The sequence below is a fragment of the Acinetobacter sp. N1-1 genome, assembly GCF_056711485.1.
In genome coordinates this window covers 1,671,922-1,729,292 of the sequence record NZ_JBWXUO010000012.1, presented here as the reverse complement: position 1 = coordinate 1,729,292, position 57,371 = coordinate 1,671,922, and the positions used below count along the sequence as shown (strand labels likewise).

59 protein-coding genes, 1 tRNA gene and 1 pseudogene (2 of these 61 only partly in view) are annotated in these 57,371 nt (G+C 35.8%); 38 read left to right on the top strand and 23 right to left on the bottom strand.

The window, feature by feature from the left end:
* The 3 genes in view from recO to AC1MPL_RS08570 are tightly spaced (at most 8 nt apart) and all read left to right on the top strand, a layout consistent with a single transcriptional unit that may run on beyond the window.
* Positions 1-439, top strand: the 3' portion of a protein-coding gene (recO, locus tag AC1MPL_RS08580) for a DNA repair protein RecO (RefSeq protein ID WP_479765427.1). 272 nt of this gene lie to the left of the window's left edge; 439 of the gene's 711 nt are visible here — the last part of the coding sequence; its start codon lies off the left edge, out of view; the stop codon is at positions 437-439.
* A gap of 8 nt (positions 440-447) precedes the next feature.
* Positions 448-1,173 carry a pyridoxine 5'-phosphate synthase gene (pdxJ, locus tag AC1MPL_RS08575; protein ID WP_479765426.1) on the top strand — a complete coding sequence of 242 codons (726 nt, stop codon included), beginning with the start codon at positions 448-450 and terminating at the stop codon, positions 1,171-1,173.
* A gap of 6 nt (positions 1,174-1,179) precedes the next feature.
* Entirely contained in the window at positions 1,180-1,833 is a 654-nt protein-coding gene (locus AC1MPL_RS08570) for a MiaE family protein (RefSeq protein ID WP_479765425.1), read from the top strand.
* 62 nt (positions 1,834-1,895) lie between these two features.
* Here the strand turns inward: AC1MPL_RS08570 and AC1MPL_RS08565 are convergent.
* A tRNA-Asn gene (locus AC1MPL_RS08565) sits at positions 1,896-1,971 on the bottom strand.
* 248 nt (positions 1,972-2,219) lie between these two features.
* Here AC1MPL_RS08565 and AC1MPL_RS08560 point away from each other — a divergent pair.
* Positions 2,220-2,645 carry a hypothetical protein gene (locus tag AC1MPL_RS08560; RefSeq protein WP_479765424.1) on the top strand — a complete coding sequence of 142 codons (426 nt, stop codon included), beginning with the start codon at positions 2,220-2,222 and terminating at the stop codon, positions 2,643-2,645.
* A 41-nt stretch (positions 2,646-2,686) separates the two neighbouring features.
* Here AC1MPL_RS08560 and AC1MPL_RS08555 read toward each other — a convergent pair whose 3' ends face one another.
* The 6 genes from AC1MPL_RS08555 to AC1MPL_RS08530 all read right to left on the bottom strand — a co-directional run bounded on the left by AC1MPL_RS08555 (position 2,687) and on the right by AC1MPL_RS08530 (position 12,917).
* On the bottom strand, positions 2,687-4,705 hold the full coding sequence (locus AC1MPL_RS08555; RefSeq protein ID WP_479765423.1) for an esterase/lipase family protein: 2,019 nt from the start codon (positions 4,703-4,705) through the stop codon (positions 2,687-2,689).
* Positions 4,706-4,819: 114 nt separating this feature from the next.
* Positions 4,820-5,770 (bottom strand): ABUW_2363 family tetratricopeptide repeat lipoprotein, encoded by a 951-nt coding sequence (locus tag AC1MPL_RS08550; protein ID WP_479765422.1) that lies wholly within the window; start codon positions 5,768-5,770, stop codon positions 4,820-4,822.
* A 94-nt stretch (positions 5,771-5,864) separates the two neighbouring features.
* Positions 5,865-6,674, bottom strand: a complete 810-nt coding sequence (cysE, locus tag AC1MPL_RS08545) for a serine O-acetyltransferase (protein ID WP_479765421.1) — start codon at positions 6,672-6,674, stop codon at positions 5,865-5,867.
* A gap of 2 nt (positions 6,675-6,676) precedes the next feature.
* Positions 6,677-7,516, bottom strand: coding sequence for an RNA methyltransferase (locus AC1MPL_RS08540; protein WP_479766199.1), 840 nt, complete (start codon positions 7,514-7,516; stop codon positions 6,677-6,679).
* 16 nt (positions 7,517-7,532) lie between these two features.
* Positions 7,533-11,093: a DNA polymerase III subunit alpha gene (gene dnaE, locus AC1MPL_RS08535; protein WP_479765420.1), complete on the bottom strand. Its 3,561-nt coding sequence runs from the start codon at positions 11,091-11,093 to the stop codon at positions 7,533-7,535.
* Positions 11,094-11,681: 588 nt separating this feature from the next.
* Positions 11,682-12,917 (bottom strand): pyridoxal phosphate-dependent aminotransferase, encoded by a 1,236-nt coding sequence (locus AC1MPL_RS08530; RefSeq protein ID WP_479765419.1) that lies wholly within the window; start codon positions 12,915-12,917, stop codon positions 11,682-11,684.
* A 152-nt stretch (positions 12,918-13,069) separates the two neighbouring features.
* Between AC1MPL_RS08530 and msrB the strand changes: the two genes are divergently transcribed.
* From msrB to AC1MPL_RS08510, 4 genes are all read left to right on the top strand, one after another.
* The gene (gene msrB / locus AC1MPL_RS08525) at positions 13,070-13,489 is read left to right on the top strand and encodes a peptide-methionine (R)-S-oxide reductase MsrB (RefSeq protein WP_479765417.1); all 420 of its coding nucleotides are present in this window, start codon (positions 13,070-13,072) and stop codon (positions 13,487-13,489) included.
* Positions 13,486-13,971, top strand: coding sequence for a glutathione peroxidase (locus AC1MPL_RS08520; RefSeq protein ID WP_479765416.1), 486 nt, complete (start codon positions 13,486-13,488; stop codon positions 13,969-13,971). Before msrB ends, AC1MPL_RS08520 begins: the two co-directional genes overlap by 4 nt.
* Positions 13,972-14,171: 200 nt before the next feature.
* On the top strand, positions 14,172-14,519 hold the full coding sequence (locus tag AC1MPL_RS08515; protein WP_479765414.1) for a hypothetical protein: 348 nt from the start codon (positions 14,172-14,174) through the stop codon (positions 14,517-14,519).
* Between the two features lie 128 nt (positions 14,520-14,647).
* Positions 14,648-14,788, top strand: coding sequence for a hypothetical protein (locus tag AC1MPL_RS08510; protein ID WP_479765413.1), 141 nt, complete (start codon positions 14,648-14,650; stop codon positions 14,786-14,788).
* Positions 14,789-14,821: 33 nt separating this feature from the next.
* Here the strand turns inward: AC1MPL_RS08510 and bioB are convergent, their stop codons facing one another.
* From bioB to ruvC, 4 genes are all read right to left on the bottom strand, one after another.
* Positions 14,822-15,817 carry a biotin synthase BioB gene (bioB, locus tag AC1MPL_RS08505; protein WP_479765412.1) on the bottom strand — a complete coding sequence of 332 codons (996 nt, stop codon included), beginning with the start codon at positions 15,815-15,817 and terminating at the stop codon, positions 14,822-14,824.
* 116 nt (positions 15,818-15,933) lie between these two features.
* Positions 15,934-16,506, bottom strand: coding sequence for an IS630 family transposase (locus AC1MPL_RS08500; protein ID WP_479766126.1), 573 nt, complete (start codon positions 16,504-16,506; stop codon positions 15,934-15,936).
* The gene (locus AC1MPL_RS08495) at positions 16,416-16,772 is read right to left on the bottom strand and encodes an IS630 transposase-related protein (RefSeq protein WP_479763665.1); all 357 of its coding nucleotides are present in this window, start codon (positions 16,770-16,772) and stop codon (positions 16,416-16,418) included. The genes AC1MPL_RS08500 and AC1MPL_RS08495 overlap by 91 nt, the downstream gene beginning before the upstream one ends.
* Before the next feature lie 254 nt (positions 16,773-17,026).
* Entirely contained in the window at positions 17,027-17,569 is a 543-nt protein-coding gene (ruvC, locus tag AC1MPL_RS08490) for a crossover junction endodeoxyribonuclease RuvC (protein WP_023272134.1), read from the bottom strand.
* A 241-nt stretch (positions 17,570-17,810) separates the two neighbouring features.
* Here ruvC and AC1MPL_RS08485 point away from each other — a divergent pair, with 241 nt between their 5' ends.
* Positions 17,811-18,368: an FxsA family protein gene (locus AC1MPL_RS08485; protein ID WP_479765411.1), complete on the top strand. Its 558-nt coding sequence runs from the start codon at positions 17,811-17,813 to the stop codon at positions 18,366-18,368.
* Between the two features lie 22 nt (positions 18,369-18,390).
* On the opposite strand, the gene AC1MPL_RS08480 is transcribed toward AC1MPL_RS08485, so the two are convergent.
* From AC1MPL_RS08480 to AC1MPL_RS08470, 3 genes are all read right to left on the bottom strand, one after another.
* Positions 18,391-18,570 (bottom strand): hypothetical protein, encoded by a 180-nt coding sequence (locus AC1MPL_RS08480; protein ID WP_479765409.1) that lies wholly within the window; start codon positions 18,568-18,570, stop codon positions 18,391-18,393.
* A gap of 437 nt (positions 18,571-19,007) precedes the next feature.
* Positions 19,008-20,174, bottom strand: a complete 1,167-nt coding sequence (gene metK / locus AC1MPL_RS08475; RefSeq protein WP_479765408.1) for a methionine adenosyltransferase — start codon at positions 20,172-20,174, stop codon at positions 19,008-19,010.
* A 206-nt stretch (positions 20,175-20,380) separates the two neighbouring features.
* Positions 20,381-20,929, bottom strand: coding sequence for a hypothetical protein (locus AC1MPL_RS08470; RefSeq protein WP_479765407.1), 549 nt, complete (start codon positions 20,927-20,929; stop codon positions 20,381-20,383).
* A gap of 297 nt (positions 20,930-21,226) precedes the next feature.
* On the opposite strand from AC1MPL_RS08470, the gene tkt reads away from it, so the two are divergent.
* Together tkt and AC1MPL_RS08460 are read left to right on the top strand one after the other, a co-directional pair.
* On the top strand, positions 21,227-23,218 hold the full coding sequence (tkt, locus tag AC1MPL_RS08465; RefSeq protein ID WP_479765406.1) for a transketolase: 1,992 nt from the start codon (positions 21,227-21,229) through the stop codon (positions 23,216-23,218).
* A gap of 145 nt (positions 23,219-23,363) precedes the next feature.
* Positions 23,364-24,590, top strand: coding sequence for a chloride channel protein (locus AC1MPL_RS08460; RefSeq protein WP_479765405.1), 1,227 nt, complete (start codon positions 23,364-23,366; stop codon positions 24,588-24,590).
* 3 nt (positions 24,591-24,593) lie between these two features.
* On the opposite strand, the gene AC1MPL_RS08455 is transcribed toward AC1MPL_RS08460, so the two are convergent.
* Positions 24,594-25,364: an AraC family transcriptional regulator gene (locus tag AC1MPL_RS08455; RefSeq protein ID WP_479766197.1), complete on the bottom strand. Its 771-nt coding sequence runs from the start codon at positions 25,362-25,364 to the stop codon at positions 24,594-24,596.
* 80 nt (positions 25,365-25,444) lie between these two features.
* Between AC1MPL_RS08455 and AC1MPL_RS08450 the strand changes: the two genes are divergently transcribed.
* Complete coding sequence (locus AC1MPL_RS08450) at positions 25,445-26,671, top strand: MFS transporter (RefSeq protein WP_479765404.1); 1,227 nt, start codon at positions 25,445-25,447, stop codon at positions 26,669-26,671.
* Positions 26,672-26,687: 16 nt separating this feature from the next.
* Here AC1MPL_RS08450 and AC1MPL_RS08445 read toward each other — a convergent pair whose 3' ends face one another.
* Positions 26,688-27,719 carry an NAD(P)H-dependent flavin oxidoreductase gene (locus AC1MPL_RS08445; RefSeq protein ID WP_479765403.1) on the bottom strand — a complete coding sequence of 344 codons (1,032 nt, stop codon included), beginning with the start codon at positions 27,717-27,719 and terminating at the stop codon, positions 26,688-26,690.
* 391 nt (positions 27,720-28,110) lie between these two features.
* Between AC1MPL_RS08445 and AC1MPL_RS08440 the strand changes: the two are divergent.
* Positions 28,111-28,227, top strand: a pseudogene (locus AC1MPL_RS08440) (IS5/IS1182 family transposase); the annotation flags it as partial.
* 70 nt (positions 28,228-28,297) lie between these two features.
* On the top strand, positions 28,298-28,684 hold the full coding sequence (locus AC1MPL_RS08435; RefSeq protein WP_479765402.1) for a lysozyme inhibitor LprI family protein: 387 nt from the start codon (positions 28,298-28,300) through the stop codon (positions 28,682-28,684).
* 136 nt (positions 28,685-28,820) lie between these two features.
* Here the strand turns inward: AC1MPL_RS08435 and AC1MPL_RS08430 are convergent, their stop codons facing one another.
* Both AC1MPL_RS08430 and AC1MPL_RS08425 read right to left on the bottom strand, forming a co-directional pair.
* Positions 28,821-29,690 carry an IS982 family transposase gene (locus tag AC1MPL_RS08430; protein WP_479765401.1) on the bottom strand — a complete coding sequence of 290 codons (870 nt, stop codon included), beginning with the start codon at positions 29,688-29,690 and terminating at the stop codon, positions 28,821-28,823.
* 173 nt (positions 29,691-29,863) lie between these two features.
* Positions 29,864-30,625, bottom strand: a complete 762-nt coding sequence (locus AC1MPL_RS08425; protein WP_479765400.1) for a class I SAM-dependent methyltransferase — start codon at positions 30,623-30,625, stop codon at positions 29,864-29,866.
* 183 nt (positions 30,626-30,808) lie between these two features.
* Here AC1MPL_RS08425 and AC1MPL_RS08420 point away from each other — a divergent pair, with 183 nt between their 5' ends.
* Positions 30,809-31,672, top strand: coding sequence for an IS982 family transposase (locus AC1MPL_RS08420; protein WP_479764820.1), 864 nt, complete (start codon positions 30,809-30,811; stop codon positions 31,670-31,672).
* A gap of 547 nt (positions 31,673-32,219) precedes the next feature.
* On the top strand, positions 32,220-33,140 hold the full coding sequence (locus tag AC1MPL_RS08415; RefSeq protein WP_479765399.1) for a LysR family transcriptional regulator: 921 nt from the start codon (positions 32,220-32,222) through the stop codon (positions 33,138-33,140).
* Here the strand turns inward: AC1MPL_RS08415 and AC1MPL_RS08410 are convergent.
* Positions 33,137-33,589, bottom strand: coding sequence for a DUF441 domain-containing protein (locus tag AC1MPL_RS08410; RefSeq protein ID WP_479765397.1), 453 nt, complete (start codon positions 33,587-33,589; stop codon positions 33,137-33,139). The two genes, AC1MPL_RS08415 and AC1MPL_RS08410, sit on opposite strands and share 4 nt — an antisense overlap.
* A gap of 140 nt (positions 33,590-33,729) precedes the next feature.
* Here AC1MPL_RS08410 and AC1MPL_RS08405 point away from each other — a divergent pair, with 140 nt between their 5' ends.
* Complete coding sequence (locus tag AC1MPL_RS08405; RefSeq protein WP_479765396.1) at positions 33,730-34,431, top strand: pseudouridine synthase; 702 nt, start codon at positions 33,730-33,732, stop codon at positions 34,429-34,431.
* Here the strand turns inward: AC1MPL_RS08405 and AC1MPL_RS08400 are convergent, their stop codons facing one another.
* Both AC1MPL_RS08400 and AC1MPL_RS08395 read right to left on the bottom strand, forming a co-directional pair.
* The gene (locus AC1MPL_RS08400) at positions 34,432-34,731 is read right to left on the bottom strand and encodes a type II toxin-antitoxin system RelB/DinJ family antitoxin (RefSeq protein ID WP_479765395.1); all 300 of its coding nucleotides are present in this window, start codon (positions 34,729-34,731) and stop codon (positions 34,432-34,434) included.
* A 96-nt stretch (positions 34,732-34,827) separates the two neighbouring features.
* The gene (locus tag AC1MPL_RS08395; RefSeq protein WP_479765394.1) at positions 34,828-35,733 is read right to left on the bottom strand and encodes a pseudouridine synthase; all 906 of its coding nucleotides are present in this window, start codon (positions 35,731-35,733) and stop codon (positions 34,828-34,830) included.
* Between the two features lie 90 nt (positions 35,734-35,823).
* Between AC1MPL_RS08395 and tsaE the strand changes: the two genes are divergently transcribed.
* From tsaE to hfq, 4 genes are all read left to right on the top strand, one after another.
* Positions 35,824-36,306, top strand: a complete 483-nt coding sequence (tsaE, locus tag AC1MPL_RS08390; RefSeq protein ID WP_479765393.1) for a tRNA (adenosine(37)-N6)-threonylcarbamoyltransferase complex ATPase subunit type 1 TsaE — start codon at positions 35,824-35,826, stop codon at positions 36,304-36,306.
* Positions 36,290-38,233: a DNA mismatch repair endonuclease MutL gene (gene mutL, locus AC1MPL_RS08385; protein WP_479765391.1), complete on the top strand. Its 1,944-nt coding sequence runs from the start codon at positions 36,290-36,292 to the stop codon at positions 38,231-38,233. The genes tsaE and mutL overlap by 17 nt, the downstream gene beginning before the upstream one ends.
* Positions 38,234-38,239: 6 nt before the next feature.
* A complete protein-coding gene (gene miaA / locus AC1MPL_RS08380; RefSeq protein ID WP_479765390.1) occupies positions 38,240-39,184 on the top strand; it encodes a tRNA (adenosine(37)-N6)-dimethylallyltransferase MiaA in 945 nt (314 codons plus the stop codon).
* A gap of 93 nt (positions 39,185-39,277) precedes the next feature.
* Positions 39,278-39,829: an RNA chaperone Hfq gene (gene hfq, locus AC1MPL_RS08375; protein ID WP_479765388.1), complete on the top strand. Its 552-nt coding sequence runs from the start codon at positions 39,278-39,280 to the stop codon at positions 39,827-39,829.
* A 51-nt stretch (positions 39,830-39,880) separates the two neighbouring features.
* Here hfq and AC1MPL_RS08370 read toward each other — a convergent pair whose 3' ends face one another.
* Both AC1MPL_RS08370 and AC1MPL_RS08365 read right to left on the bottom strand, forming a co-directional pair.
* Entirely contained in the window at positions 39,881-41,218 is a 1,338-nt protein-coding gene (locus AC1MPL_RS08370; protein WP_479765387.1) for a peptidylprolyl isomerase, read from the bottom strand.
* Positions 41,218-43,644 carry an LPS-assembly protein LptD gene (locus tag AC1MPL_RS08365; RefSeq protein ID WP_479766196.1) on the bottom strand — a complete coding sequence of 809 codons (2,427 nt, stop codon included), beginning with the start codon at positions 43,642-43,644 and terminating at the stop codon, positions 41,218-41,220. Before AC1MPL_RS08365 ends, AC1MPL_RS08370 begins: the two co-directional genes overlap by 1 nt.
* A 119-nt stretch (positions 43,645-43,763) precedes the next feature.
* On the opposite strand from AC1MPL_RS08365, the gene AC1MPL_RS08360 reads away from it, so the two are divergent.
* The 17 genes from AC1MPL_RS08360 to AC1MPL_RS08280 all read left to right on the top strand — a co-directional run.
* Complete coding sequence (locus AC1MPL_RS08360; RefSeq protein WP_479765386.1) at positions 43,764-44,774, top strand: aminoglycoside phosphotransferase family protein; 1,011 nt, start codon at positions 43,764-43,766, stop codon at positions 44,772-44,774.
* Positions 44,775-45,452: an N-acetylmuramate alpha-1-phosphate uridylyltransferase MurU gene (gene murU, locus AC1MPL_RS08355; protein WP_479765384.1), complete on the top strand. Its 678-nt coding sequence runs from the start codon at positions 44,775-44,777 to the stop codon at positions 45,450-45,452.
* 94 nt (positions 45,453-45,546) lie between these two features.
* Positions 45,547-46,185, top strand: coding sequence for a 16S rRNA (guanine(527)-N(7))-methyltransferase RsmG (rsmG, locus tag AC1MPL_RS08350; protein ID WP_479765382.1), 639 nt, complete (start codon positions 45,547-45,549; stop codon positions 46,183-46,185).
* A gap of 4 nt (positions 46,186-46,189) precedes the next feature.
* The gene (locus AC1MPL_RS08345; protein ID WP_479765381.1) at positions 46,190-46,963 is read left to right on the top strand and encodes a ParA family protein; all 774 of its coding nucleotides are present in this window, start codon (positions 46,190-46,192) and stop codon (positions 46,961-46,963) included.
* 6 nt (positions 46,964-46,969) lie between these two features.
* A complete protein-coding gene (locus tag AC1MPL_RS08340) occupies positions 46,970-47,860 on the top strand; it encodes a ParB/RepB/Spo0J family partition protein (protein ID WP_479765379.1) in 891 nt (296 codons plus the stop codon).
* Positions 47,861-47,891: 31 nt separating this feature from the next.
* Positions 47,892-48,527 (top strand): MotA/TolQ/ExbB proton channel family protein, encoded by a 636-nt coding sequence (locus tag AC1MPL_RS08335; protein ID WP_479765378.1) that lies wholly within the window; start codon positions 47,892-47,894, stop codon positions 48,525-48,527.
* Between the two features lie 3 nt (positions 48,528-48,530).
* Entirely contained in the window at positions 48,531-48,944 is a 414-nt protein-coding gene (locus AC1MPL_RS08330; RefSeq protein ID WP_479765377.1) for an ExbD/TolR family protein, read from the top strand.
* Positions 48,945-48,952: 8 nt separating this feature from the next.
* Positions 48,953-50,677, top strand: coding sequence for a lipid A export permease/ATP-binding protein MsbA (gene msbA / locus AC1MPL_RS08325; protein ID WP_479765375.1), 1,725 nt, complete (start codon positions 48,953-48,955; stop codon positions 50,675-50,677).
* A gap of 5 nt (positions 50,678-50,682) precedes the next feature.
* Positions 50,683-51,690: a tetraacyldisaccharide 4'-kinase gene (gene lpxK / locus AC1MPL_RS08320; protein WP_479765374.1), complete on the top strand. Its 1,008-nt coding sequence runs from the start codon at positions 50,683-50,685 to the stop codon at positions 51,688-51,690.
* A 12-nt stretch (positions 51,691-51,702) separates the two neighbouring features.
* Positions 51,703-52,455, top strand: a complete 753-nt coding sequence (kdsB, locus tag AC1MPL_RS08315) for a 3-deoxy-manno-octulosonate cytidylyltransferase (protein ID WP_479765372.1) — start codon at positions 51,703-51,705, stop codon at positions 52,453-52,455.
* Positions 52,456-52,466: 11 nt separating this feature from the next.
* Positions 52,467-53,456: a DNA polymerase III subunit delta' gene (locus AC1MPL_RS08310; protein WP_479765370.1), complete on the top strand. Its 990-nt coding sequence runs from the start codon at positions 52,467-52,469 to the stop codon at positions 53,454-53,456.
* A gap of 44 nt (positions 53,457-53,500) precedes the next feature.
* Positions 53,501-53,836 carry a PilZ domain-containing protein gene (locus tag AC1MPL_RS08305; RefSeq protein ID WP_479765368.1) on the top strand — a complete coding sequence of 112 codons (336 nt, stop codon included), beginning with the start codon at positions 53,501-53,503 and terminating at the stop codon, positions 53,834-53,836.
* A 15-nt stretch (positions 53,837-53,851) separates the two neighbouring features.
* Positions 53,852-54,625, top strand: a complete 774-nt coding sequence (locus AC1MPL_RS08300) for a TatD family hydrolase (protein WP_479765367.1) — start codon at positions 53,852-53,854, stop codon at positions 54,623-54,625.
* A 26-nt stretch (positions 54,626-54,651) separates the two neighbouring features.
* Positions 54,652-55,251 carry a TetR/AcrR family transcriptional regulator gene (locus AC1MPL_RS08295; protein ID WP_479765366.1) on the top strand — a complete coding sequence of 200 codons (600 nt, stop codon included), beginning with the start codon at positions 54,652-54,654 and terminating at the stop codon, positions 55,249-55,251.
* 98 nt (positions 55,252-55,349) lie between these two features.
* Positions 55,350-55,949, top strand: coding sequence for a 6-pyruvoyl trahydropterin synthase family protein (locus tag AC1MPL_RS08290; protein WP_479765364.1), 600 nt, complete (start codon positions 55,350-55,352; stop codon positions 55,947-55,949).
* 23 nt (positions 55,950-55,972) lie between these two features.
* Positions 55,973-56,686 carry a uracil-DNA glycosylase gene (ung, locus tag AC1MPL_RS08285; RefSeq protein WP_479765362.1) on the top strand — a complete coding sequence of 238 codons (714 nt, stop codon included), beginning with the start codon at positions 55,973-55,975 and terminating at the stop codon, positions 56,684-56,686.
* Positions 56,683-57,371: the 5' portion of an enoyl-CoA hydratase/isomerase family protein gene (locus AC1MPL_RS08280; protein ID WP_479765361.1), read on the top strand. The gene runs 433 nt beyond the window's last position; only the first 689 of its 1,122 coding nucleotides appear in the window; it begins with the start codon at positions 56,683-56,685; its stop codon lies off the right edge, out of view. Before ung ends, AC1MPL_RS08280 begins: the two co-directional genes overlap by 4 nt.

Below are 57,371 nucleotides of genomic sequence, written 5' to 3'. Positions count from 1 at the left end.
TTGTTTATTAGAAGAGGCAATGCCGAAAACATACCTTCAATATCATTATACAATATACCAGTTACAATCTTTAGCAAGTCAGTCTCAAAAATCTTTGTTTATACGTCAATTACTTAGGAAGTTTGAGTATACTTTACTTGAAGAGTTAGGTTATAGGTTAGATTTTTCAGTAGATGCATTAGGGAAAAAGATTCTTTCTGATAAAAATTATATATTTAGCCTAAGCGATGGGTTTATAATATCAAATGAAACTACGGGAACATTTTTAGGTGATCATATATTGTCCATGACATCATACGATTTTAAAAATGACTTCAATTTATGCCAATTACAATTTCTGAACCAGTTTCACAGACAGTTAATAACATCTTTACTTGGTGATCGACCTTTAAAAAGTCGCCAATTATGGATTCAACATCATCAACTTCAAATTAAATAGGAATATTTATGTCTATCTTACTCGGCGTTAATATTGATCATGTTGCAACCTTAAGACAGGCGAGAGGTACAGCATATCCCGATCCTGTTGAAGCTGCTTTACTTTGTGAAGAAGCAGGTGCAGAGGGTATTACTTTACACTTAAGAGAAGATCGTCGTCATATCCAAGATGATGATGTTAGACGTATGCGTTCAAAATTAAAAACACGTATGAATCTTGAGTTAGCTGTAACAGATGAAATGGTTGAATTTGCTAAAGAAATTAAACCTGAGCATATTTGTTTTGTACCTGAACGTCGTCATGAGCTAACTACTGAAGGTGGATTGGATGTCGTATCCCAGTTAGAAAAAGTTAGAGCTGCAACACAGGTACTTAAAGAGGCTGGCTGTGATGTGTCATTGTTTATTGATGCAGATGAGAAGCAAATAGATGCTGCAATAGCGTGCGGTGCACCTACTATAGAGTTGCATACTGGTGCTTATGCTGATGCAGAAACTGATGAACAGCAATATACAGAGTTACAACGTATTATACATGCTACAAAATATGCAGCAGAAAAAGGTCTAATCGTAAATGCGGGTCATGGTCTAAATTTAAAAAATGTGGGGCCTATTGCAAGAATACCAGAGATAAATGAGTTGAATATTGGTCATTCGATTATTGCTGAGAGTGTTTTTCTAGGATTAACAACAGCGGTTTCTCAAATGAAGGCAGCAATTCTAGCTGAGAGATGAGTAAATATGTCAACCGTAAATTTTGATCAATTAATGCAACCTGTTATTCAATTTCTTGGATGTGAAACACCGAAAGCATGGCTTGATAAGGCAACAAATAACTTAGAGTTGTTAATGCAAGATCATGCAAACTGTGAAAAGAAAGCAGCCGGTACAGCAATGAATCTTATGTTTCGCTATAGCTTTTTTACAGATTTACAAGTCAAGCTAGCACAACTTGTACGTGAGGAAATGCTTCACTATGAACAAGTTTTAGGTTTAATGAAGCAGCGTGGACAAGAATGGAAAGCTTTAAGTGCAGGTCGTTATGCAGCAGGGCTTAGAAAAGATATTCGTACATATGAACCTGAAGCATTGGTTGATATTTTAATTGTTGGTGCTTTTGTAGAAGCCCGTTCATGTGAGCGATTTTATGCTTTATCGCCGTTAGTTGATGATGAGTTAGGGCGTTATTATCGTTATTTGCTTAAATCTGAGTCACGACATTATGAAGACTATCTTGCTTTAGCGATGGATGTTGCTAAAACAGCAAAGATGAAGAATCCTGAAGAAGACATTCGTGATCGTATTGCGCACTTTAGAGAGGTCGAAAAAAATCTAATTTTACAGCCTGATACAGTTCTTAGGTTTCATAGTGGAATACCTAAAAAAGCCGAGTAGTTACTCGGCTTTTTATCTTAAAATAAAAAAGCCCACATTTGTACAGTGGGCTTTTTGATATTTGGCTCTCCAACCTGGGCTCGAACCAGGGACCTGCGGATTAACAGTCCGTCGCTCTACCGACTGAGCTATTGGAGAATCTGTAGGCCATTATATAGATAATTTACTTTAGGTCAATGTAAACATAGAGATTTTTATTAAAAATATGTGTGAATGTATTTTATTTAAACATTGGTGAGTCAGTTATGAAAAATATTTGCATACTTATCTTAAATATTGGTAAAGTACGCGCAGTAATAAAACAAGTGTTTCAATTTTGATTGAAACAGTGTGGATTTAATCTAACTTGCCAGCACTAAAATGGCTAAAATGGAGAATAGCTTCTTATGTATAATTTAACAGTCCAATCTATTTTTGATAATATAGATTCATATAAAAGAAATTATATTCATATTCTTAAAAAACCTGAACAATATTATCAGTTGGTAGAGTGTGCATCTATAAAATTTTCAATTGTGAGTGATCAGAAGCTATATTTAGGCGATTTATTACAGCTTTGGTTTGGTCATAAGTGGACCTCTTCATTTGTAAAAAACTTACAAAGTCTTGATCATGATTTTTGGTATAATAATTCAACTATTGTGGATGAAGATTTTTACATTTATTCGTTAAAATATGATCAAAAAATAAAGAAAGTGGTTGCAACTGCATGGTTGGAAGATTTAAAAAGAGAAACTTGTCTTGAGCTAAATAAAGATTGCCTACCTTTTTATCTTAGTTTTATCGCATTAGAAAGACCAAGCCATATCTGATATTAAAAATGAGCACTATTCTGTGCTCATGTCTATGTATTTTAATTGCTCTTTAATTGCTTGTATAAACCATGTTCAATAAGGTGTAGACGTAGTATTCTACGTAATTCGAGTACAGCTTCAGGAGTTTCTTGAATGGAATGTCCTCCATGCACAATCTTTTCTGATTCAGCACCTGCAAGATGTGCGCTTTTGTAAGGTACAATACCATCACTAATTATATTAGGATCTGTACTAGGGGTAATATTTCCAATAACAGAATGATATTTTAGTCCAGACTTAGGCATAATATTTTCTGTTAATAACATAAACTTTGATTTATAGCTCAGGTCACTTGGTCCATTTTGTATAAGTCCATTATCAACAATTTTAATAAATTCTTTAGGGCTAATTTCGCCTTGAAATGAGTCGGCAACTGCCCCTAAGAAGGCTCCTGGAAGACGAATAACTTTACGTGCTGCGCGGGTAAACCAGCGGTCTGCATATTCTGTTCCTCGGTGAGGTGTTGCTAGGAAAATAGCACGATCAAAATTATTAATAGAGTGCATTTGTAGACGCTCTAAAACGATAGGGTCTTTATTATGCTTACTTAGTTGTTTTGATTTGATAAGTTTAAATGCATTTTGGCTAATATCTGTATTACTTACCAATAAGCGAGAAATGACTCCCCCCATACTATGCCCAATAAGTACTGCATCTTTTGCAGAAGGAGAGTTTTGATCTAACTGTCCAAATGCTTGGGTAATAAGTGCATAAATTTGATAACGGCTTTCAATCATTGGCATATTGGTTGAATAAAATATTTGCCAAACTTGGTAATGTTCTCGAAGAACTTTATCACCCATAATATCGTTTGTCAGTCGAACCCATGCTTCAGGGCTACTTGCAAGTCCATGTACTAAGACAATAATTTTTTTATTAGGATTATATGGTTCAAGCATATAAAGATGAGGCATGATAATTTGTTGATCTCTATCAATTAAAGATAGGTATGCAGCTCGACCTAAATTGTTATTTGCAAGCCAAAGACCATAAGGTGCAGAGAAATTTGCTGCAAGAGGATAGGATTGATTCTCAACAGTAATGCTTTCTTTTTGATAAGGGTCATAAAGCTTTATAAGTAGAGGTGCATTTGTCAACAGAGCATCGAGACTTGTATGTTCTTTAGGTTCAATAGCAATTGTTGTTGCTAAATATTGTGGTGGATGAATGTTTGGGTTTGCCGTATCTTTAAATGTATGATGCAATGGATCAAGGATATATTTATTCTCTTCAGGCATTTTAGGCATAGGAAGTACAGTAACAAATTCTGATCCAAAACCATCACGGCGATTAATTGAGCGTAATCCTGAGAAATTTAAGTTATAGCTTGATATAAAGTCTTCAATTTTATGATTTTGAAATTCAGGGTAGTCTGAAAAATCTATAATGTATTGATTATTTCCAATTTTGAAACTTTCATTTGATGTATTTGCTGGTCGTTGTGTAGATGAAAGCATCAATAATTTTGCGGTTGCCTGATTATAAAAGTCACGAACTTGGACTTGTCTATTATCGAAAATACGTTGGTTAGGTTGTCTTTCTGTTTTAAATAAGTATGCATAACTATAGCGGATACTGTGATCAAGCATTAGCAGCTCTTCATTAATACATTGGTTTTGCGCCGTTAATTTTTCTTTTTGTCTATCTGTTAGTACATTATTTTCTTTTATTTTTGATTTGCAGGCTGAGGTTTTTTCTAACGACATTGCTTTTGCGAGATATAACTCGCTTGCTGTTGAGAAAAACTGTTCATTTGGAACTTGTGGAATCTGTTTAATATCTTTTAAACATGAAGTTGGATCATTCATGCAAATCTTAGACTCTCTACCTGTCATAGAAAGTACATTTAAGCTTGCCTCACTGAGTTTATCATGTGTCAGTATGCTATCACGCTCATTGGTAATAGTAATATTAAATGCTTGCTGTTTTACACTAACAGTTTGACAGCCTCCAAAAGTAATTGTTGTAAGTACAAGCGATGATATGATGTATTGATATTTCGCTGTAAAATTAAGCATAAAGTTGAATAAGGAGATAAATAATTTATGGAATATACGCCAAATTGTAAAAAAATTAAATATAAAAGGCTACTCAATGGTAGCCTTATAATAGAGAGTAATAATATTTAGTGTCTAGTATCTACCTTTTTTCATGTCTGCAAGATTTTCCCAAACATTTGTACGACCTTGTGTTTGAATCTCTTTAATTAAACGATCGACAACTTGCGTTTCTTCAGGGTATTTTAATTTATAATTACGTAAGGTTGTAATTGCATTTTTATTGTGCTCTAAGTAAAGGTAATTATTTGCAGCAGATAGATATGCTTCTTGAACACCACCTTTAATTGCTTTATCTAAGTAGGGAATTGCCTCGCGCTGACCACCACCTTCAGATAAGTTAAATCCAAACCAAAAGTTTACTAAAGGATCATTTGGATTGATTTTTAATAAACGTTGACCGTAAGTTAATGACTTGGTTGTAAATTGTGGTCCTAAATCTAAGTTGCGTGCGAGCACACTCGTTTTAAAAGCACGTAATAAGATATCATAAGATGCATTGTCTTTATCTGCGTATTTATCTAATTCTTGACTTGTTTGTAATAGCTTTCTTTCAAAACCACGTCTGACATTTTTACTTTCAAATTGAGGTGGGTAATGGCGTGCTTGACCTTCAACCATTTGAATGAAGTCATCTATGGCTGTGACATCTAACTGATCGTGACCTGCTAAAGGTGCATAAATCATTTCAGAGTTTTTAACATCAATTGTTGGAATAATAAGATGGTTTACATCAAGTGTAACTGTCTTGGACGGATCTTGTTGGCTTGTAACAACCATTTTAGTTACAGGTTGAGCATCTGCTTTTTTTAAGTCCATTTCAAATTTTGATGGTGCATCATAGTCACTTGGATTAAGTGCGTAAAATGGTTTTGGTAATGCTGGTTCTTTAAAAATAACAGGTTGCTGAGTTTCGGTATTGGGTTCTGTTGTATGTGTATTATTATTTTTAGATGGGGTGATTGTACTACATGCAGATAATACAGAAGCTGTAATTAGTGTTGTTGCCAATACTTTAAATTTCATGAGTATGTCCGATATCAATATTGTTGTTGAAAGTTATTTAGCATGAGTCTAATGTAAAAGAAAATATTCATGCAATGTAAAGCATGTAACAAAGTTAAACTTTTGATTGCTGATTGTATGATTCACACTCACGTCGCACATTTTCTAAAATTTTTAACTCTTCTTGACTTAAAGGTGGAAGGTTTTGTGACTCTTTTTTGTAAGTCGGATCGAGTAAAGATAATCGTTGGCATAAAGTATTCATACGGTTTTCATTTTGCTGTAATCGGTCTAAGAGTACTCGCATTCCATCAAGAATAGGGTCCTTATAATCTGTAGATGTACCGTATTGCTGAAAACCAATACTTTTTGCATAGTCGCGTCTACGTTTTTCTTGTTCATCTTTATTAATTTTTTTTGAGATATAACGTGCAGGGCTACCCACTGCAGTCACATCTGCAGGAACAGCTTTAGTTACTACTGTATTTGACCCAATTTTAGCATTTTTCCCAACGGTAAATGGCCCTAAAATTTTAGCACCAGCACCAACAATAACGCCATCTTCAAGTGTGGGGTGTCGTTTTCCTTTATTCCATGTTGTTCCACCTAGGGTAACACCATGATATAGCGTAACATCATTGCCTATTTCAGCCGTTTCACCAATTACAACGCCCATACCGTGGTCAATGAAAAAGCGACGACCAATTTTTGCACCAGGATGTATTTCTATGCCTGTTGCAAAACGGCTTATAGCTGAAAGTGTTCTTGCACTTACTTTAAATTCTTTTTTCCAAAGCTCATGAGCCATACGGTGAAAAATGAGTGCATGTATACCAGGGTATGTAACTAACACTTCTAATGTATTTCGAGCAGCTGGATCCCGTGTGAAAACTGCTTGAATATCTTCTTTAAGCTGTTTTAGCATGATCAATCCTCATTGTGATTATTATTGTTTTTCCATTTACCATGACGCATCGCTTGCACGCGGCTAAATACCCCACGTAATAGATTATATTCCATACGGTCTAATTGTATACGGCCAAATAGTCTTCTTAAACGTAGTGGTAAAAGGCGTGGATTTTGAGGGTCTAAAAACTCAATATCTTCAAGCATTTTTTCCATGTGTGGGTAGAACTCTTGCATTTGTTTTTGTGTCACAAGAGGTTCATCCCAGTCCATGTCTGCCTGATCAGTAACAGGCATTTTATCTGTTGATGTATTGGTGGTTTTAGCCGAGCAAATATTGAGTGAAGCCATACGAAGTTCATAGCATACAATTTGTATTGCTTGAGCAACATTTAATACGCCATATGCTGAATTAACAGGGATGGTCATATGAAAGTTTGCGAGTGCTAATTCTTCATTGGTAAGACCACGGTCTTCACGTCCAAATACAATAGCAACTTCTTGTTGCTGCTCTGTTATATTTTTTAATGCCAATTCAGCAGCGGGTCGAACATCTAAGAGAGGCCATGGAATAGTTCGGCTACGAGCACTTGTTCCAAATACAAGGTGACAGTCTTCAATCGCTTCTTCTAGTGTGTCTACAACTTTAATTTTATCGATTAAATCTGTTGCACCTGCGGCAAGCGCATCAATATCTGGGTGAGGATATGTTTTTGGTGCAACTAAAACAAGTTGAGAAATATCCATTGTTTTCATTGCACGTAGCGCACTGCCAATGTTTGCAGGTAAGGTTGTATTTACCATGACAATACGAATATGACCTAAATTTGAAGAAGTGCTTGATTGATCAAAGTCTTGCATGTTTTGTCCTGATAAATTAAGAGTACTGGCTAACTTCGGCATGATAAAGATCCATTGCTTTATCCATGCTCATGTTGCTAGAAGTTGGCTGTGATGGTATTTTTTCCTGTACTGCAACTTTTGCAGCTTTCGATTTCACTTGATATTCGATATGAATTGTTTCTTTACCAAAATAATCTCTGAGCTTTGCAAGTACATCATCTAAAGGTGCAATACGCCAAGCGGGAGATAGGTGAATATCTGCCGTGGCATAGTCAAAATCGACTTTAAATAACAGTGGAATATGCTGACACATATCAACATTACAGAAAGGTTGAATGAGGTTTTTTAATTCGTTGGCAAAAGTTGATGTCATTAAGTTCGAGTTGAGCTTAATTTGAATATGTTGGGCACGTTTTTGACGAATTTCGTTTAAGCTAAATGCTTTTGAAAGGCGAGCCATTGGGCGGTCAAAGCCTTCACGCTCATATATTTCACCTTCCATGACAACGACATGATCTACTTGTATAATTTCTTTAAAACGTTGGAAGCGTTCATGGTTACAACTAATTTCTAAACGTGAAGTTCCATCATCTAATGTAATGAGGACACGATTGGGAAAGTTTGCAACATCTAAAACTAAACCTGCAAAAATAGTAGTTTGACCACGCCGTGTTGGGGTGATTTCATTTAATTTCGCTTGAATAAAAAATTTAAGTTCAGGGCGGTAAACATCGATAGGATGACCTGTCAGATAAAGACCTAGAGTATCTTTTTCTCCTTTTAGACGAATTTCATCTGCCCATGGTTTTACAGGTTTGGCAGGTTTTCTTTGAACTTCTTCAACTTCGCCAAATAAGTCCATAATACCTGTTTCACGGTTTTGTCGTGCTTGCTCGGCAGCTTGAACAGCTTCAGGCAGTTGTGCCATGAGGCTTGAGCGCTCTATACCTAGGCAGTCTAATGCACCTGCACGAATGAGTGCTTCTAAAGTTCTCTTATTAATTTTTTTGAGGTCGATACGATGGCAGAAGTCAAATAAATCTTGGTAAAGTCCATTCTTTTCACGTGACTCAATGACTGACTGCATAGCTTGTTCGCCAACACCTTTAATCGCACCTAATCCGTAAACGATGGTTTGGGCATCAATGGCATGGAAGCGATAAATGGATTGGTTGATAGATGGTGGCAGTACCGTTAACTTATTGTTGCGACAGTCATCAATAAGGAAAACAACACTGTCGGTATCTTGCATTTCTGATGTCATGACAGCTGCCATGAATTCCGCAGGGTAGTGTGCTTTTAGCCATGCTGTATGGTATGCAACAAGTGCATAAGCTGCTGCATGTGATTTATTGAAACCATAACCTGCGAACTTTTCCATAAAGTCAAAGATATGGTTTGCTGTTGCTTCATCTATATCTTTTTCTGCTGCACCTTTTAAGAAAATTTGGCGTTGTTTTACCATTTCTTCAGGTTTCTTTTTACCCATCGCACGGCGTAGTAGATCTGCTCCACCAAGTGTATAACCTGCGCAGAGCTGTGCAGCTTGCATCACCTGTTCTTGATAGACCATGATACCGTAGGTAGGTTCGAGTACACCTTCAAGAAGAGGGTGGAGATACTCAAATTCACCGCCATGCATACGATGTATGAAGTCGGGGATAAGATCCATAGGACCTGGTCTATATAAAGAAACGAAGGCAATAATTTCTTCAAATTTACTTGGACGTGCCTCTTTTAGCATGCGCTTCATACCTACAGATTCAAATTGGAATACTGCGGTAGTGTTGGCTTCAGCAAAGATCTTATAAGCTTTGCTATCATCTAATGGCACATTTGAAATATTGAGTGGTGTAGCACTTTGGATGCGTTTATTAATATTTTGAACTGCATCTTCAATCACGGTAAGGTTACGCAGTCCTAAAAAGTCAAATTTAACCAAGCCTGCGGATTCAACATCATCTTTGTCGTACTGTGCAACACGGTTAGTTCCATCTGCATCGGACAGTACAGCAGAGAAATCGGTAATTTTTCCGGGTGCAATAACAACACCACCTGCATGTTTACCCGTATTTCGAGTAATACCTTCGAGTTTAAGTGCCATTTCCCAAATTTCACTTGCATCGTCATTATCAGGGTTCGATGGGTTGGTTACAATATCTTTAAGCTGTGGTTCCATATCTATAGCAGTTGCTAAATCTACCCCAAGAGGCTTAGTGGGAACCATTTTAGAAATACGATCTGCCAGACCATAAGACTTTCCAAGTACACGTGCGACATCACGGATAGCACCTTTAGCAGCCATTGTTCCAAAAGTTGCAATTTGTGATACAGCATCACGACCATAATGACGTGCGACATAATCAATAACTCGGTCACGTCCGCTGATACAGAAGTCAACATCAAAGTCAGGCATTGAAACACGTTCAGGGTTTAAGAATCGTTCAAAAAGTAAGTCATAGCGTAAAGGGTCTAGATCTGTGATTTTTAAACTAAAAGCGACCAGTGAGCCTGCACCTGAACCACGCCCTGGACCAACTGGAACGCCGTTATTCTTTGCCCATTGAATGAAGTCCATGACGATAAGAAAGTAACCTGGGAAACCCATATTTAGAATAATGCCAACTTCATAGGCAATACGTTCATCATAAGGTTTTCTGATGTTTGGCCAATCTTCATCACGCTCTTCAACAGGATAAAGTTGATTTAATCGCTCTTCTAAACCTTCTTTAGATAGGTGCTCAAAGTAGGTATCAATGGTAAAGCCTTCAGGAATTGGGTATTCAGGTAAGAAGTATTTACCAAGCTGTAAACTGACATTGCAGCGTTTCGCAATTTCTACACTATTTTGAATGGCGCTTGGAATATCCGAAAATAGTGCTGTCATTTCCTCAGCAGTTTTGAAGTATTGTTCTGCACTATATGTGCGAGGTCGTCTTTGGTCTGCAAGTACATAGCCATCGGCAATACAGACGCGCGCCTCATGGGCTTCAAAGTCAGTCTCTTTTAAGAAGTGAACGTCATTGTGTGCGACAACCCCAACGTTATATTTTGCAGCTAGTTTTGTCGCTTCTGCAATAAACAATTCTTCATTTGGTCGTTGTGTGCGTGTAATCGCAAAGTAAACCCGATTACCAAATTTCGAATGCCATTCTTGAAATAGAGGTTCTGCTTTTTGAGGGTTAGAGGAGCAAAGTAATTGCCCAATATCACTATTGATACCAAGTAATACAATAAGATCTTCTTGTTGTTCTAAAATCCATTCTTTTTTGATGCAGGGAATATCTAATTGTTGTCCCTCAATAAATCCTCTTGAAAGAATTTCTGTGAGATTAAGCCAACCTTTATTCGATATTGCCAGCAATATTGCTTTGTGTTCAGCATCTTCGAGTCGAACTGTTGTCCCTAAAATTGGCTTGATGCCGTTGTTTTGACATGCCTTGAAAAATTTAACCGCTGCATGAATATTCGAAAGGTCTGTCAAGGCCAATGCGGGCATTTCTTCCTTAACCGCAGTTTTAATTAGTTCAGGTATACGAACAATTGATTCAGTAATTGAAAACTCTGTGTGGATACCAAGGTGAACAAACTGCATTAACGATTCCTTTTATTCAATCAGATTGTATTTTAGCACTGAATGGTACAAATAGATGATTTGCATCTATCAAAAAGTAGGCAATAGAAAGTATTTGATAATGATATATCTAATTTCTAAGTTTGCATCAACATTGAAAAAAATATGGGTATATAGAAAGTAATAAAGATGAAGTTGGCTTTGCTATTTTTTTGGGGGAGATGTAGTACACCTCTTGCGAAATAAAAATTAGCCTTTATAAATCTTGTATATGAGATATGGACATTTAAAAAGATATTTTGATACATAGTTCAAAAGATTGGTGGTATGCCTAAAGAGCTATTTTCAGGAATGGTTTCTGCCAGTCGTGATGCAGAATTACAAAAACATAGGCATGGTCGTCGCCATAGTTTAAGTTTGGAACATAAATTAATACTATATACTCGCGCAGCTTTCACTCTCTGCATCTTATGAGGTTGCATAAAGAATATGAATCGAACGATCTAGAAAATATTTTGGTAAAATATGCTGGTGCTCAAGTGAATAATAACAATTTTAAATATCCTAAATAATGAAAAAAAGGCCTTTATAGAAAAGGCCTTTTAATAATTAACGAATTGTTGCTAAGAAGCGGTCGATTCGTTGTATTGCTTCACGTAGCTCATTTTCGGCAGGTAAGAAAACAACACGGAAATGGTCTGGCGTTGGCCAGTTAAATCCTGTTCCTTGTACAAGTAATACTTTCTCTGCACGTAATAGATCGAGCATTAAACGTTCATCATCATGAATTGGATAAATTTCAGGGTCTAAGCGAGGGAAGCAGTACATTGCACCTTCTGGTTTTACACAGCTAACACCCGGAATTTCGTTCAGCATTTCCCATGCAATATTACGCTGTTCGTATAAGCGACCACCTGGACGAATAAGGTCATTAATCGTTTGGTAACCACCTAAAGCGGTTTGGATAGCAAACTGTGCCTGATGGTTTGCACATAAACGCATTGAAGCAAGCATGTTTAAGCCTTCAATGTAGTCTTCTGCACGTGTTTTATCACCTGTAATTGCCATCCAACCTGAGCGGTAACCTGCGATACGGTATGCTTTTGAAAGACCATTGAAGGTAATACAAAGTTGATCACCTGCTAAAGAAGCTACAGAGACATGCTCAATGCCATCGTATACAATTTTGTCGTAAATCTCATCAGCAAATAAAATAAGGTCATATTTCTTAGCCAATGCAATAATTTTTTCAAGAATATGGCGTGGGTATACTGAACCTGTTGGGTTGTTTGGATTAATAATCACAATACCGCGTGTACTTTGTGTGATTTTACTTTCCATGTCTGCAAGGTCAGGATACCAGCTATCTTCTTCATCGCACTTATAGTGAATAGCTGTTCCACCCGATAGGTTAACTGCTGCAGTCCATAATGGATAGTCAGGCATTGGAACTAAAACTTCATCACCATTATCAAGTAGCCCCTGCATTGCCATAACAATAAGTTCAGATACACCGTTACCGATATACACATCGTTTACGTGCATATCGCGAATACCCTTTTGTTGGTAATATTGGCAAATCGCTTTCCGTGCAGGAAATATTCCTTTTGAATCTGTATAGCCAACAGCATTTGGTAAGTTTAGCGCAACATCATTAATAATTTCTTGTGGTGCTTCAAAACCAAAAGGGGCAGGGTTACCAATGTTTAGTTTAATAATACGGTGCCCTTGCTCTTCCATTTCATTGGCGGCACGTAACACTGGTCCACGAATGTCATAGCAAACATGCTCTAATTTAGATGACTTTTTAATTTCGCGTGGTGTGGTGTTACCTATAACCGGCATAGTTTTGTCCAATTGTATGTATGTTAAGGAAAAAGAGATTACTTAATTTGCACAATCTATGTGAAATATTTCTAGCATTTTAGTCTTTGGTAGCGTAAATATAAAGAAAAGAAATTAGACTATTGAATTTTATAGATTGAAAGGAGTTCATCATGGGAAAAGTCAATAAAACTGACCGTGAATGGAAACGTGAGTTGTCTCCAGAAGAATATCGAATTACAAGAGAAAAAGGGACTGAAGCACCCTTTACAGGTAAATATTGGAATACAAAACAAGCAGGAGAGTATAAGTGCCGTTGTTGTGGCGAAGTGCTATTTTTATCTGAATCTAAGTATGACAGTGGGTGTGGTTGGCCAAGTTTTTATCAGCCAGTTAATCATGCTGTCATAGAGGAACATGAAGATTTAAGTTATGGAATGATGAGAACAGAAGTCATTTGTCATCATTGTGGTGCACATTTAGGTCATGTTTTTGAAGATGGTCCACAACCTACAGGGCTGCGTTATTGTATAAACTCAGCATCATTAAATTTACAAACAAAAGAAAAAAATGATGGAGAAACATATCCATGACAACGATTTACCAGCTAGAAGCAGAATTATTGAATGGACTTGAAAAAAAGTTTTCTGATTATGAAGGTAAGGTCTTGCTTATTGTAAATACTGCAAGTAAGTGTGGTTTTACACCACAGTTTGCAGGGTTAGAAAAACTATACCAGCAATATAAAGATCAAGGTCTAGAGGTATTAGGCTTTCCATGTAATCAATTTGGAGGACAAGACCCTGCATCCAATAACGAAATAGGGTTATTTTGTCAAAAAAATTATGGTGTAACTTTTCCTATGTTCGCTAAGGTTGATGTAAAAGGACCTGAAGCACATCCAATTTTCAGATTTTTAACTCGTGAAGTAAAAGGCGTATTAGGTACACATAATATAAAATGGAACTTTACAAAGTTTTTAGTGGGTCGTGATGGTAGAGTGCTGAGTCGTTATGCACCGACAACTAAGCCAGAAATATTAAGTAATGATATTGAATCTGCGTTAAAAAAATAAGATTTATACGTAAAGAAAGGAGTTCCTTTCTTTACGTAAAGTAAAAGTATCTATATATTTATAAAAATAATTAAAAAATCTTATTTTGAGAATTGATAACTAAAATTACAAAGGTTTAATTATTTTTTAAGACTATATTCTTACTTTGTATGTGTGGCTTAGCGTTATTAGTAATAAATCGCATATTGGAGATAGTCATTATGAATATGGAATATATACACAAAACAGATTATTTTTTCTTTGCACATAAATTTATTCGTTTTCTTGAAAACTATTTACAACAGCATCCAAATGAGCGTGTCATAGTACTAAACTTAAATATTATGGATGATATTTTTAACCATGATTTTGCATCAATGACAGTAAATTTAGACAGTATTCTTAATATTGTTGATGAGTACCACTTAACAACAAATGAGGGTGCAAAAACTTTAATACATCATCATGATATTAATTTAAAAAAACATTTGCTGACCATCTCATTTAATGATGATGCTGTAAAATGTTTACAGGCAGGGCAAGCCATTCATTATCCAAATGTCGCTTAAATAAAAAGTACTACTTTCATCAGTAGTACTTTTTTATATAATAATCATAATTAGATAAACAACATACGCTAAAAATGAAAGATGATCATATTGTTGGAGAAGATATAACAGAAACCATTGAGTGGTTGATGTATTACGATGATTGTTTTGATGAGTTGATATACAACTCATTTCGTCAAGAATGGACGGTAAAGCATGCAGCTGGGGAAGATGTACTAAGAGAGGGAATGTTTTTAACAGCAAAATATGGTCTTCTTGTGACATCATAAGGAACGCCGAACGTTCCTTATGACCTTAATGTACTATGCTGACATAGACATAGCATCAACTGACAGTTCTGCAACTGATGGCTTTGGTCTCTCAGGTGTTAGACCTAATTTTTGAAATAAAGCTTTATCTCTACCATCACCCGCATTTGGTGTTGTAAGCAGTTTTTCACCAGAGAAGATTGAATTTGCACCAGCCATGAATGCAAGTGCCTGATCCGAATCACTTAAAGATTCACGACCTGCTGAAAGGCGGATATAGCTATGAGGCATGATAATACGTGCGACTGCAATGGTTCGAATCCATTCAGTAACATCAAGTTTTTCAACATCTGCTAAAGGTGTCCCTTCAATAGGAACAAGCATGTTTATAGGTACAGATTCTGGGTGAATAGGCAATGTTGCAAGTTCATGAAGTAGACCAATACGATCATTTTTTCCTTCACCAAGACCAACGATACCGCCACTACATACTTTCATACCTGCATTACGCACATGATCTAATGTATCTAAACGATCATCAAAAGTTCTTGTACTAATAATATTTGTATAGTACTCACGAGAAGTATCTAGGTTGTGGTTATAGTAATCTAGACCTGCTTCATGTAAGCGCTCTGCTTGAGATTGGTTTAGCATACCCAATGTCATGCATGTTTCCATACCTAAAGATTTAACTTCTTTAACCATTTCTATGACATAAGGCATATCTCTTTCATGTGGATTACGCCATGCAGCTCCCATACAAAATCGTGATGAACCTGATGCTTTTGCTTCTTTTGCTTCAGAAATGACTTTTTCAACAGCAATTCGTTTTTCTGCTTCTAATTTAGAGTCATAACGTGAGGATTGTGAGCAATATTTACAGTCTTCAGGACATCGTCCTGTTTTAATCGACAAAAGTGTACTTACCTGAATGGCATTCGCTTGGAAGTTTTCGCGATGAACGCGCTGTGCTTCAAAAACTAAATCTAAAAATGGTTGATCATAGAGAGCTTGGATTTCCTTGCGATCCCAATCATTTCGTACAGTCATTTTCATTTTCCGTGTAAAATTCAATATGTCTATATTAGTCATGATACAGAAAACCATGTAGAGCTATAAGGCAAAATACTCCAAAAGTTTTAAAAAAGTGTATATAGTCAAACAATCTAATTACTCATACAGACATGAAAAAACATCTGAAAGAGTCGATCAATACAATCCTCTTGCCATTCTTTTCTCTTTTTCTTAATCCATGCCCATGTCTTTTCAATGGAATTCAAATCAGGACTATAAGGCGGTAACCATAAAATATGATGCCCATGATGTTCTAGTAACTCCTGTGTGTCTGCTCGTTTGTGAAACGTCGCATTATCCATCACAATGATGCTGTGTCTAGGTAATTCAGGAATAAGAAAATGCTCTACCCAGAAATGGAATACATCTGAATTAATTTTACAATTGAATAGCCCAACGCTAAACAACTTATTTTCATACAATGCACCAATGGCATTGGTCTGATTATTTAATTGCCAATTAAATAATCCATAACATGGTGCTCCTTTAGGAGAGTAACCATGAGGTCGATAATCGTGTGATTTAAACCCACTTTCATCAAGATAAACAATGGGATGCTTTTTTTGAAGATGATCTAAAGCTTTGGTGAATGCGGATCTGAGGGATTCTTTTGCTTGTGGATGGCGTAAGGTCTTTTTTTCACTGTGATTCCTAAACGTTTTAATGCATAACCAATAGATGCAGCTGAGCAGGAAAAGCGTACAGCACGCTCATATTGATAATCATCTGGATATTTCTCAACATCAGCACGTAGTGCATCATCCTCAATTTTAAAAGGTTTCCGTGGGCGAGTTCTTTTAACCTCAATTCTTTTTTTCCAACTCAAAATTGTATTTTTATCAATCTCAAATTGTGTCGATACCGCTCGTATGGAATGTCCTTCCTCAAGCTTCGCTATAACTTTTCGTCTAAAATGTTCTGAATAACTCATTTCCATATTGTCTTATATTTTTGATTGTTTGACTATAGGTATATTTTAAAAGTAGATATTTTTTTACACTTAAATATATCTATTTAGGTGCAATTTTTAAAATATAGCGCTATTTTAGTGCCTAAATTTGTACATTGTTCTATTTTGTATTAAGAAATAAGTATCATGTTTTTCCATATTTATTTGAAAAATTGTAACTATCTAGAAAATTTGAATGTTTTTATATATCTCAAATGTATCGTGTCTAATATAATTTAGCGACGACGACTAGATCGACTGCGGCCTCTTGCCATACCGCCAAGAGCATTTAAAACAGCCATTTTACTCATACTTCCTGAAGCATGTGCATGGCAAATTGCGGCAGCAAGCCCATCGGCAGCATCGGCTTGTGGTCGAATAGAAAGTTTTAAAATACTCATTACCATCATTTGAACTTGTTCTTTGTCTGCTGCACCATACCCAACGACAGACTGTTTAATTTGCCGCGCTGTATATTCGGCAACTTGTAGGTCTAGGTTTACAAGGGCTGCAATCGCTGCACCGCGTGCTTGACCAAGTTTTAGGGCAGAGTCAGGGTTTTGTGCCATGAAGACTTGTTCAACGGCTGCTTCTGTTGGTCCATGAAATTTTACAATCCTTTCAACACCTGCAAAAATTCGTTTTAAGCGCTCTGGCATTTCTTGTGTCTCTGTACGTATTGTACCTGCATCAACAAACTTTAATGTATTACCATCTTTTTCTATAATTCCATATCCTGTTAAGCGAGAACCAGGATCAATACCAATAATTAAAGACATAATAAAATAGAGCTATCACAAATATATATTTCTATGAATTATAGGTCTTTGCTGATTTAAAGTCTTAAATTTTATAGAATCTTTGGTTAAATTATATTTAGTAACTATAGAAATTGATAAAAAAGAATTCATTTCTCTTTAAAAATTAAAACTTGCCCATATATTTAGCAGTAATACGAAGTTTAGTGTGCATATGGTGCGCTAAATATTATGATTTATTGAAAGGGATAAGCTAAGTTTCATGAAAGTCGTTCTTCTAGTAATCATCGGAGCAATCTTAGAGATTGCAGTATGGGTTGGGGTTGCTCAATTCATTAGCGGATGGTATGTCTTTTTTTGGTTTATTCTTGCGGCAATTATTGGTTTTAAATTATTAAAATCAAGCACATCAAGTATTATGCCTCAGTTGCAACAGATGCAAATGACAGGGCAGCTTTCAGGAGATGCAGCAGTTTCTCGTAAAATTGCAACAGCTTTGGCAGGTGTGCTTCTAATTATTCCAGGTCTTATTACAGATGTAATTGCAGTATTAATTTTATTGCCACCTGTACAAAAGTTGGTTGTACAAGCATTAACATCAGCAATGGCAAAGCGCCAACAGTCTATGATGGAAAAAATGATGGGTGGAGCAGGTGGGGCTGGTAATCCATTTGCAGATCTCATGGAGCAAATGCAGAAACAGCAAGGTGGAATGTCTGGCGGTTCGATGGGGAAAGATACCAATGTAATTGATGGTGAAGCGAGAGAAGTGACACCCGATACCAATAAAATAGAACTGAAAGATGTAAGAAAAAAATAAAAGTTTTATTTAAAAAGCCTAACTAACGTGTTGGGCTTTTTTTTACCTCATTTAAGGTATCTTGTGTTTGATTTAGCTTTTCATCATCCTGTACGTATTGACGGTTTTTTTCTAATTGAGCAATATTGTTTTCAGACTTTTGGTAGCTTTGACTTCGGTTTGCACGTTCTCTAAACTTGCCTTTATTAATTAGTTTAACCATATAATATTACCTTTAAAGCGAACTAAGATTTTAACAAAAATATTTTATGAATTTGAACTATTTTGTTTAAAACAATATATGATAAAAATGAGTGTTGTGTAACTAAAATTAAAAAAGAGATAAATATAATATAGCAAACAAGAGGAGACATTGTGATGTATATATCTCACTACAAGTGCGCATGTTGTAATCAAAAAAGAAGACTACATCAGAAATCGTGTCCTCATTGTGGGTCGCATGCACTTAAAAGCCCTTTTGGCTTTTGGTCTTTTTGTATTTTTACCTGTTTTGGTGTGGCTGTTGCAGTCACAGCAAGTAATATATATTTTCATCAGAACGAAGATAAAAAACCAACAATTTCTAGTAGTATCGTTGGTTTCATGCAATAAAGCCCGTATGAACGGGCTTTATAGATATCTATTTTAGAACTGTAAGATTTATAGACCACTACTTTGGCGTAATGCTTCCACTTTATCTGTTTTTTCCCAAGTGAATGCATTATCTGAACCGTTACGTCCAAAGTGACCATATGTTGCTGTTTGCTGGTACATTGGTTGTACTAGGTCAAGCATACGCGTAATACCATATGGTCGTAGGTCGAAGTGTTCACGAACAAGTGCAATAATAAGCGCTTCGTCTATTTTTGCAGTACCAAAGGTATTAATAGAAATAGATGTTGGCTCTGCCACACCAATCGCATAACTTACTTGAATTTCACATTTATCTGCAAGCCCTGCTGCAACAATATTTTTTGCAACATAGCGACCTGCATAAGCTGCAGAACGGTCAACTTTTGATGGGTCTTTTCCTGAGAATGCACCGCCACCATGACGTGCCATACCACCGTAAGTATCAACAATAATTTTACGGCCTGTTAAACCACAGTCACCTACAGGGCCGCCAATAACAAATTTGCCTGTTGGGTTAATGTGGAATTTTGTGCTGGCATGGAACATTTCTTTAGGAATGACTGGCTTGATAATTTCTTCAATAACAGCTTCTTTAAGTTGTGCTTGGGAAATATCAGGATCATGTTGTGTAGATAAAACAACAGCATCTAAGCGAACGGGTTTGCCATTCTCGTAAGCAAATGTCACCTGACTTTTTGCATCTGGACGTAACCAAGCAAGCGTACCATTGCGACGAAGGTTAGCCTGACGTTCCATAAGTCTGTGAGCATAAGAAATTGGTGCTGGCATAAGCACATCAGTTTCACGACTAGCATATCCAAACATTAGACCCTGGTCGCCTGCGCCCTGATCTTCAGGTTTTTGGCGGTCTACACCCTGAGCAATTTCTGGAGACTGTTTGCCAATCATATTAATGACAGCACAGGTAGAACCATCAAATCCTAAGTCTGAGTGGTGGTAACCAATACCATTTACTGTTTGGCGAACAATTGATTCAACATCCACATTCGCAGTTGTTGTGATTTCACCGGCAAGTACAACAGCACCTGTTTTTACTAATGTTTCACAAGCAACCCGTGCATATGGGTCTTCTTTCAAAATAGCATCCAAAATAGCATCACTAATCTGATCGGCCATTTTATCAGGATGACCTTCGCTTACAGATTCCGAAGTAAAAACAGCGTACTCGCGCATGAAAGCCCTATTACAGTAATTTTTAAAAGACCCGATATATTACATCGACTTGTTAGGAAGGACTAGTAAAAGATAGATAAATTGAATAAATTTCTTGCAAATAGACTTTATTTTTACTTTTATTCAATATATAAAAAATAGATAAGCAATCGTTTAAAAGTAATTAAGCACTTTATTTTTGTATAAAGTGCTTAATTAAATTGATTTTACTGAACTGTAGATGGTTCTTTCCAAGAATCTATTTTATTTTTCATATCGTTTTTAGCATCATTAGCTTTCGTTTTTACTACAGCCTCATCGTGCTTAAAATCTTTTGATAAGTGCTCAGTTTTTTCTTTTGATATTGCTTTGGTGTTATCCCATTTTTTTTCTGCGTAATGCTTACCTTCTTCTGTTCTATGTTTTAATGAATGTTTGCTTTTATCATATGCATGTGGTGTTTCATGCTTGGCATGTGCATATTTTTCTTTTACATCTTTGTTAAATTCTTCAGTTTTACCATGTAAGTTATGTCCAAAATCTTTAGTTTTTATTTCAGCATTTTTGAACTTTTGACTTGCATCTTCTTTAAAGTCTTGTCCTTTTTCAGATGCTATATTCTTTATTTTTTCATAGCCTTTTTCAGTATTATCTTTGTGTTGTGTAATAGAAGTACGTAGATTATCTGTCATATTGCCTAAGTTACCGTCTGCAAAAGCAGAAACACTTGCAAGTGATAAAAGAGTAGTTGCAAAAAACACAGTTGTTTTATTCATGTTTTGCCTTTTTGTTTCTTTATGGAATCTATATTTATGTTATGTGGTTTTTATAGAAAATAGTGTAAAGGAATATAATGTAATTCGTTTATTGATATACTTATTTTGTTACAAGATGGTAATTAAAATAGCTTTTTCAAAAAAAAGTTAAGGAAATTTTGTAACTTATATTAGAGTCTGAGTCATAGTGTATAAATAATATGCTGTTAGGCTTTACCCCGTATGTTTTTTTTAAGACAATACACCTGTTTTGAATTTTTATTCATTTTCGTTAATCATTACTTTGGACTCTGACCTATGACGACCCCTTTAAATGAACGTCGTATTGCAAATGCAATTCGTGTACTCGCTATGGATGCTGTTCAACAAGCGAATTCAGGGCATCCTGGCGCGCCAATGGGGATGGCAGACATCGCTGACGTTGTTTGGCGTGAATTTTTAAACCATAACCCAACAAATCCACAATGGGTGAACCGTGACCGTTTTGTGTTGTCAAATGGTCATGGGTCTATGCTTCAGTATGCATTGCTTCATTTAACAGGATATGAATTGTCTTTAGAGGATCTTAAACAGTTCCGTCAACTACATTCAAAAACACCAGGTCATCCTGAGTTAGGTTATGCACCAGGTATAGAAACGACAACTGGTCCTTTAGGTCAAGGTATTGCAAACGCTGTAGGTTTTGCACTTGCAGAAAAAACATTAGCTGCACAGTTCAATAAAGATGATTTTAAAGTTGTTGACCATTATACCTACGCATTTTTAGGTGATGGTTGCCTTATGGAAGGTATTTCACATGAGGTGTGCTCTTTAGCAGGAACATTAGGTCTTGGTAAGCTTGTTGCATACTATGATGATAACGGTATTTCAATTGATGGTGAAGTTGAAGGCTGGTTTAGCGATGATACAGAAAAACGCTTCCATGCTTATGGTTGGCAAGTTCTGCATGTAGATGGTCATAACCAAGCTGCAATTCGTCAGGCAACATTAGAAGCAAAACAAGAAACTCAAAAACCGACATTAATTGTATGTAAGACAGTAATTGGTTTGGGTTCACCAAATAAGCAAGGTAAAGAGTCAAGCCATGGTGCGCCACTTGGTACAGACGAAATTACTTTAACACGTGAAGCTTTAGGTTGGGCAGAAGCGGAAGCTTTTGTAATCCCTGAAGATGTTTATGCAGCATGGGATGCAAAAGAAAAAGGTCAGCAAGCTGAGGAAGCTTGGAATGTTGTATTTGCAAAATATGAAGCAAAATATCCAACGGAAGCGGCTGAATTATTACGCCGTTTACATGGTGATCTACCTGAAAGTTTTGTAGCACAAGCAGATACATTTATTGCTGAAACCGTAGAAAAAGCAGAATCTATTGCATCGCGTAAAGCAAGCCAAAATACACTACAAGCTTTTGGCCCTAAACTTCCTGAGTTATTGGGTGGTTCAGCTGATTTAGCAGGTTCAAACCTTACGCTTTGGAAAGGTTGTGAAGGGGTTCAAGATAACCCTGCTGGTAACTACGTATACTATGGTGTGCGTGAGTTTGGTATGACTGCTATTGCAAATGGTGTGGCTTTACATGGTGGTTTTGTACCATATGTTGCGACATTCCTTATGTTTATGGAGTATGCACGTAATGCGGTACGTATGTCTGCATTAATGAAGCAACGTGTTATTCATGTCTATACACATGACTCAATTGGTTTAGGTGAAGATGGTCCAACGCATCAACCAATTGAACAAATTGCATCTTTACGTAATACACCAAACTTAAATACATGGCGTCCTGCTGATACTGTCGAAACGGCTGTTGCATGGAAATCATCTTTACTGCGTAAAAATGGCCCATCTGCTTTAATTCTTTCTCGTCAGAATTTACCATTCCAAACACGTACTGCTGCACAAATTGAAAATGTTGCAAAAGGCGGTTATGTACTTGCAGAAGAAAACGGCCCATTAAAAGCGATTATCATTGCAACAGGTTCAGAAGTAGATATTGCTATGCAAGCACATGCTCAATTAGAGGGTGTGCGTGTTGTGTCTATGCCATGTGCTGAAGTATTCATGCAACAAGATGCTACTTATCGTGAAGCTGTATTACCTACACAGATTCGTGCACGTGTTGCTGTGGAAGCTGCACATGCTGATTACTGGTGGAAGTTTGTTGGTTTAGATGGAAAAGTTATTGGTATGACTACGTATGGAGAGTCTGCGCCAGCGAAAGCATTATTTGAGCATTTTGGTATTACTGTAAATGCTGTGGTAGAGGCTGTAAAAAGTTTTACTGCATAATAAGTTTTATTGAAGAAAAAGCCTTTAGATATATCTAGGGGCTTTTTTTTATGAAAAAAATTGATTTTTTAGCTATACATATTGTGTTACATGTTAGGATAGCCTACCTATTAATCATTTTTATGCCTAGATGTGATAATAAAAAATGAAAATTTTTCCATCTTCAGAATACGGTCAGATTATTAAATATGTGTGTTATTGGCTCTGTGCATCTATTGCGATTGGATTAGTTGCAGGGTTTACATCAACACTCATTTTTAGCTGTTTCGATTTGGCGAATAGTATTCGCTTTGAATATCCATGGTTAATTTTTTTATTACCATTTACTGGGCTGTTTATTGGCTATTTATTTTATAAATATGGCACTCCTATAGAAAAAGGTACACATTTATTTATTGATGAAATTCAACAGCCGAAGTCTTTTATTCCTAAAAGAATGAGCCCACTGATATTTTTTACTGCTATTTTAACGCAGTTGTTTGGTGGTTCAGCAGGTAGGGAAGCACCAGCTGTACAGCTTTCTGGTGCACTTACAGACCATGTGACACAAGTCTTAGGTGTTTCTCGTGATAATAGAAAAATATTTCTTATGGCGAGCATAGGTGCTGGATTTTCAGGAATTTTTGGTTTACCTCTTGCAGGTGCAATTTATGGTCTAGAAATTACAGCATTAGGGAGTCTGCGTTACTCAGCCGTCTTTCCTTGTTTTATTTCTGCTTTAATTGCGGCTCAAATACCTGCAATATTTCATGTTGTACATCCACATACATTTTATATTATTTCAAATTTTCCTGAGTTGAATATAAAAATACTATTCAGCTTGGTTGTCGCAGGTTTAATATTTGGTATAGCTGCACGTCTATTTATTATGACGATTCATTTAATTAGTAAACTATTTAAAAAAGCGATACCTTCAATGACGTTTAGACCATTTGTAGGTGGTGTTATTATTATGTTGTTAACATTACTGGTTGGGTCGCAGCAATTCAATGGTTTGGGTACAGATAAGGTTATCGCAGCATTTTATATACCGTTATCAATTTGGGATTCAATCAATAAAATTATTTTTACAGCTGTGACATTAGGCTCTGGGTTTAAAGGTGGAGAAATTACACCGTTATTCTTTGTTGGTACAACATTAGGAAATGCGTTAGGTGGTTTTCTACCTGTTCCTATTTCATTACTTGCAGGTTTGGGATTAATTAGTCTATTTTCTGGTGCAAGTAAAGCGCCGTTAACATCAATTATTTTAGGGTTAGAGTTGTTCGGAACTCAAATAATGACCTATGCCATAATTACTTGTTTGTTGGCCTATTTATTTTCTGGAAATTGTGGTTTGTATCGGATACAAAAGCCCAATCAAGATAATTAGAGTTTATCTAAAATCTTTAGGCGATACACCAATATTTTTTTTAAACATTGCACTAAAAATGCTTGGTGTGGCATAGCCAAGCAGTTCGGAAATGTTTGAAATAGACTTGCCCTCTGTAAGGTGACCTAGGGCAAGCATAATATGCATTTGTTGAATCCAACCTCTATATGGAAGTCCTGTTTCTTTCTTAAAAAGTCGCATTAATGTACGTGTGCTCGTTCCAATTTTTTCAGACCATATATTTAAATCGTAGCGAATATTGGGTCTATTGATGAGCTGTTCACAAATAAATATTAGACGCTGATCTTTAGGCCAAGGAATATCTATGGGGAGTGTTCTTGCTCGTTGAATTTCATCAAAGATAAGTAACTGTAATGAGGTTTTTAATTCTTTGTTATAAGGTGTAGATGTTTTTTCTATAATATCTATTTGATTGAGTCTTAAGACAAGCTCTTTTAATAGGTTAGACATTCTTAATAAAAAGCAGTTTTTACCTAAGATATCTGATGCATTTTTTTCAACAAGAGCTGTACTTAAGGTGGCAGTACTTAAAGATATAACGCTATGTTCAATAAATGCGGGAATCCAAAGGGCGCAATTAGAAGGAACGATCCAAATATTATCGGGAGTATTTACTCGTATTGTGCCTTGTGATGCATAAAGAAGCTGTGCACGACTGTGTGAATGGGGACTAAAAATATCTCCATATTTAGATTTAGAACCTTTGGAGATTACAAGCTGTTCTGAAGAAGAAGCCATAATTTTGTCACTTATACAATATTTTTTGGAATATATATGTTATTACGACAAATTATAATCAATTTGAATAAAGTCACAAGTTATAAAGGCATGTTATGCAATCTCCAGCTCAGACGACGACAGAGATTATAGATTCTCAAGTATCTCAAAATATATCAAAAATGGTATACCATATTATTTTTTATATTACTTTTGCTCATTTACTGAATGATCTTATACAGGCATCATTGCCAGCGATTTATCCATTATTAAAAAGTAATTTTTCACTCAGTTTTGCTCAAATTGGTTTGATCTCTCTGGTATATCAAGTGACTGCATCGTTGCTTCAGCCATGGGTTGGGTTATATACAGACAAAAAACCAAAACCTTATCTTTTACCTTTAGGTATGGTGGTAACACTTGTCGGAATTGTAATGTTGGCATTTGCACATAGCTTTTATGTATTAATCATTTCAGCATCTTTTATTGGTATTGGCTCATCTACTTTCCATCCTGAAGCCTCTCGGGTTGCTAGAATGGCATCGGGTGGTAAGTTTGGTACAGCACAGTCATTATTTCAAGTTGGTGGAAATACTGGATCTGCAATAGGCCCTTTACTTGTTGCTGTAATTGTACTTCCTTATGGGCAAGCTTCTTTTGTATGGCTGATATTGTTTGCATTATGCGCAATTTGGATTTTGTTTCGTGTAAGTAAATGGACAGTAACGCATACACAATCAAAAATAGTGAAGAGTCATGCAGGGGTATATCCTAGGTTACATGGAAAAAAATTAGTACAAGCTATTGTTGTCATTTCTATTCTTATCCTTACAAAGTTTACATATATTGCAAGTATCAGTAATTATTATACATTTTATTTGATTCATAAATTTAATATTTCTTTGCCAAGTGCACAATTGTACTTATTCTTATTTTTAGCAGCTATTGCAATAGGTACTTTTTTTGGTGGTCCACTTGGCGATAAAATTGGAAGAAGGGCTGTTATTTGGTTATCCTTTTTAGGAATGATTCCTTTTGCTATGGTTTTGCCTTATGTTAGCCTGTTTTGGACAAGTTTTGCTGCAATTATGGCTGGGCTTATTATATCCTCTGCTTTGTCTGCAATGATTGTGTACGTACAAGAGGCAATACCAGGTCGTGTAGGTATGATATCGGGTCTAATGTTTGGCTCAATGTTTGGTGTGAGTGGTATTGCTGCTGCGGGTCTTGGCATATTGGCAGATACGCACGGTATTGAGTGGATATTTCATTTATGTGCGTATCTACCATTATTAGGGATATTTACTTTATTTTTACCAAAGTCATATGTTCGAGATATTTGAGTGAAGTGAGATACTTTTAATTCATTTCGGAAACTAAAGTCTGCATTAATGCTGCAGCATCCAATGGGCGTATTTTAGAAACATTACAGCCAGCCCAATAAATAGGAAAGTTTATAGGATCTAGCATATTCAGTTGCTTAGCAATGTCGTAAGTAAAAGGGTATCCTGGGTCTTTGGGCTTTTCCGATATATCAATATCTGTATGCCAATGACTGAATAAACTTCTTGCAGGTCTACCTGATATACTCCGAGTGATTTGTGTATAGTTACTTTCAAGTAAAGCTTTTTTATAACTTTGGTTGGCTGCTGACTCTGCGCATGTAATAAAAGCTGTACCAAGCTGTGCAGCAGAGGCACCTAAATCTATCATTTCACTAATATCTTTGCCTGTCATAATGCCACCTGCTGCGACTATAGGCAAAGTAACGGATGGGTTTTCAATGAGCGCCTGAACTAAATCTTTTGTGAATATGGCAGGGTCATTATTTTCATTAAAGATGCCTCTGTGTCCACCTGCTTCAATACCTTGGGCAATAAGTATATCTATTCCATATGATTGTGCTTGTAAAGCTTCTGAAAGTTGAGTAATAGAAACCATTGTGATAATGCCTGCATTTTTGAGTGCCGCAATTTGTTTTTTTGAGGGTAGACCAAAATGAAAACTAATCACTTTTGGTTTTACATCTAAAACCATATTGGTAAAGTCATCGTTATTTGTGAAGCTTGAATATAATCTATGCAATTGGCTTGGTGGCGGTGCTCCTCGATGATCGAATTCTTTTGATAGAAATTTAATCCATTCTTTTTCTTTATCAATATCTAAATCATGCTCGTTATGGCAAAAGAAGTTAAGCTGAAAAGGTCTTTTTGTGAGTTTTTTTGTGAGTTTAATTTGTTCTATTGCATGATCAAGAGTGCTTGAACCTAAACCTAGCGCACCTAATCCGCCTTGATTAGAAACAGTTGCTGCCAATAGTGGTGTAGAAACACCTGCCATAGGTGCTAAAAATATAGGGTACTTTATCCCTAAATAAGATGTGAGATCCATTGGTTAATCTTTAATTCATTATTATTCTATGAATATATATGAAATTTTCTTATATCGGAAGTAATACAATTAAGGTTTTATATTTAATCTTTAGGATTTATATATGAATATAAATCATGTATTAATTTATTAACTAAGGGTTTTTAGACGTAAATTATGAGGAAATTTTGAAGTTGTGTAGTATGATTTTAAACTACTCAAATGCAATTTTCATTTGATTTCAATAAATTCATTTATTCTTGCGGATAAGGATTATCAAGAAATTATGCTCTCTCTATATTCTGATAACTTTTTGCCGAGCAAGCCTAAAAACGTTGTAGATTAGATCTTGTGCTAAAAATATATAATTGAGAAATCAATAAAAGAAGAATTGGGATTGGGTATGCCATTCGGTACATTAAAGAATTTCAAAACTCTAGCAGAACGTTATCGAAACAGAGGTAAATGACTTGGCTTAAGGTTCAATTTGATTGCAGGAATCTATAATTTAGAGCTGAGTAAAAGGTGATTTATGAAAGATCTCTAATGACGTATTTATATTTTTATGATTGGCTATCAAATATATAGGTATTTAAAAAATGAAAAAAATATATGTTTTTATTACATTTACCATAATTTCTTGTGGAATATTTGCTAGAGATTGCAATAATGCCATAAACCAATCAGATATGAATATTTGCGCAAATATTGCATTTAAAACGTCTGATAAAAAATTGAATAAGGTTTTTAAAGAAATTATATCTAATAAAGATGTTGAGTTTCAAAAGGTATTGAAGAAAGCGCAACGATCATGGATAAAGTTTAGAGATGATGATTGTAATGCACAAAGTTATCCAACACGTGAAGGTTCAGTACAACCAATGGTTTATGCAAACTGTTTAAAAGAAAAAACTGATTTACGAATTATTGATTTGAATAAAATATTGAAATGTGAAGAGGGTGATATGACCTGCCAATTACATTAATTTATCAAAAAGTGCTAAGTAAATATACACCTAATGAAGATGTACAAAGTGATTGTTAGATAATAATCACTTTGTAAAAAATTATTTTCCTGTCAGGAGGATATAGCTTAAAAAATCCTAATAACCCAAATCCTGTTTAAGCCGAAGCACCGATGATTCGAATGTTCGGCTTATTCTTATGACAAACCTGATACGCACACAAAGATGCATAAATTTCTGCTAAATAGCCTTGAACACTTCTCGCCTTACTTGTCACTAAGTTGTATTTAGCTTTCAACAAACCAAACAATGTTTCAATCTTATTTCGTTGCTTCAAATAGTGTTGATCTGTCTTAGATAACTGTATTACTTTCATATTTTTCCTATGATAGGTGACTAAGTCAATCTTTTGTAATCTCAGTTTCTCTTTAAGACTTTGGCTAATATAGCCACGATCTGCATAGACTGTCGCTTTAAAACCTCTGACTAAATCTTCTACCATTTTTATATCAGCAATGTGCCCATTCGATAATTCTGTACTGACCATATCTCCATCAGCATTCATGGCGACATGTAACTTACAACCAAAGAACCAACCCATTGAACTTTTACCTCGTGTGGCAATTTTGGATAGAGATTTATGACGAGTAATTCGTTGGTTTTTACATACAGGTAGCGTGGTTGAGTCAATCCATAAATAATCGCTTTGTTTATCTTTCATAAGTGCAGTATGCAAAGCATGTAATGCCAATTGATGCATACTGATCAGGTGGGTGATACGTTGGTAACATGGTAAGTATTTAAACCATTGTCTTTGATGGTTTTTTAATGAGAAGAAAAAGGCTTTAAAGTTGTTAAATTGAGAGGATTTATAGTAAATGGCAATAAATATGATTTCAGACAAACTGAGTTTTGATGGTCGTATTCGTTTGAAGTATTGATTCTGTTTTAGAAATTTCAAATAAGTGGATTCAAATTTTATAAAAAAATCATCAATGGTACAGAATAAAGCGGTAATATCAGTCATGAGGATTAGAGTGGTAAGTCGTGTGTCGTAACTCAACTTATGGCTCTAATCCTTTGCTTTTTCAAATAAATCCTTAAACAGGATTCGGGTTAATAGTATATTAGGTGTTTTATTTTTTGAATATAGATTAAATTACATTGATTAATCATATTTTTAAAAGTGAATGTAAATTATCAGATTTTTATTGTTCCAACTCTTACAGATAAAGGCCATATAATTTTCTTGTTGGAATCTGGATTTCCCCATAGCGCTTCTAGTTCTAGTTGTAAATGATGTATGGGATTGATATTTAATTTTTTTTGAGCATCTTTCACTGCTGACCAAGTATTAATATAGTTAACTAATTGATTCAAATTCCAAGATTCTTCCATATTCAACTTAGGAAATGGACACTCATGAAAAGGGAATAATAAATCTTTATAGCCATTTTCAACATGTTTTCTTTCTTTAGGCCAATATGGGCCAATAGTTTGGTAATAAAATTCTTGAATGATTTTATCTATTTTATGATCATCTATATGTAAGATGCCATAAGTAATGAGTGCTAAAATAGCATTTGGTTTGGCTATTCTTATTGCTTCTTTATAAAAATTTTCTAAATTTAGCCAATGTGCAGCCTGAGCTACACTTATTAAATCAATGCTGTGGGCATCTAATCTACTATTTTCTGCTGTTGCAGTTTTATAGATAATATTATCCTTTTGCTTTGCATTTTCTATTTGAGATTGACTTGCATCTGTTCCAATAACGAAGTCAAACTCTTCAGCAAGTAGTGTAGATAGTTGCCCTGTACCACATCCACAGTCTAAGGCTAATTTTGTATTTTTACAAAGCTTAGCAAGCTCAACTGCTAATGCTTTGGGATATGATGGTCTATATGTTGCGTAATCATTTGAGTGACCAGAAAAATAGTCTTTAAAATTATGATTATCCATTTTTAATGATTTCCGATACTAAATTAATTCCTTTATGAGAATATAATCTAATTTAGACGCTATTAATAAATAGGATTTGTAAATAACCCGAATCACGGATAAGCGAAGCTAAAGAATTATAAAAAAATAGAAGATTGCCTTACTTTATTGAGTTTCTAGACACAAGTAAGCAGACAACCTTCTATGTACGATTATACGGAACTATTTTGCTTGATCGATGACTTTTGTATTCAATTTAAGCCTATTTATTTTGAAGCCTTGAAAGAATCTGGAGTAAGACAACGTTCTCGTCAAGCACTATTAGAGCTATCAGAAGTCATTTTTTTAGCTGTATGGTCACACCTCAGTGGATTTAAAACATTTAAGCAATTCATTGTCTTTATTCAACTTTACCATCGCAAAGCATTTAAATATCTACCTTGCTATGCTCGTATTAATGCACTCATCAATCAATATGCAGATGCCATCATTGCATTCTTTGAAGCGATTCGAGGGAAAGCTAAAAAAGATCACATTCACTTCATGGATTCAACGCCATTACGGGTTTGTAAAAATATGAGAATTTCAAGACATAGAACCTTTAAGGAAAAAGCCAGTCGAGGAAAATCTTCTACGGGATGGTTCTATGGGTTTAAACTACATCTTATGGTCAACCGTGCTTGTGAGATTGTATCTGCTTTAGTGACCACGGGGAAAAGGGCTGATATCCAAGTGGCCTATCCATTATTCAATATGAGTAAATTTCAGGGTAAATTATTTGCAGATCGAGGATATATTTCTAAATTCCATCAGCAATTCTTTGAAAAACAAGGCTGTGAGCTGATTACACGAACAAGATCAAATATGGATGCACCTCCTTTACGTAAAGAAGATGAGCATTATATGTGTCAAAGAAACTTGCTTGAAACAGTGAATGGGCAGCTCAAAGAAAGCTTTGGATTAGAAAACTCTCGTCATCGTTCATGGCGAGGGTATATTGCTCATATTTATGCGACTTTGATTGCTTATCAATGTACTGCGACTAAACCTAAAGTTCAGGACTTATAAATAATTTCTTATCCGTGATTCGGGTTAAATAAGTCATTTAAGCATTTATTAAAAGAAATATCAGTTTTAAGTGAATGATTTATATATATGTCGATTGTTAGAGTAGTTAAAGAGGTGAGTAGGTTTTATTGTGTAAATCTAGGAATTATTTATTTCTTGTGAGTTGTGTACGTTTTATATTTTAAATAATAGAATAAATCGATTAATTTATGATTTTTATTTTACAGATGTGTAGTATTTTTTTAAATTAAAAATTCTTATATATTGAGTTAAGGCTAATTTTATTTGCAATAAGCATAGGATATGGTAATAGTGCGTAGTAATTCAACTACTCACTACTATATCTTATTTTTACCTGTGCTTTTGTTGGTATATTTAATATTTTGTTACATACTTGATCCTTTTGCGAAAGTAGATTGTTGGTGTGTTGAGATGTAATTTTATTAAGGAAACATAACTTATTTACAAATCTTTGATATTCATAGGTATTGAGGTTGCCTAAATAGTTTTGTGGTATAATGAATTAAATTCAACTAATAATAGTATTATGTTAGAAATTCGTCATTTAAGAACATTACTTGCACTGCGTGAGCATGGTTCATTGGTCGCTGCTGCAAGTGATTTATGTTTAACACCTTCTGCAATTTCTCATCAGTTAAAAGAGCTTGATCATTGGTATGGGGTAGAAGTAGTAAATCGTCGCAGTCGCCCTGTTCAATTTTCAAATGTTGGACAAAGACTTTTAAAGCTCGCTGATGATATTTTGCCACAGATCCATATTACACAAAGTGATATTACGCGAATTATTCATGGACAGACGGGACGTATTATTTTTTCATCTGAATGCCATAGCTGTTTTGATTGGCTTATGCCATTGTTAAATCAATATCGTCAGCAATATCCTGATGTTGATTTAGACTTTGCGCCAGCATTTGAGTCGAACCCGCATGAGTTATTACAAAATGGTGAGTTTGATTTATTAATTACAGCAGATCCTATTGCGTTAAAAGGTGTGGAATATTTTCCTATTTTTGAGTATGAGTCTCGATTAGTACTATCAAATACACATCCTTTGGTACGTGCAGAAAGGATCACGGTACAAGCACTAGCAGAAGAAACACTGATTACGTATCCTGTAGATAAGCACCGTTTAGATATTATGTCGCATTTATTTATACCTGCGAATATTCAACCAAAACATATAAGAACGACGGACTTAACACAAATGCTCATTCAACTTGTTGCGAGTGGTCGAGGAATTGGGGCATTACCTGATTGGGTTGTAAAAGAATATGAGCAAAAAGGCTGGGTGACCAGTCGCCGTTTAGACTGTATTGCACCACAAGGGTTACGCCGTACTTTATATGCAGGCTACCGTAGTGAAGAAAAAGAGAAAAATTATTTTGAAGGCTTTTTAAAGCAATTAGATAAGTTTTCTCAACAACGAAGTCAGTATTATTCTTCTTAACCTTTATAAATAAATAATGAAAGTATGCCTGCTGCAATCAGTGGGCCTACAGGTACACCACGCAATAAAGCAACGCCTGCAACTGTACCAATAAGTAAGCCTGCAACAACATCGGGCTGACTGCTCATAAGTTTAACACCGCGACCACCTAACCAAGCAACCAATAGTCCAATAATAATCGCTAAGATAGATTTGTAGCTTAAAAAAGATTTGAGCAATGTATCTCCTGCAATTTTCCCACTTGCGATTGGTGTGAGTACACCAATAGTGAGGATAGTAACACCAAAATTTAGCGCATGGCTTTGAATGAAAGGGAAGTATATTGAAAGTGGAGAGATCTTTATAACAATAAGAATCGCGCTTGCAATAGTCACAGAAGAGTTATGACTTAGCACACCACATACGAGTAAAACAATAAGTGCAACAAGGTTTAAGTCTAAAGAAGGCATAGCATCATTATAATGGGATAGAATTTAGATTTATTGTAACGGGTTTAGACATTTTTCTTCTATACATCTAAGAAAAATAATAAGTTCACTTGAAAATTGGGTAACATATTTAGAGTTATTGAAATATAGGAATTAGTAATATGCGTTTAGATAAGATATTACAATCACAAGGTTTTGGTTCAAGAAAAGTGTGTCAACAGCTCATTGTAAATGGTCTCGTTGAAATAAATGGTGAAGTATGTTGTGATCCTAAAGAGGATTTTAAGCCTCTTGGACTTGTTTTTAATGTTTCAGATGAGTCTTATGATTATGCAGAAAAGTTATATATTTTATTAAATAAACCTAAAGGGTATGAGTGCTCACATCAGGCAGTACATCATTTTAGTGTCTATGAGTTAATTCCTCCTTTATTTAATGCTAGAGGAGTACAGTCTATTGGACGTTTAGATCAAGACACAACTGGATTATTATTATTTAGTGATGATGGTCAGTTTATTCAAGCGCTAACACATCCTAAAAAGCATGTAGGAAAGCAGTATCTTGTTCAGGTTATAGATCCTTTGACAGATGAACAACTTAAACGACTTGAAGATGGCGTGAGTTTAAAAGGGGAAAAGGGTTTATTTGCAGCGACAGATGTTAAAAAAATATCAGATCATCAATGTTTGATGACGGTTCATCAAGGTGTATACCATCAGGTTAAACGAATGATTGCAGCAATTGGAAATAAGGTATTAACTCTACATAGAAACAAAATTGGATCATTTGAATTACCACAAGAGTTAAATGAGGGAGAATGGCAATATTTATCGCTTGAAGATATACAACGTATAAAAAGCTAGTTATGTTTTTGGCATTTGATCATTATTGCTTTCATTTAACAGTGCATTCAGTTCATCAAAGAAGTCTTCATGATTGTCATCATTTTGTGTTGATGATTTTGTCTTTTTTAGCTTAACAAATTGTTCCATATTGATATTTTTATTCTCAATAGAAAAAGGGATAGATTTTGTGAGTACAACTTGTTTGAAAAAAAGACGTACAGCTTGTGCTGGTGTAATTCCTAATTGTTTAAATACTGCAAATGCTTGCTTTTTTTCTTGTGAGTCAAGTCTGACTTGGTAGACTTCTGTTTTTCTCATTTGTTCAAGCCAAAGTAAAAAAGAATAAATGTATTAGGTAATATAAAATTAATTTGAATTAAAAGTCAATAAAAATGCCATTCTTTTGTCATTACATTAGAATGGCATTTTTAAATCTTGCTGTGAAAAAAATTGCATTTCCTCTTTTGTAATGGGATCTATGAAGCAGATTTTTTTGGCTAGAAGTTGTAATGGTTGACTAAAATCATCAGGTGCTTTGTGTTTTACGACTGGGTAGTAAGGGTCATTAAGTATGGGTATGCCTAAAGCATTTAAATGTAAGCGTAATTGGTGTTGCTTACCTGTTGTTGGTGTAAGGAGGTATTTCGCCCACATCTCATTATGTTCTAAGTATTCGATCTGTGTTTTGCTATTGGGTGTTTTATTGGCAACAATCTCCATCGTATAAAAAGGATCGCCTTTTTGCATGTGATATTGGGTGGTTGTAGGTAAAGTGAGGTGAGGATTATATTGAGCAATTGCATGATATTGTTTGAAGACTTGTTTGTGTGCAAAAAGTTGTTGGTAGATGGCTCTATTTTCAGCTCGTTTAGAGAACATTACAACACCTGCTGTTTCACGATCTAAGCGATGAATTGGTGTGAGTAACTCATTTTGTGTTTCATGCTTTAATCGTACAAGCAATGTTTCTTGTAAGTATTGCCCAGTTGGACTCATGGTTAAAAAGTGTGGTTTATCCACGACAATAATTTCATCATTTTCAAAAATAATGTCATGTTGATAAGGCACATGAAACTCATGGGCTAAAAAGCGATAGTAAAAAATCACTTCATTACTTTTATAAGCAGTATTGAGGGTAATTGGATTCAGATTTTGATCAATGATTAGTTGGTTTTGAATTCTTTCTTCCCATTCGGTATTTGTAATATGGGGGAAGTTTTCACATAAAAATTCAAATATTGTGGTGTATGACTGATGCGCAGGAAGATAAACACGACTTGGACTTACGCCATTTCGCATTGGTGGTGTTTGTTCTAGCATAGATAAGTACGGCTACAAGTAGGCGAAGAGTAGGTTTTACTGAAGTGCAATGCTATCATAGTCAGATGTTCTATTCTATTGTCTGTCACAATGTCAAATACTCTCAAAATTAATATTTCTTCTGAAAGTGATACTCAGGCATTTGCAAGTTCTCTCACACAATATTTCAATGAGGGTGTGCTATATCTTATAGGAGATCTTGGTGCAGGAAAGACTACATTTACTCGTTATTTTTTAACAGCACTGGGGCATGATGGTGCAGTGAAGAGTCCGACATATACATTGGTTGAACCCTATCAAATTCGTGGTAAGTCGGTTTTCCATTTCGATTTATATCGTTTAAATGATCCATACGAATTAGAGCTTATGGGAATTCGTGATTATTTAGAAACAGCTCATGCACTATTTATTTTTGAGTGGCCATCAAAAGGTGAAGATGAAATTCCTGAAGCGGACTTAACCCTCGAAATTTTAAGAACAGATGATGAAACAGCGCGAGAAATTACACTTTACTCTAAAAATAAAGCTTTGATCCAGCATTTGCAGGAACGGGTACATGCAACAAAACAATAATGATCAATATAAGAGAATACATACCCTTACACCTGCCTTAGCTAACCAAATTGCAGCAGGTGAGGTGATTGAGCGACCATCATCTGTGGTAAAAGAGCTCTTGGAGAATGCGATTGATGCAGGTGCAAATTCGCTTATTGTTCGGATTGAACAAGGTGGAAGTACACTTATAGAGGTGATAGATAATGGTGTAGGTATACATCGTGATGATTTATCGCTTGCTGTAATGCGACATGCAACAAGTAAAATTCAAACCTCTGAAGATTTGCATTCGATTGTAAGTTTGGGGTTTCGTGGTGAAGCTTTAGCATCGATTGCTGCTGTTTCTCGTTTAACGTTGACCAGTAGCCAAGATGATTCAGGTGTTGGTTATCAGGTTGAAGTCAATGGAACTGCATTTGATCATCAACAAGTTCAACCTACAGCAAGTTACCGCGGTACACATATTCGTGTTCAAGATTTATTTTTTAATGTTCCTGCACGCCGTAAGTTTTTAAAAAGACCATCAACAGAATATGCACATATTGAAGAAGTGGTTCGCCGTTTAGCATTAACGTATTTTGATGTACGATTTATGCTTGAACATAATGATCAGATTAAATTAAATTTGCCTCGTGCAGAAAGTGGAGCGTTACGTTATCAACGTGTCCAACAGCTTTTAGGGCGTTCTTTTATAGAAAATGCTTATGTATTTGAACGAGAGACAACAGCGTTGAAAATGACGGGTTGGCTTGGGCATCCATCCGATGCACGTCCACAAGCAGATTTGCAGTATGTGTATGTAAATGGCCGTATTGTTAAAGATAAAACGATTTCTCACGCACTGCGTATGGGATATGACGGGATTTTGCATGGGCAGCAGCATGCAGGATATTTGGTGTTTTTAGAAGTTGAACCTGATCATGTCGATGTAAATGTACATCCAACAAAACATGAAATTCGATTTTTAAATCAGAGAGAGATACATGAGTTTGTAAGACATACTGCAAAAGATATTTTAAGTCAGTTCCAAACAGCTTCAGCTGAATTGACTCAGGCACTTAAACCAGAAATAAGAAAACCTGAGCCAAGACTACAAGAGCAACTTAAACTGCATCAAAATAAGCATATAGATTATAGTACAGTAGAAAAAACACATGCAGATGAGGCGATAAGCGATGCGCTTATGACTGAGTTTGATAATGCAAAAGTTACGCCTTCATCTAATTACCATTATCAACAGCGTGATATTGTTTCTCATACATCTGATCAATTCCAAAATGCACTCAAATCTTATTTAACTCCACTGCGTGAAGAGGAAAAACAAGATGAAATTCATGAGCAAGCAAGGCAAAAAGATGAGTATCCTTTAGGGGTTGCTATTGCACAGTTGCATGGCATTTATATCCTTGCACAAAATACAGAAGGCCTCATTATTGTAGATATGCATGCAGCACATGAGCGTATTTTACTTGAGCAAATGAAAAAGAGTTGGGATCAGCCAGACTTTTGGGTTTCTCAGCAGTTACTTATTCCAAAGGTAATTAGCATTACATCTGCACAGGCAGATCGGCTTGAAGATCTAAAGTCACAGTTTTTACGGTTTGGTTTAGATGTTGACTTATATGGCGATACACAAGTTATTGTAAGAGGTGTTCCCGCTGTTTTACATAAAGCTGATCTAGGTAGTTTAATTCCCGAGTTGTTGAATGATTTAGATCCGAGTGATAAAGCGACTGCATTACAACAAAAAAGAGATCAAATCTTAGCGGGAATTGCATGTCATGGTGCAGTACGTGCACATAGGCAATTAGGTTTATCTGAAATGAACGCTCTGCTTCGACAAATGGAGCAAACGGCATTCGCAAGCCAATGTAATCATGGGCGTCCAACTTGGCGTGCCTTTCCTTTATCTCAATTAGATAAGTTATTTGCTCGAGGAGAATAGTGGTATATGGCGAGTTCATTACCTGTTATCAATTTAATGGGGCCGACAGCTAGTGGTAAAACAGCACTTGCATGTGAGTTGTATGAGCAGGGAGGTTTTGAATTAATTTCGGTTGATTCTGCGCTCGTATATAAAGATATGGATATAGGTACAGCCAAGCCCTCTAAAGAAGAGCAGGCACAATATCCACATCATTTAATTGATATTATTACACCATTAGAAGTTTATTCAGCAGCAGAGTTTGTACACGATGCAACTCGTTTAATTGATGAAATTCATTTAAGAGGTAAGACACCGATCTTAGTTGGTGGAACCATGTTGTACTTTAAAGCTTTACTTGAAGGATTATCTGATAATTTACCAAGTGCAGACCAAGGAATACGGAAACAAATTGTACAAAAAGCTGAGTATGAAGGCTGGCAAAGTGTATATGATGAGCTGGCACGTGTTGATCCAGTAGCAAGTCATAAATTTTCTGTAACTGATAAACAACGCATTATTCGAGCACTTGAAGTATACAAGCTAACAGGAAAGCCAATTACACAATTACAAGCAGAACAATCTAAAAACTTACCATATCGTTACACTTTTCATAATTACGCATTAATGCCAGATAGGTTAGAGTTGCATAAGCGAATTGAGCAAAGACTCAATGAGATGTGGAATAAAGGTCTTTTTGATGAAGTTTTATTTTTAATTGAAAAATACGATTTAACTTCTGAGGTGCCATCGATGCGTGCTGTAGGGTATCGACAAGTATTAGAATATTTAATAAATTGTGAAAAAAATCACAATAATAAGAAGAATATGGAGGATAAAGCATTATTTGCAACAAGACAGCTAGCTAAGCGTCAATTTACTTGGTTACGTTCATTAAGGGAAAAACATCAATTTATCACCTTTTTATCACTAAAACACGCACAAGAGTACTTGCGAAACTGTTACAGATGAAGCAAAATTTGCGGGCTGTCTTTTTTATAAATTTTTAAAAAACTAAAGATAGTTTTTGCGCTGATTACATTTTAATTTTTTTGGAGTAATAACATGTCTAAAGGCCAGACTTTACAAGATCCTTTCTTGAACTCTTTACGCAAAGAGCGTATTCCTGTGTCTATTTTCCTCGTAAACGGAATTAAATTACAAGGTCATATTGAATCTTTTGACCAATATGTTGTTTTATTGAAAAACACTGTCAGTCAGATGGTTTATAAACATGCGATTTCTACTGTAGTACCAGCAAGAAACCCTCGTCCAGCAGGTGCGCCAGCAGGTGGTAATGGTCAAGCTACAGGTTTTAGCAATAATAGCAGTCAAAGCAATGGCTTTGGTGGTCAAAGCAATGGCTTTAGTGGTCAAAGCAATGGCTTTGGCGGTCAAGGTGGCTTTGGCGGTCAAGGTGGCTTTGGCGGTCAAGGTGGCTTCGGCGGTCAAGGTGGCTTTGGCGGTCAAGGTGGCTTCGGTAGTCAAGGTGGCTTCGGTGGTCAAGGTGGCTTCGGTGGTGCAGCACAGCAACAACAAAACTCAGGATTTGAAAGCGGAAATGAATCTAAGTTTGAAGAAAGCCATCAAGAAGATGAAACGAACAACAATCGTTAATTAAGTTTTATCAAAAAAAGACCAGCAATCTATGCTGGTCTTTTTTATTGATTATGGTGTCTGAGCAATTGCCGAAGATTTCTTACGATCTAGTGATGGATCTTTGATTTGAACGTATGTATTGGCACGTAATTCACGTAACCAACCATCAAGTTCAGTGTCAAATTGTTGTTCACCTAAATATTGGCGTGCAAGACGACGTTGATATTCTTGTGTCATATCTTGTTGGCGAGTATCTAATACTTGAAGAATATGCCAGCCAAATTGGCTTTGGAATGGTTGGCTAATTTCTCCTTTCGGTGTGGTTTTCATTTCATCTTCGAATTGAGGAACCATTGTTCCTGGTGTTACCCAACCAAGATCACCACCATCTGCTGCTGAGCCAGGATCATTCGAGAATGTAGATGCAAGCGTTGCAAAATTTTCACCAGCTTTTAGACGTTTATAAATAATATCTATTTTTTGTTTTGCTTGCTCTGGTGTAAGAACTTCAGATGGTTGAATAAGAATATGGCGTACATGATATTGTTCAATCATCACTTTTTTATCACTTGCTTTACGATCAAGTAATTTTAAAATATGTATACCATCTTGTGCAGGAATAAGCTCAGAAGTTTGTCCTGTTTGGATCGCAGCTGCACGTGCAGCAAGCTCTGCAGGAATATCTGCTAGACTACGGTCTCCCATATCTGCACCTTCTACCGTAATCCCATCTTTAGTGAAACGACGACTAATTTCAGGAATATCATCTGATAGGGTAAGTGCTGATTTAACCTCATTGGCAACTTTTGTGAGTGTTTCAGAATTTACTCCATTTGCACCACTTACACGTAAATGTAAAAGGTGGGCTTGACTGCCGATAGCTGCTTGTCCCTGAGGTGTCTTTAAAAAGTTGGTAACATCTTGGTCACTAATATGGATACGTGACATAATTTGCTGTTGGCGCAAAATGTTAATAGCAAGTTGTTGAGAAATACGTTGGCGAATTGCTTGATATGCACCTGGGAATTGTGCATCTAACCGATTCTGAAAGCTATTAAGTGTTTGTACGCCTTGCTTATTGGCATAATCTAAAACAGCAGCATCAATTTCACTATCGCTTGGTTGAATGTTATAGCGTTTTACAAGTTCAAGTTGTGCTTGATTTAAAATAATTTTATTTAGCGCCTGTTGTTGTAGTTCTTGCTGAGAAGGAATTTGGAGTTTTTGTGCTTGTAATTGATGTTTTAGATCATTTGTAAGCTGATCTAAGTCACTTTTTAGAATTGCACTGTCACCTACAATAGCAACAACCTCATCACTTGTTGCTGCAAAAACAGGTACTGAGCTAGAAATTAATAGAGCAAGTGTTGTTGCTTTAAAAAATCGTTTAAGTTGTTGATTCATCATTAAGGTTGTGTCCAAGTTTGGTTTGATTTGCTAAAGCCTGTAATGCGTTGTTCAAGCAATGATGATAATCGGTTGTTGAATGCGCCAAGCCCTTTGAGTGTAAATTCAGCCATAATTGCATTGGTACGTTTTACGTTTGATTTTGTGACATCATCTAGATCATTAAAATATGAACGACCATAAACGGAAACAGCCCAACAGCATGACTCATAATTAACACCAAGTAAATATTCACGTGCTAAGTGGTTTGACAGGTCATATTGTACATGCCCGATTATTCTCCAATTTTCATCGATAGGTTGTATTAAAGATGCAACCACTTGGTCATAGCTTTGTTGTGAATTATTAATGGTTTCTCTTTTATAATAGCCTAAGTTGTAAATACGGCCGTTATATCCTGTGTAATAAGTTTGAAAGTTTGCTTGAGAAATATTTTTACCATCAATTGCAAAGTTTGAGCTAATTGTAAATCGATTACTCAACTGGCTAGAAAGTGAGAGGATAGGATCTGAAGATCTATTTTTCTGAATCGTATCGGTGGTAGAGAGTTGTACACGACGATCTGAAAAGTAAAAGCTTTGTCCAATAGCTGCTTTAAGGCGTTCTAAGCCTTTCTGATCGAATAGACTATAACTCACACCTAAAGATGCAAAATTATTATCATCTAAACGGTCATGGCCATAAAAACGGTATGGGCTAAAAAGCTGGTCATAACTAATTGAAGAAGTTGTTGTATCAAAATTAGGGTTGTTACTTTGGTTTTTATATGGTGAATATGCGTAAAACACTCTTGGTGTGATCGTTTGTAAATATTTACCATCTTTTTGGAAGTTTAATCCCGTATCTAAGGTAAATTGTGGAACGACAGTATTCTGATTTTTACGATTTATTTGACTCTCACTAAATACATAGTTTAAGGAACGTACAGATATTTCAGGAATGGCAAAGGCCCAAGGTGTTCTAAAGTTGTAGCGAGTTGCTATAGAGTTGTATATACGTGTGCCTGAGCTATAAGTATTTCGACTGCCTGCGTTATATAGTGTCTTTTGGAAATAGGCACTATCATTATGATATTCAAATTGAAATCCTTGCGGATCAGTGGTTTTATAATTTAGTAAAAACTGTGGTAGTCTAGCATATGGTCGATATTCTGCCGCCAGTGTTCTATCAAGAGTTTGATACTGTTCAATTTTTAATGCAGCATCTAAACCTGGAATGGCATTGGAAAAATTGACCTGAAAAAGACGTTTTTGGTTTAAGTCTGTTGAAACATTAGGGTCATTTGCGAGGTCATATAAGTAGTCAATATCTGATAAATAGTTATATTCAAAATTCGTTGAAAAGTAATTGTTAATTTGCCAGTTATGTAAAATTTTTAGAGATTTACGATCTTGGTTGTTATAGCTTTTATCATCGGGCAAATATCCCCCTGAAATACTACCTTGTCCAAAATCCTGTGTTTTAAATCTTACTTTTCCTTCAAGCATCGCACCATGTTTTTCTAAGTAGCGAGGGGTGACAGTAGCATCATAATTTGGTGCTAAGTTTAGGTAAATAGGTGCATCTAAGTTTAATCCTCCATTGCTTGACCACCCAAAAGTTGGTGTAAGTAGTCCAGTTGTTCTACGATCATCAATTGGGAAGTTATAGTAAGGAAGGTACATCACTGGTACATTTTTAATATAAAAAGTCGTATCTCGTGTTACACCTCTACCAGTGTCCTGATTTAAGTTAATTTTACGTGCATTTAACTTCCAATCGGGACTTTTGCCTGGTGCGCAGGTTGTATAACTAGCATGTTCTAAAGTCATTTCAGATGGTGAAGATTTATTAATACTTCCTGCATAACCATGTGCATGGTTTACTTCTGAGATAAAGTAACTGTTATTTAATGCGCCAGTTTGTTTTTGTAAGTCATAATCTATATCTTGGCTTTGTGAAATTAAGCCATTTTGAGCCATTTGTACATTGCCTTGAGCAAGTGCATGTGTTTGTGTTTTATCTAAAGTAAGTTTTTGTGCTCGAACTTCTCGACCAGGTTGTTCAACTACAACATTACCTTCTAAGACTGATTCGCCATTTGGATTATAATGTGCATAGTCTGCTGAAACATTGGTTGTTGCATCTGTTGGTGCTTTTGTTGGAGTATTTGGAGCAACAGGCGTAATCCAAGCTCCATGGCAGTAGCTTGCAAACTGAGGGTTCTGTTTGCGTGTTGCTACCTCAGGATTGTTTTGAGTGACATAATATTGATCGAAGAAAGCTTGCCCGGGATAGCTTTCATTAACTTGTTGCTTAAGCTCTTGATTATTGACATTTGATACGACTTCAGTTGAATTGGCAGCATAGCTTGATTGTATTGAACTACCACATAAGAGTGTCAAAATCGCAGTTGCTAAAGGACTAAATTTAAACTGTTGCTTCATTTGTTTCATTAACCAAGTATGCTTTTTTGCAATTAATTATTGTTGCATCATAGAGAAAAACTCCATAAGTGGCTACACTTATGGGCTTAAATCTCTGCCTGTATTTAGATATTTTGCAAATGAATAAAAAACGTGAACGATTAATTAAAGACTGGTTAACTAGTGTTCTGCGCTCAGATCAATTTGAAATCAATTACTTAGCAGGCGATGCAAGCTTCCGTCGTTATGCACGAGTTATCTATGATAATAAAACATTTATGTTAATGGATGCACCACCCGATAAAGAAGATTGTGTGCCTTTTGTGAGTGTTGCTGAATTTTTACACGAAAACAATGTGAGAGTCCCTATTATTGAAGCAAAAGATCTTCAAAATGGATTACTTTTACTTGAAGATTTTGGGGATACTGTACTTGCACGGCAATTAAATGTATCTACTGTTGATCAGTACTATCAACAGTGTTTTGAACAACTTATTCAGTTGCAGGCAAGTAATACACAAAGTGTTATTCCGCACTATAGCTACGAAAAGTTACTTGCAGAAATGGCTTTATTTATAGACTGGTTCTTACCTTCTTTAGAAATTATGCTTACAGAGCAGCAAAGCCAAGATATTCAACATACTTTTCAGTTGCTAGCAAATAATGCAATTGCGCAGCCTCAAGTTTTTGTTCATAGAGATTTTCATAGTCGAAATCTTATGAAGTTAGAAACTGGCAAAGAGTTAGGTATTATTGATTTTCAAGATGCTGTAGTTGGCGCAGACACATATGATTTGATGTCTCTTGTTCGTGATGCTTATGTGCAGTGGCCGCAAGCTAAAGTCGAAATATGGATTACCCAATTCTATAATTTACTTCCACAAAATACTCAAGCAGGTCGATCATTGGAGCAGTTTCATAAAGATGCCGATTTTATGTCGCTACAGCGCCATATTAAAATTTTAGGTATCTTTGTGAGATTATTTAAAAGAGATGGTAAACAGGGTTATTTAAAAGATTTGCCTAGAGTCATGTGGTATGTAGTTAATGAAAGCCAAAAGTATCCAGAGTTGGAAGCATTCCATCAGTTTTTGAAAAATCAAGTAATGCCAAAATTTGATCAAGTTTATGGCGTATATTGGGAGGTTTAAATGAAAGCAATGATTTTAGCTGCTGGATTAGGCAACCGTATGCGTCCACTTACGCTACATACACCTAAGCCTTTACTTAAGGTTGGGGGTAAACCTTTAATTGTTTGGCATATTGAGAATCTAGCACGTGCTGGTATTACAGATATTGTCATCAATACAGCATGGCTTGCAGAAAAATTGCATGAAACGCTAGGTGATGGATCACAGTTTGGCGTAAATATTCTTTGGTCTGATGAAAAAGAAGGTTTGGAAACTGCGGGTGGAATTATTCGTGCGCTTCCATTACTTGGTGAATCGCCTTTTTTATTGGTCAATGGCGATGTTTGGACAAATTTAGATTTTCGAAAAATGTTAGGTATTGAGCTAGGTAATCATTTAGCACATTTGGTATTGGTAGATAATCCTGAACAGCATCCAAAAGGGGATTTCGTTCTTGCCAATGATTATGTTTATACATTTGAACAAAGTGTTGAAGGGCAGGCATTGACATATAGTGGAATTGCTATTATTTCACCATGTATGTTTCATGATTTATCAGATGGAAAACGCCCTTTAGCACCACTGCTAAAACAAGCAATGCTTCAAAAGAAAGTGGTTGCGCATAAGCTAGATGCCACATGGGTAGATGTGGGAACCCCTGAAAGATTGTCTGCATTAGATCAACAGCTTCAGCAGTAAGAATATGCTCAAATGTGTATTCACTAATCAGCCAAGACTATGATTGGTTTAATAAATCGGTATACTTCACCTAAACTAAATAAGAGAGTTCGTTATGCATCTTTTTTTTCAAGAGTTAAAACGAGGCAGTGAAAAGCTAGGTTTGCAGCTCAGTGATGATGCCTTGAATTTATTGTTGAAATATCAAGATGCATTGGTGTTGTGGAATAAAGCCTATAACCTAACTGCTATTCGTGATCCAAAAGAAATGTTGGTTAAGCATTTGTTAGATAGCCTAAGTATCTTAAATGATCTTCCTGAGGGGCGGTTATTGGATATTGGAACAGGTGGCGGTATGCCAGGTATGATCATTGCCTTATGTCAGCCAAATAGAGAGTGCGTACTGTTAGATTCTAATGGTAAAAAAATTCGTTTTTTAAAGCAATTTATTGCAGATTTAAAACTAAAAAATGTAACGGCTGTTCAGACACGTGTTGAAGATGTAGATGCGATTGGTCAGTTGGGTAAATTTGATGTGATTACAAGCCGTGCTTTCGCGTCTTTAACAGATTTTGTTTCTGCTGCTACGCCATATATGCATAACAATAGCCAAATTTGTGCGATGAAAGGGTTAGTGCCAGTTGATGAAATAGAAAGCTTAAAAACAACATTTCAAAGCCAAATTATTCCATTAAAAGTACCTCGTTTAGACGAGCAACGCCATTTAGTTATTTTAAATAAATTGTTGGATTAGTAGTATGGCTCAAATTATTGCAATCGCAAACCAAAAAGGTGGCGTTGGTAAAACAACAACTGCAGTAAATTTAGCAGCCTCTTTGGCTGTTTTGAAGAAAAAAGTTCTTCTAATTGATATGGATCCCCAAGGTAATGCAACAATGGGGTCGGGTGTCCAAAAAAATGATTTACTTTATTCGGTAACAGATGTCTTACTTGGCGAAGTTGCTATTGAAACTGCAATTATTAAAGCAGAAGTTGGTTATAAAGTTCTTGCTGCCAATAGAGAGCTTGCAGGTGTCGAGCTTGCAATTGCAGAGCAAGAAGGGCGTGAGTTTATTTTAAAAAATGCGCTAAAAAGTATTGAAGATACATTCGATGTGATTGTTGTAGATTGTGCACCAAGCCTAAGCCTAATTACTGTAAATGCAATGGCTGCTGTACATGGTGTGATTATTCCAATGCAATGTGAATATTATGCTTTGGAAGGGTTAGCAGATTTAACGCAAACAATTGATCGTATTCAACAGGCTTTAAACCCGAATCTTGAAATTGTCGGGGTCTTAAGAACCATGTATGATGCAAGAAATGCATTAACAAGAGATGTTTCTGCTGAATTAGAGCAATATTTTGGTTCAAAGCTATATGAAACAGTAATTCCGCGAAATGTCAGACTTGCTGAGGCGCCTGCACATGGACTTCCTGTAATCTATTTTGAAAAGAGTTCTAAAGGTGCCGTTGCATATTTGAATTTGGCAGCTGAGTTTGTGAAAAAAAGTAAAGTTAAAAAAGGGTAAACACGAATGGCGGTAAATAAGCGAGGGTTGGCAAAAGGACGTGGCTTAGATGCACTGCTTGGATCAATACAAAAAGAAAAGTTAAAAATTGAAGAGCAGGCGCACGATCAAGGTCAGCTTAAAGTAGTTGATGTAAATTTACTCCAAAGAGGAATATATCAGCCACGCCGTACCATTCGTGAAGAGGAACTTGTAGATCTCTCTGCATCTATAAAAAAGCATGGGGTGATGCAACCTATCGTTATTCGTCCTGTAAATGATGGGCAACACCCCTATGAAATTATTGCAGGCGAGCGTCGTTGGCGCGCAGCTAAAATAGCAGGGTTGACTGAAATTCCTGCAATAGTTAGAAATCTTAATGATCAAGTGGCAATAGCCTTGGCACTTATTGAAAATATTCAACGTCAAGACTTAAATCCAATTGATCAAGCTTTGGCATTACAGCGTTTCCATGATGAATTTGGTTTAAGCCATCAAGAAATTGCTGATACTGTTGGTAAAGCAAGAACAACGATTAGTAATTTATTAAGATTACTTACTTTACAAGAGTTTGTGAAAGACCTTATGCAAGAAGGTGTGCTGGATATGGGGCATGCACGCGCAATTCTTACATTGAAAGCGAAAGATCAAGAGAAAATTGCACAAATTGTTGTAGATAAAAGCCTTTCAGTTCGACAAACTGAACAGTTGGTTCGTGAGTTTAATAACCCAAAAGAAGCCCATCAGAATAAATCTATCTCTGCCGATATTGAGCAGTTGACACAAAAATTAACCGATCGATTTAATGCGAACGTAAAAATTGATCATAATAAGCATGGAAAAGGTAAGTTAGTTATTCACTATCATTCTTTAGATGAACTTGATGGTATTCTAAATATTTGCTTGGCGGAAGATTAATCTTTCGCTTTATTTTGGTTGGGGTTATTTTATGTGGGAACTGATTCGAGCAGGTGGTTGGTTAATGCTGCCATTATTTATATGTTCTATTATTACAGTAACTGTAATTGTGGAGCGGTTTATTCGATTGCGTTCAGCCATAATTCTTCCAAATAAACTGAAACTTGCAATACAAACAAGTCCGCAAATGGTCGCACATTTGTTGCAGCAAAATTATCAGCATGCTAATAGTACCTTAGGGCGTATTCTACTGGCAGGAATTAGAAGCCAATCTGAAACAGAGCAGTTTGCGAAAGTACAAATGCAGTGTACTGCTTCTGATGAAATTCAATCCTTAGAAAAAAGAGTGAATGTTTTGGGTACAATGAGTGCTGTTTCTCCATTATTAGGATTGTTGGGGACTGTTGTTGGTATTATTGAGGCATTTTTAGTGATAGATGCAGGGACAAATATTAGCCCTACATTAATGATTCCAGGAATATCAAAAGCGCTTATTGCAACAGCAATGGGAATGGTCGTTGCTATTCCTGCATTGATTGCTTATCGGTATTTTCAGCGCTTAGTAAATGACTATGTCATAGATCTTGAAAAACAAGCTTCTTTATTCCATGCACAACTATTTTATAGAAAAGCAAGTGACATTTATGATAAGTCACTGGATAACTAAATAATGAAGTTTAAAAGAAGAGCGGTTAATGATGTCGAAATTAACTTAACTCCACTGATTGATTGTTTGTTGTTTATATTGGTTTTTTTATTGTTAACAACAACATTTTATCAGCAAAGTCGTATTAACTTAACTTTGCCAGATGCACAAGGCGTACCTGAAAAGCAGTATGATCGTAAAATTGAAGTCATTATTGATGCAAAGGGTCACTATACTGTAAATGGTCAGTCTGTACCGACAAAAGATATCTCTGATATTTCATCGGCAATAAAAAAGGCTGCAGAAGGAAAACATGATGCGATGTTCGTGATTACAGCCGACGCACAATCAACGCATCAAGATGTAATTCGTGTTATGGATGTTGCAGGGCAACTTGGTTTTGTAAACATCAATATCAGTACCAAAATGCCGACTTGAGGTTATTCGTGAAACAAGATTTTCAGATTTATTTTCGCTTACTTGCTTACCTGAAACCTTATTGGGGATATGCAATATTTGTTCTTATTGGTTTTGCATTAAGTGCATTAACTGAAGTTTCTATCGCTAAATTATTAGAATTCATCATTAATGCAATTCAACATAAAAACCATAATGAAACGTCATTATTTCCATTTTTAATTATTTTACTTATTTTTGTTAGAGGTGTTGGTTCATTTCTAGGTAATTACTTTTCAGCAGTAATTTCTAGAAATCTAATTTTTACAATCCGTGAACAAGTTTTCTCAAAACTCTTGCGTCTACCTACGAATTATTATTTAGAAAACTCAAGTGGGCATATTACATCAAAAATTCTATTTAATATTGAACAGCTTACAGCAGCATCTTCTGAGTCTTTACAGACGATTTTAAAGGAAGGTTTTATTACGATTGGTTTGCTTTCATATCTATTTTATCAGAATTGGCGTTTAACAATGATAATTATTCTTGTTGCGCCAATAATTGGATATGCAGTAAGAAAAGCTGGAAAACGTATGCGTAAGCTTTCTTTGCAAGTCCAAGAGAAAATGGGTGATGTAAACCATGTGGTTCAAGAATCAATCCTTGGACAGTCAGTTGTGAAAAGCTATTGTGGGCAAAAATTAGAAGAAAGAAAATTATATTATCATTCACTTGAAAGCCTGAAACGTGGGTTGAAGCTTTTGGTGGTTAATGTGCTAAATACCCCTGTAGTGCAGCTTATTATGGCATTTTCTATGGCCATTATTATGTGGTTAGCATTACGCCCAGAGATTTTAGGTAATACTTCTGCTGCTGAGTTTGTATCATTTATTACTGCTGCGGGTATGTTGAGTAAGCCAATTCAAAATTTGACTACAGTAAATGAGAAGTTACAAAGAGGGTTAGCTGCAGCCCATTCAGTATTTGAAGTTTTAGATCTTCCAGAAGAAGAAAATAAAGGAACACTTAAGCCAATACTGAACGGCAATATCCGATTTGAAAATGTAAGTCTAGTTTATCCAGATGGTTCGAAAGCTATTCACAATTTCAATTTAGATGTAAAAAAAGGTCAAACAATTGCGCTAGTTGGTCGTTCGGGTGCAGGTAAATCATCACTTGTAAATTTATTGCCGAGATTTCAGGGTTTGGCCACGGGTAATATTTATTTTGATGATCAAGCGATTGATAGTATTGAGTTAAACTATTTGCGTAGCCAAATTGCAATGGTAAATCAGCAAGTATTCTTATTTGACCGTACAGTGAAAGAAAATATTGCATATGGTCAACTAGAAAATGCTTCAGATGAAGATGTTATTGCAGCAGCAAAAACAGCCTATGCGCATAGTTTCATTACGGAGCTTCCAAATGGCTATGAAACAAAATTGGGTGCGCAAGGTTTAAATTTATCTGGTGGTCAGCGTCAGCGTATTGCAATTGCACGTGCTATTTTGAAAAATGCACCTATTCTTATTTTAGATGAAGCAACAAGTGCATTAGATAATGAGTCTGAACATTTTATTCAACGTGCTTTTGAACAAGCGATGCAAGAAAGAACGACAATTGTAATTGCACATCGATTATCAACAATTGAAAATGCCGATGTTATTGTTGTTATGGATCATGGTTGTATTATCGAGCAAGGTACTCATGAAGAATTGCTTGAAAAGCGTGGTGCATATTATCAATTGCACCAACGTAATTTTGAGGAATAGTATAAATGTCATTGGCGCAAAAGATACAAGAGGCTTGGAACAATCAGTCAAAGTGGTTGGTACTTTTGCGTCCTTTGTCTTGTTTGTATGGGTATGCCTTCAACCATAATAAGCAGCGCTATCTATTAGGGAAGAAAGATATCTATACTGCGCCTGTACCTGTCATGGTTATTGGTAATATTACAGTTGGTGGCAGTGGGAAAACCCCTTTATTAATCACACTTGTTAAGTACTTACGTAAAAAGAATATTAATGTAGGTGTGATTAGTCGAGGCTATGGAGGGAAAGGTCCTTTTCCCACGATTGTTCAGCCAACAGATACCGCACAACGTGTTGGAGATGAACCAGCATTAATTGTAAGTCTAACAAATATACCTATGGCAGTTGGAGCAAATCGTCAAAAAAGTATTGAGCTATTACTGGAAAAATATCCAAAATTAGATCTTATTATTAGTGATGATGGGTTACAACACTGGGCATTAGGTCGCCAATTAGAGTGGATTGTTTTAGACTGTAAGCGAGGGTTAGGAAATGAAAAACTTTTACCTGAAGGTTTTTTAAGAGAGCCTAAACAACGCTTAGAAAATAGTACAGTGATTCAACATTTTCCTGTAGTTATGCCAAATGTTGAGTTAAGTATGTATCTACAAGTTGGGAAGCCTTATTGTTTAAATAAGTCAAATGCTGTTTTTAATACGAAGCAAAAATTTCATGCAGTTGTTGGTATTGGTTACCCTGAAAGATTTTATCATAGCTTGCAGGAATGTGGTGTATCTAGCTTTACGAAACATGCTTTTGCTGATCATTATGACTATACAGTACATGATCTAGAATTTGAGGATAGTCTTCCAATTATTACAACAGAAAAAGATGCAGTAAAAATTAAATTGTTGCTGAGTGAAGCCATATCTAGAAAAAGAGAAATATGGGTTTTACCTGTTGAGGCTGTACTTTCTACTGCCTGTTATACTCATTTACAGCAACAACTAACTCAATTAAATATTCAAATTTAGATAAAGGTTCTGATGAAACACATTGTTATTCCAGCACGCTTTGCAAGTACACGTCTTCCAGGTAAGCCTTTATTACCAGTACATGGTAGAGCAATGATTTTACGTGTAGTAGATCAAGCAAAAAAGGTAGAAGGATTTGATGATATCTGTGTTGCAACAGATCATCAACAAATTGTAGATATCTGTCGTGCAGAAGATATTGATGTTATTTTAACTAAATCATCACATCCATCTGGAACAGATCGTTTAAGTGAAGTTGCTAAAATTAAAGGATGGAGCGCAAGTGATATTGTAGTGAATGTGCAAGGTGATGAACCTTTGTTACCAGCTAAACTGATTCAGCAAGTTGCTATTTTACTTGAAGATAAACCTCATTGTTCAATGGCAACACTTTGTGAAAAGATCTCTGAAATAAGTGAGTTTCAGAGAAATAGTATTGTAAAAGTGGTTAAATCTAATCAGAAAGAAGCGCTTTACTTTAGCCGAGCAACAATTCCATATGAGAGAGATGGGAAGCATGAATTACATAAGCATGCGTTGCGTCATTTGGGCTTATATGCCTACCGAGTAAAACTTTTACAAGAATATGTAACTTGGCAACAAGGCGATTTGGAAAAATTAGAATCTCTTGAGCAATTACGTGTCCTTGAAAATGGTCATCGTATTGCGATTGATGTTGCCCAAGAAAGCTTGCCGCCAGGTGTAGATACTCAGGCAGATCTAGATCGTATTAATGCGATGGATATATCAGTGTTTTCACAATAAACTGAGAGAAGATGTCAGAGAATTTCTTTAAACAAAATGAAGTATATCCATGGCAGAAGCCTGTTTGGGAAATGCTTGTCAATAGATTTCCCAATGTGGGGCATGGCATCTTATTTTATGGAAAATTTGGTGCAGGCAAGATGGATTTTGTCCAGCACTTCGTCGCATGGGTTTTATGTTCGGATAAACAACAATATAGTGCTTGCGGTAAGTGTGTAAGTTGTCAATGGTTGAAATCTGATACGCATCCAAACTATGTATATATCTCGAATGATGAAGATAGTAAAAAAAATAATAATCAAATTAAGATAGAAAAAATACGAGATTTACAACCTTTTGTTCAACAAACGGTAGATGGATGGCGGGTTATTGTTATACAACCTGCAGATGCATTAAATATTGCCTCTGCTAATGCACTGTTAAAGACATTGGAAGAGCCTGGAGAGCGTGTTTTAATTATTTTAGTTACTCAGCATTTTTTGAAGTTGCCCGCAACTATTCGTAGTCGATTACAGCGATATGCTTTAGATCGTATTTCAATGCAAGATGCAAAAAAATATATGCAGGATCAAGACCAAAGTTTAAGTGAGCAACAGGCAAATCTTTTATTAAATTTATCTAATGATATGCCACTACAAGCATTACATTTTAAGGATGAAATGTGGGTAATGAAACGTCAATTGTTTTTGGATGATTGGAATTCGCTTGTAGAAACGAAAAATATGCTTATGAAATATTCGACAAAATGGAGTAAGGAGCTTAGCTTTATTGAATTTGAGCAAATGTTTGACTATTTGTTGGTAGACCTTGTTGCAATCAAATTGGGACAAAAAATACGTAATATTGATTTGGATTTTCAAAAAATTGCGACCTATTACACATTAGAACAACTGTTTAATATTTATGAAACACTACAAAAAGCTAAGCACTATACTCAACAGAATGTTCAAGCACATTTAATTATTGATGATCTATTTGTATTACTGTTAAATGTAAAATAGACTATATACTTTGTGGTTTATTTATTTTTATTGGGGAAACTATAATGCAAACAGGTATGGGTGGAATTTTACAAGTTAATATTACAGACCGAGCAATGCTACAGGCGAGTTATATGCCATTCATTGTAGATGGTGGCTTATTTGTGGCTTCGAAGCAGGAAGTAAGGCTTGGTCAAGAGTGTTTTGTGCTTGCAACATTACCTGAGCGAAAGCAGAAAATTCCTTTAACGGGAAAAATTGTCTGGATTAACCAGAGACAGACAGGTCTAAAGCCACAAGGTTTTGCAATTCAACTTTCTGGAGACAAAGGTGTTTATTACAAGGCGGAAGCTGAAAAGCTCTTAGCAGGCAGAACAACGCAAATGAGCTATACAATCTAAATAGACGGAGCATATATGTTTACAGATACCCATTGTCATTTAACTATGTTGGATTTAACTCCTTATAATGATAGTTTGGATGAAGCACTTGCACAAGCAAGACAAGCTGGTGTGACAAAGTTTATGGGCATCTCTGTCGATATAGATGATTATATTGCACTAGATAAGATTGCATGCCGTCATGATGATGTTGGCTATAGTGTGGGGGTTCACCCTTGCGAAGATCCAGCGGTTATGAAGCGTGCTTCTGTTGAATATTTAGTTCAGCTCGCTACAAATGACAATGTATGGGCATTGGGTGAAACAGGGCTAGACTACTATCATAGTCAAGATTTTGTTGACGAGCAAAAAGCTTGTTTTGCTCGCCATATACATGCATCACAACAAGTTGGTAAACCTGTTGTGGTACATACAAGAGCATCACGTTCAGATACCTTAGATATTATTCGTGCAGAAAAATCTGAGCATGGGATTTTGCACTGTTTCACAGAGGATTTATCGACTGCAAAAGCAGTACTAGATAGTGGATATTACGTTTCTTTTTCTGGCATTATTTCATTTAAAAATGCCCAAGATTTAAGAGATGTTGCAAAGCATATACCATTGGATCGTCTTCTCATTGAAACCGATAGCCCATATTTGGCACCTGTTCCTTTTAGAGGGAAAAGTAATGAACCTAAATACGTGCCACATGTCGCAGCGGCCCTTGCAGCAGTGTATGGTTTAAGTAAAGAAGAAATTGGTCAAATTACCACACAAAATTTTGAAAATTTATTGAAAAGAATATAAATACTATACAGATTGCAGGGTTTAAGATGGATCGGCAAACTCAGTTTCAGGAAAGAGAAGTTACTATTTTTCGGGTGGCTGAGAAAATTTTATTAGAAAATGGGGAAACAGGATTTACCCTTGATCTCCTTGCAGCTGAATTGGATATTGCAAAAGGTACACTATATAAGCATTTTAAAAGTAAAAATGAATTATATATGTTGCTACTTTTTGCTTATGAAAAAAGCTTATTAGCACAACTTATTGCCCAAGAACATAAAAAGTTTTCAGAAAAAATTGAGTTTTTTGTTTTATATCATTTAAATAACTCGGAAAAAACGGTGTTGTATCATTTGCTAGAAGAGAAGCTAGCGACTAGCACAATTGGGTTGCAAAATTTATTTGCAAAGCTATATCAGATACGTAAGCAGCGTTTAAAAATGATATTACTTTCCATAGATGTTTATTTGGCAGAAGAGCAAAGTAAAGTATCTTCAAGGGATTATATTGCATTGGTTTGGTCTTTAGTCTATGGTGCATCCATGTTACTAAATTCTAGCTTTTATCAGCGATATCTAGGATCCAGAGAAACGCTTAAAAAAGCATATGTTAAGCAAGTTTTAGAGATTCCTAAAATACATCGCTAAATCAGTTTATGATGATCGAAATCTATCTCTTAGGAAAAATATAAAAATTCATTTATAATAATGAATTGTTTTACACGATTGAGTGAGGGTGTTGAGCCATGTTAATTCGCAAGCTATTTAAATTTGAGAATGCTCATATTGTTCGAAATTGTACCTCAGATCGTTGTAAACGTTCGATTCATGGTCATAGTTATAAAGTAGAACTTTTATTAAAAGCACACAGATTAGATCATGGTCAGATGGTATATGATTTTGGCTTATTGAAAGGTGTTATTAAAGATCTTTTTGATAGCTTTGATCATGCAATTTGCTTCTGGGATAAAGACAGTAAAGAGTATATTCAAGCATGCCAACAGTTTAGTGCAAGATGGGTAAGCTTGCCTGTTTCTCCATCTGCAGAACAGTTTTCACGTATTTTCTTTTATTTAGCACAACAAGTGTTGAATGCTACCAAAACCCAAAATGGTGAAGGTGATGTTGAAGTGTATTCCGTTATCGTACATGAAACAGATACAGGATATGCACAGAGCTTTATTGAAGATATTGAAAATGCACAAATGGGCATATTGAGTTTAAATGAGATTCAGTTTTCAGAACAAATCCAAGTAGAGTGGAATGACCCTGAAATGTGTGAAAAGTTAAAAACTGGTCAAATATTTAATAACCCTGAAGTTGAACTTCAAGTACAAACATCATAAATTTATAGGTATACGGTTTTTCAATGTCATTGACGCAACAGCAACAACAGAAGTTAGATAAAGTACAACTAGAGCCGCTTTGGAAAGAGGCGCTACAAGATTTTCTAATTGGTCCTAAAATGGATCATTTACGCCAATTTTTGTTAGAAGAAAAAAAGGCGGAAACTGTTGTTTATCCACCAAGCCATCTTATTTTTAATGCATTGAATTTAACGCCACTAAATAATGTGAAAGTTGTTATTTTAGGTCAAGACCCATATCATGGGCCAAATCAAGCACACGGTTTGAGCTTTTCTGTGCAAAAAGGTATTGCTATACCACCATCTTTGCGTAATATTTTTCATGAACTCAATACAGATTTGGGGGTGGAACCATCAAAACATGGCGATCTTACGAGCTGGGCTAACCAAGGTGTATTATTGCTAAATAGTGTTTTAACTGTTGCAGCTGGACAGCCCACATCACATCAAAAACAGGGCTGGGAAGATTTTACAGACTATATTATTGATATACTTAACGAGACAAAAGAGAATATTGTATTTATTTTGTGGGGTGCTTATGCTCAGCGTAAAGGGCAGCGTATTTTACGAGACAAACATCTTGTTTTAACGGCTGCACACCCATCTCCTTTAGCAGCAAATCGAGGCGGGTTTTTTGGCTGTAAAGTATTTTCAAAGACAAACAGCTACCTTGAAAAAAATAATATGCAACCTATTTGTTGGCAGCTAGATATATGATAAAAGCCATAGAATTGTGTCATTACCATAACGACATTTTGGTCGAAAAGCATATTAATGGTTGGGTGACGATTCGTTTAAATCGACCGAAAACCTTACATGCACTAGATATTTCTTTAGTTACGGCACTTACACAAATTTTTACTGACTTCCAATATGATGAGCAGGTAAGTGCAATATGGTTTGATTCAACAACACCAAAGGCATTTTGTGCAGGTGGTGATGTTAGAAAACTAAGACAGCTCATACTTGAAGATGATGAGATTAGTGCAGAAAGCTTTTTTGAGAAAGAGTATGCATTAGACTTGCTGTTACATAGCTATATTAAACCTATTGTTGTATGGGGTGAAGGTTATGTAATGGGTGGTGGGCTTGGTTTGTTTATGGCAGCACCATTTAGGCTTGTTACGCCTAACTCTCGTCTTGCAATGCCTGAAATTAATATTGGTTTGTATCCAGATGTTGGTGCAAGCCGTTTCCTTGCAGATAGAGGCTCAATTGGCTTATTTACTGGGTTAACAGGCTCTATTATGACATCGGCAGGTGCATATGCAATTGGCTGGGCAACACATATTTGTGAGGCAAGTAGGGAAGTTGTACTGAATAAGCTTCTAAATATTTGCTGGGAAGACTATCCTGCTGGAAAGTTTAGAGCATTAGATGATGTTCTAAATAGTATGCACTG

Excerpts from the sequence above, each read along its gene's own strand:
- AC1MPL_RS08520 (WP_479765416.1), top strand. The coding sequence starts at position 13,486 with ATGACAACGATTTACCAGCTAGAAGCAGAATTATTGAATGGACTTGAA.
- AC1MPL_RS08550 (WP_479765422.1), bottom strand. The coding sequence starts at position 5,770 with ATGAAATTTAAAGTATTGGCAACAACACTAATTACAGCTTCTGTATTA.
- AC1MPL_RS08415 (WP_479765399.1), top strand. The coding sequence starts at position 32,220 with ATGTTAGAAATTCGTCATTTAAGAACATTACTTGCACTGCGTGAGCAT.
- bioB (WP_479765412.1), bottom strand. The coding sequence starts at position 15,817 with ATGACTGTACGAAATGATTGGGATCGCAAGGAAATCCAAGCTCTCTAT.
- AC1MPL_RS08410 (WP_479765397.1), bottom strand. The coding sequence starts at position 33,589 with ATGCCTTCTTTAGACTTAAACCTTGTTGCACTTATTGTTTTACTCGTA.
- lpxK (WP_479765374.1), top strand. The coding sequence starts at position 50,683 with ATGTCATTGGCGCAAAAGATACAAGAGGCTTGGAACAATCAGTCAAAG.
- AC1MPL_RS08460 (WP_479765405.1), top strand. The coding sequence starts at position 23,364 with ATGAAAATTTTTCCATCTTCAGAATACGGTCAGATTATTAAATATGTG.
- AC1MPL_RS08425 (WP_479765400.1), bottom strand. The coding sequence starts at position 30,625 with ATGGATAATCATAATTTTAAAGACTATTTTTCTGGTCACTCAAATGAT.
- AC1MPL_RS08395 (WP_479765394.1), bottom strand. The coding sequence starts at position 35,733 with ATGCTAGAACAAACACCACCAATGCGAAATGGCGTAAGTCCAAGTCGT.
- metK (WP_479765408.1), bottom strand. The coding sequence starts at position 20,174 with ATGCGCGAGTACGCTGTTTTTACTTCGGAATCTGTAAGCGAAGGTCAT.
- murU (WP_479765384.1), top strand. The coding sequence starts at position 44,775 with ATGAAAGCAATGATTTTAGCTGCTGGATTAGGCAACCGTATGCGTCCA.
- ruvC (WP_023272134.1), bottom strand. The coding sequence starts at position 17,569 with ATGTCTTTAATTATTGGTATTGATCCTGGTTCTCGCTTAACAGGATAT.
- AC1MPL_RS08295 (WP_479765366.1), top strand. The coding sequence starts at position 54,652 with ATGGATCGGCAAACTCAGTTTCAGGAAAGAGAAGTTACTATTTTTCGG.
- msrB (WP_479765417.1), top strand. The coding sequence starts at position 13,070 with ATGGGAAAAGTCAATAAAACTGACCGTGAATGGAAACGTGAGTTGTCT.
- cysE (WP_479765421.1), bottom strand. The coding sequence starts at position 6,674 with ATGCTAAAACAGCTTAAAGAAGATATTCAAGCAGTTTTCACACGGGAT.
- AC1MPL_RS08540 (WP_479766199.1), bottom strand. The coding sequence starts at position 7,516 with ATGCAAGACTTTGATCAATCAAGCACTTCTTCAAATTTAGGTCATATT.
- AC1MPL_RS08405 (WP_479765396.1), top strand. The coding sequence starts at position 33,730 with ATGCGTTTAGATAAGATATTACAATCACAAGGTTTTGGTTCAAGAAAA.
- tsaE (WP_479765393.1), top strand. The coding sequence starts at position 35,824 with ATGTCAAATACTCTCAAAATTAATATTTCTTCTGAAAGTGATACTCAG.
- rsmG (WP_479765382.1), top strand. The coding sequence starts at position 45,547 with ATGCATCTTTTTTTTCAAGAGTTAAAACGAGGCAGTGAAAAGCTAGGT.
- AC1MPL_RS08365 (WP_479766196.1), bottom strand. The coding sequence starts at position 43,644 with ATGAAGCAACAGTTTAAATTTAGTCCTTTAGCAACTGCGATTTTGACA.
- AC1MPL_RS08445 (WP_479765403.1), bottom strand. The coding sequence starts at position 27,719 with ATGGATCTCACATCTTATTTAGGGATAAAGTACCCTATATTTTTAGCA.
- AC1MPL_RS08370 (WP_479765387.1), bottom strand. The coding sequence starts at position 41,218 with ATGATGAATCAACAACTTAAACGATTTTTTAAAGCAACAACACTTGCT.
- AC1MPL_RS08555 (WP_479765423.1), bottom strand. The coding sequence starts at position 4,705 with ATGCTTAATTTTACAGCGAAATATCAATACATCATATCATCGCTTGTA.
- ung (WP_479765362.1), top strand. The coding sequence starts at position 55,973 with ATGTCATTGACGCAACAGCAACAACAGAAGTTAGATAAAGTACAACTA.
- AC1MPL_RS08450 (WP_479765404.1), top strand. The coding sequence starts at position 25,445 with ATGCAATCTCCAGCTCAGACGACGACAGAGATTATAGATTCTCAAGTA.
- AC1MPL_RS08495 (WP_479763665.1), bottom strand. The coding sequence starts at position 16,772 with ATGAGTTATTCAGAACATTTTAGACGAAAAGTTATAGCGAAGCTTGAG.
- AC1MPL_RS08480 (WP_479765409.1), bottom strand. The coding sequence starts at position 18,570 with ATGGTTAAACTAATTAATAAAGGCAAGTTTAGAGAACGTGCAAACCGA.
- pdxJ (WP_479765426.1), top strand. The coding sequence starts at position 448 with ATGTCTATCTTACTCGGCGTTAATATTGATCATGTTGCAACCTTAAGA.
- AC1MPL_RS08330 (WP_479765377.1), top strand. The coding sequence starts at position 48,531 with ATGAAGTTTAAAAGAAGAGCGGTTAATGATGTCGAAATTAACTTAACT.
- AC1MPL_RS08310 (WP_479765370.1), top strand. The coding sequence starts at position 52,467 with ATGTCAGAGAATTTCTTTAAACAAAATGAAGTATATCCATGGCAGAAG.
- AC1MPL_RS08470 (WP_479765407.1), bottom strand. The coding sequence starts at position 20,929 with ATGAATAAAACAACTGTGTTTTTTGCAACTACTCTTTTATCACTTGCA.
- AC1MPL_RS08400 (WP_479765395.1), bottom strand. The coding sequence starts at position 34,731 with ATGAGAAAAACAGAAGTCTACCAAGTCAGACTTGACTCACAAGAAAAA.
- AC1MPL_RS08420 (WP_479764820.1), top strand. The coding sequence starts at position 30,809 with ATGTACGATTATACGGAACTATTTTGCTTGATCGATGACTTTTGTATT.
- mutL (WP_479765391.1), top strand. The coding sequence starts at position 36,290 with ATGCAACAAAACAATAATGATCAATATAAGAGAATACATACCCTTACA.
- AC1MPL_RS08305 (WP_479765368.1), top strand. The coding sequence starts at position 53,501 with ATGCAAACAGGTATGGGTGGAATTTTACAAGTTAATATTACAGACCGA.
- AC1MPL_RS08485 (WP_479765411.1), top strand. The coding sequence starts at position 17,811 with ATGAAAGTCGTTCTTCTAGTAATCATCGGAGCAATCTTAGAGATTGCA.
- AC1MPL_RS08560 (WP_479765424.1), top strand. The coding sequence starts at position 2,220 with ATGTATAATTTAACAGTCCAATCTATTTTTGATAATATAGATTCATAT.
- dnaE (WP_479765420.1), bottom strand. The coding sequence starts at position 11,093 with ATGCAGTTTGTTCACCTTGGTATCCACACAGAGTTTTCAATTACTGAA.
- AC1MPL_RS08360 (WP_479765386.1), top strand. The coding sequence starts at position 43,764 with ATGAATAAAAAACGTGAACGATTAATTAAAGACTGGTTAACTAGTGTT.
- miaA (WP_479765390.1), top strand. The coding sequence starts at position 38,240 with ATGGCGAGTTCATTACCTGTTATCAATTTAATGGGGCCGACAGCTAGT.
- AC1MPL_RS08435 (WP_479765402.1), top strand. The coding sequence starts at position 28,298 with ATGAAAAAAATATATGTTTTTATTACATTTACCATAATTTCTTGTGGA.
- AC1MPL_RS08335 (WP_479765378.1), top strand. The coding sequence starts at position 47,892 with ATGTGGGAACTGATTCGAGCAGGTGGTTGGTTAATGCTGCCATTATTT.
- AC1MPL_RS08530 (WP_479765419.1), bottom strand. The coding sequence starts at position 12,917 with ATGCCGGTTATAGGTAACACCACACCACGCGAAATTAAAAAGTCATCT.
- hfq (WP_479765388.1), top strand. The coding sequence starts at position 39,278 with ATGTCTAAAGGCCAGACTTTACAAGATCCTTTCTTGAACTCTTTACGC.
- AC1MPL_RS08430 (WP_479765401.1), bottom strand. The coding sequence starts at position 29,690 with ATGACTGATATTACCGCTTTATTCTGTACCATTGATGATTTTTTTATA.
- AC1MPL_RS08570 (WP_479765425.1), top strand. The coding sequence starts at position 1,180 with ATGTCAACCGTAAATTTTGATCAATTAATGCAACCTGTTATTCAATTT.
- AC1MPL_RS08340 (WP_479765379.1), top strand. The coding sequence starts at position 46,970 with ATGGCGGTAAATAAGCGAGGGTTGGCAAAAGGACGTGGCTTAGATGCA.
- tkt (WP_479765406.1), top strand. The coding sequence starts at position 21,227 with ATGACGACCCCTTTAAATGAACGTCGTATTGCAAATGCAATTCGTGTA.
- kdsB (WP_479765372.1), top strand. The coding sequence starts at position 51,703 with ATGAAACACATTGTTATTCCAGCACGCTTTGCAAGTACACGTCTTCCA.
- AC1MPL_RS08515 (WP_479765414.1), top strand. The coding sequence starts at position 14,172 with ATGAATATGGAATATATACACAAAACAGATTATTTTTTCTTTGCACAT.
- AC1MPL_RS08510 (WP_479765413.1), top strand. The coding sequence starts at position 14,648 with ATGTATTACGATGATTGTTTTGATGAGTTGATATACAACTCATTTCGT.
- AC1MPL_RS08290 (WP_479765364.1), top strand. The coding sequence starts at position 55,350 with ATGTTAATTCGCAAGCTATTTAAATTTGAGAATGCTCATATTGTTCGA.
- AC1MPL_RS08300 (WP_479765367.1), top strand. The coding sequence starts at position 53,852 with ATGTTTACAGATACCCATTGTCATTTAACTATGTTGGATTTAACTCCT.
- AC1MPL_RS08345 (WP_479765381.1), top strand. The coding sequence starts at position 46,190 with ATGGCTCAAATTATTGCAATCGCAAACCAAAAAGGTGGCGTTGGTAAA.